This is a genomic window from Tenacibaculum sp. SSH1-16 (assembly GCF_040104435.1).
Taxonomy (GTDB): Bacteria; Bacteroidota; Bacteroidia; order Flavobacteriales; family Flavobacteriaceae; genus Polaribacter; species Polaribacter mesophilus.
Genome location: NZ_JBECOV010000001.1, coordinates 403,701 through 461,371, shown reverse-complemented (window position 1 = coordinate 461,371; position 57,671 = coordinate 403,701). Strand labels below are relative to the sequence as shown.

Annotated in this window: 55 protein-coding genes and 1 riboswitch (2 of these 56 cut by a window edge); of the genes, 31 read left to right on the top strand and 24 right to left on the bottom strand. The window is 31.7% G+C overall.

The window, feature by feature from the left end:
* Both sppA and ABMY20_RS02210 read right to left on the bottom strand, forming a co-directional pair.
* A protein-coding gene (sppA, locus tag ABMY20_RS02215; protein WP_349264527.1) for a signal peptide peptidase SppA crosses the window boundary here: on the bottom strand, positions 1-1,181 show its 5' portion. It extends 565 nt beyond the left edge of the window; the window shows 1,181 of its 1,746 coding nt (coding positions 1-1,181); it begins with the start codon at positions 1,179-1,181; its stop codon lies beyond the left edge, outside the window.
* 66 nt (positions 1,182-1,247) lie between these two features.
* Positions 1,248-1,679, bottom strand: coding sequence for a DUF6146 family protein (locus ABMY20_RS02210; protein ID WP_159493313.1), 432 nt, complete (start codon positions 1,677-1,679; stop codon positions 1,248-1,250).
* Positions 1,680-1,778: 99 nt separating this feature from the next.
* Between ABMY20_RS02210 and ABMY20_RS02205 the strand changes: the two genes are divergently transcribed.
* Together ABMY20_RS02205 and ABMY20_RS02200 are read left to right on the top strand one after the other, a co-directional pair.
* Positions 1,779-2,339 carry a DNA-3-methyladenine glycosylase I gene (locus ABMY20_RS02205; protein ID WP_349264526.1) on the top strand — a complete coding sequence of 187 codons (561 nt, stop codon included), beginning with the start codon at positions 1,779-1,781 and terminating at the stop codon, positions 2,337-2,339.
* A 48-nt stretch (positions 2,340-2,387) separates the two neighbouring features.
* Positions 2,388-4,421 carry a dihydrofolate reductase gene (locus ABMY20_RS02200; RefSeq protein ID WP_349264525.1) on the top strand — a complete coding sequence of 678 codons (2,034 nt, stop codon included), beginning with the start codon at positions 2,388-2,390 and terminating at the stop codon, positions 4,419-4,421.
* Positions 4,422-4,503: 82 nt separating this feature from the next.
* Here ABMY20_RS02200 and ABMY20_RS02195 read toward each other — a convergent pair whose 3' ends face one another.
* Positions 4,504-4,716 carry a hypothetical protein gene (locus ABMY20_RS02195; protein ID WP_231128378.1) on the bottom strand — a complete coding sequence of 71 codons (213 nt, stop codon included), beginning with the start codon at positions 4,714-4,716 and terminating at the stop codon, positions 4,504-4,506.
* Between the two features lie 39 nt (positions 4,717-4,755).
* Here ABMY20_RS02195 and ABMY20_RS02190 point away from each other — a divergent pair, with 39 nt between their 5' ends.
* Entirely contained in the window at positions 4,756-5,487 is a 732-nt protein-coding gene (locus tag ABMY20_RS02190) for an SDR family NAD(P)-dependent oxidoreductase (RefSeq protein WP_159614027.1), read from the top strand.
* A gap of 386 nt (positions 5,488-5,873) precedes the next feature.
* On the top strand, positions 5,874-6,260 hold the full coding sequence (locus tag ABMY20_RS02185; RefSeq protein WP_047788588.1) for a nucleoside triphosphate pyrophosphohydrolase family protein: 387 nt from the start codon (positions 5,874-5,876) through the stop codon (positions 6,258-6,260).
* A 44-nt stretch (positions 6,261-6,304) separates the two neighbouring features.
* On the opposite strand, the gene ABMY20_RS02180 is transcribed toward ABMY20_RS02185, so the two are convergent.
* A complete protein-coding gene (locus tag ABMY20_RS02180; RefSeq protein WP_053056649.1) occupies positions 6,305-7,186 on the bottom strand; it encodes a TlpA disulfide reductase family protein in 882 nt (293 codons plus the stop codon).
* A 67-nt stretch (positions 7,187-7,253) separates the two neighbouring features.
* The gene (locus ABMY20_RS02175) at positions 7,254-8,303 is read right to left on the bottom strand and encodes a branched-chain amino acid aminotransferase (RefSeq protein WP_159493316.1); all 1,050 of its coding nucleotides are present in this window, start codon (positions 8,301-8,303) and stop codon (positions 7,254-7,256) included.
* 120 nt (positions 8,304-8,423) lie between these two features.
* On the opposite strand from ABMY20_RS02175, the gene ABMY20_RS02170 reads away from it, so the two are divergent.
* The 4 genes from ABMY20_RS02170 to ABMY20_RS02155 all read left to right on the top strand — a co-directional run bounded on the left by ABMY20_RS02170 (position 8,424) and on the right by ABMY20_RS02155 (position 10,913).
* On the top strand, positions 8,424-8,936 hold the full coding sequence (locus ABMY20_RS02170) for a DUF4920 domain-containing protein (protein ID WP_073181824.1): 513 nt from the start codon (positions 8,424-8,426) through the stop codon (positions 8,934-8,936).
* A complete protein-coding gene (locus ABMY20_RS02165; RefSeq protein ID WP_253056255.1) occupies positions 8,936-9,355 on the top strand; it encodes an acetolactate decarboxylase in 420 nt (139 codons plus the stop codon). Before ABMY20_RS02170 ends, ABMY20_RS02165 begins: the two co-directional genes overlap by 1 nt.
* Positions 9,356-9,362: 7 nt before the next feature.
* Positions 9,363-10,022, top strand: coding sequence for a tRNA (5-methylaminomethyl-2-thiouridine)(34)-methyltransferase MnmD (gene mnmD / locus ABMY20_RS02160; RefSeq protein ID WP_239179356.1), 660 nt, complete (start codon positions 9,363-9,365; stop codon positions 10,020-10,022).
* Positions 10,023-10,193: 171 nt separating this feature from the next.
* Entirely contained in the window at positions 10,194-10,913 is a 720-nt protein-coding gene (locus ABMY20_RS02155; protein ID WP_253056254.1) for a methyltransferase, read from the top strand.
* 39 nt (positions 10,914-10,952) lie between these two features.
* On the opposite strand, the gene ABMY20_RS02150 is transcribed toward ABMY20_RS02155, so the two are convergent.
* From ABMY20_RS02150 to ABMY20_RS02125, 6 genes are all read right to left on the bottom strand, one after another.
* The gene (locus ABMY20_RS02150; protein WP_349264524.1) at positions 10,953-11,378 is read right to left on the bottom strand and encodes an acyl-CoA thioesterase; all 426 of its coding nucleotides are present in this window, start codon (positions 11,376-11,378) and stop codon (positions 10,953-10,955) included.
* Positions 11,379-11,433: 55 nt separating this feature from the next.
* Complete coding sequence (gene metE / locus ABMY20_RS02145; RefSeq protein ID WP_349264523.1) at positions 11,434-13,758, bottom strand: 5-methyltetrahydropteroyltriglutamate--homocysteine S-methyltransferase; 2,325 nt, start codon at positions 13,756-13,758, stop codon at positions 11,434-11,436.
* Positions 13,759-13,943: 185 nt separating this feature from the next.
* Positions 13,944-14,131, bottom strand: a riboswitch (cobalamin riboswitch).
* 111 nt (positions 14,132-14,242) lie between these two features.
* Positions 14,243-14,998, bottom strand: a complete 756-nt coding sequence (locus ABMY20_RS02140) for a DJ-1/PfpI family protein (protein WP_159493320.1) — start codon at positions 14,996-14,998, stop codon at positions 14,243-14,245.
* 7 nt (positions 14,999-15,005) lie between these two features.
* Positions 15,006-16,280, bottom strand: coding sequence for an NAD(P)/FAD-dependent oxidoreductase (locus ABMY20_RS02135; RefSeq protein WP_047788580.1), 1,275 nt, complete (start codon positions 16,278-16,280; stop codon positions 15,006-15,008).
* An 82-nt stretch (positions 16,281-16,362) separates the two neighbouring features.
* Entirely contained in the window at positions 16,363-16,932 is a 570-nt protein-coding gene (locus ABMY20_RS02130) for a Crp/Fnr family transcriptional regulator (protein WP_349264522.1), read from the bottom strand.
* Positions 16,933-17,043: 111 nt separating this feature from the next.
* Positions 17,044-18,414: a saccharopine dehydrogenase C-terminal domain-containing protein gene (locus ABMY20_RS02125; protein ID WP_047788578.1), complete on the bottom strand. Its 1,371-nt coding sequence runs from the start codon at positions 18,412-18,414 to the stop codon at positions 17,044-17,046.
* 80 nt (positions 18,415-18,494) lie between these two features.
* On the opposite strand from ABMY20_RS02125, the gene ABMY20_RS02120 reads away from it, so the two are divergent.
* The 14 genes from ABMY20_RS02120 (at position 18,495) to ABMY20_RS02055 (ending at position 32,367) form a co-directional block, all read left to right on the top strand.
* Positions 18,495-18,875 (top strand): DUF423 domain-containing protein, encoded by a 381-nt coding sequence (locus tag ABMY20_RS02120; protein WP_047788577.1) that lies wholly within the window; start codon positions 18,495-18,497, stop codon positions 18,873-18,875.
* A gap of 86 nt (positions 18,876-18,961) precedes the next feature.
* The gene (gene pckA / locus ABMY20_RS02115) at positions 18,962-20,554 is read left to right on the top strand and encodes a phosphoenolpyruvate carboxykinase (ATP) (RefSeq protein ID WP_349264521.1); all 1,593 of its coding nucleotides are present in this window, start codon (positions 18,962-18,964) and stop codon (positions 20,552-20,554) included.
* A gap of 90 nt (positions 20,555-20,644) precedes the next feature.
* Positions 20,645-22,267 carry an adenine deaminase gene (gene ade / locus ABMY20_RS02110; RefSeq protein ID WP_349264520.1) on the top strand — a complete coding sequence of 541 codons (1,623 nt, stop codon included), beginning with the start codon at positions 20,645-20,647 and terminating at the stop codon, positions 22,265-22,267.
* A gap of 8 nt (positions 22,268-22,275) precedes the next feature.
* Complete coding sequence (gene ruvC, locus ABMY20_RS02105; protein ID WP_239179270.1) at positions 22,276-22,830, top strand: crossover junction endodeoxyribonuclease RuvC; 555 nt, start codon at positions 22,276-22,278, stop codon at positions 22,828-22,830.
* 165 nt (positions 22,831-22,995) lie between these two features.
* Positions 22,996-24,120: a radical SAM family heme chaperone HemW gene (hemW, locus tag ABMY20_RS02100; protein ID WP_349264519.1), complete on the top strand. Its 1,125-nt coding sequence runs from the start codon at positions 22,996-22,998 to the stop codon at positions 24,118-24,120.
* A 12-nt stretch (positions 24,121-24,132) separates the two neighbouring features.
* Complete coding sequence (locus ABMY20_RS02095) at positions 24,133-24,882, top strand: cyclase family protein (protein ID WP_167713137.1); 750 nt, start codon at positions 24,133-24,135, stop codon at positions 24,880-24,882.
* Between the two features lie 507 nt (positions 24,883-25,389).
* Positions 25,390-26,607, top strand: coding sequence for an MFS transporter (locus ABMY20_RS02090; protein ID WP_159493325.1), 1,218 nt, complete (start codon positions 25,390-25,392; stop codon positions 26,605-26,607).
* Positions 26,598-26,975 carry a VOC family protein gene (locus tag ABMY20_RS02085; RefSeq protein WP_073181792.1) on the top strand — a complete coding sequence of 126 codons (378 nt, stop codon included), beginning with the start codon at positions 26,598-26,600 and terminating at the stop codon, positions 26,973-26,975. Before ABMY20_RS02090 ends, ABMY20_RS02085 begins: the two co-directional genes overlap by 10 nt.
* Positions 26,976-27,022: 47 nt before the next feature.
* Positions 27,023-27,349 carry a nucleotide pyrophosphohydrolase gene (locus ABMY20_RS02080; RefSeq protein WP_073182681.1) on the top strand — a complete coding sequence of 109 codons (327 nt, stop codon included), beginning with the start codon at positions 27,023-27,025 and terminating at the stop codon, positions 27,347-27,349.
* Complete coding sequence (locus tag ABMY20_RS02075; protein WP_073181790.1) at positions 27,350-27,598, top strand: hypothetical protein; 249 nt, start codon at positions 27,350-27,352, stop codon at positions 27,596-27,598.
* 5 nt (positions 27,599-27,603) lie between these two features.
* Positions 27,604-28,833 carry a 3-phosphoshikimate 1-carboxyvinyltransferase gene (locus ABMY20_RS02070; protein ID WP_349264518.1) on the top strand — a complete coding sequence of 410 codons (1,230 nt, stop codon included), beginning with the start codon at positions 27,604-27,606 and terminating at the stop codon, positions 28,831-28,833.
* 67 nt (positions 28,834-28,900) lie between these two features.
* Positions 28,901-29,950, top strand: coding sequence for a tRNA preQ1(34) S-adenosylmethionine ribosyltransferase-isomerase QueA (queA, locus tag ABMY20_RS02065; protein ID WP_047788566.1), 1,050 nt, complete (start codon positions 28,901-28,903; stop codon positions 29,948-29,950).
* A 70-nt stretch (positions 29,951-30,020) separates the two neighbouring features.
* A complete protein-coding gene (gene rlmN, locus ABMY20_RS02060) occupies positions 30,021-31,061 on the top strand; it encodes a 23S rRNA (adenine(2503)-C(2))-methyltransferase RlmN (protein WP_172644833.1) in 1,041 nt (346 codons plus the stop codon).
* Between the two features lie 328 nt (positions 31,062-31,389).
* On the top strand, positions 31,390-32,367 hold the full coding sequence (locus ABMY20_RS02055) for a polyprenyl synthetase family protein (protein ID WP_159493329.1): 978 nt from the start codon (positions 31,390-31,392) through the stop codon (positions 32,365-32,367).
* A 47-nt stretch (positions 32,368-32,414) separates the two neighbouring features.
* Here the strand turns inward: ABMY20_RS02055 and ABMY20_RS02050 are convergent, their stop codons facing one another.
* The 9 genes from ABMY20_RS02050 to miaB all read right to left on the bottom strand — a co-directional run bounded on the left by ABMY20_RS02050 (position 32,415) and on the right by miaB (position 42,016).
* The gene (locus tag ABMY20_RS02050; RefSeq protein WP_349264517.1) at positions 32,415-34,826 is read right to left on the bottom strand and encodes a hypothetical protein; all 2,412 of its coding nucleotides are present in this window, start codon (positions 34,824-34,826) and stop codon (positions 32,415-32,417) included.
* Between the two features lie 77 nt (positions 34,827-34,903).
* Positions 34,904-35,332, bottom strand: a complete 429-nt coding sequence (locus ABMY20_RS02045) for a hypothetical protein (RefSeq protein WP_073181782.1) — start codon at positions 35,330-35,332, stop codon at positions 34,904-34,906.
* A gap of 103 nt (positions 35,333-35,435) precedes the next feature.
* Positions 35,436-37,073 carry a chaperonin GroEL gene (groL, locus tag ABMY20_RS02040; RefSeq protein ID WP_349264516.1) on the bottom strand — a complete coding sequence of 546 codons (1,638 nt, stop codon included), beginning with the start codon at positions 37,071-37,073 and terminating at the stop codon, positions 35,436-35,438.
* A 98-nt stretch (positions 37,074-37,171) separates the two neighbouring features.
* Positions 37,172-37,447, bottom strand: a complete 276-nt coding sequence (locus tag ABMY20_RS02035; RefSeq protein WP_047788560.1) for a co-chaperone GroES — start codon at positions 37,445-37,447, stop codon at positions 37,172-37,174.
* Positions 37,448-37,610: 163 nt separating this feature from the next.
* On the bottom strand, positions 37,611-37,955 hold the full coding sequence (gene secG / locus ABMY20_RS02030; protein ID WP_047788559.1) for a preprotein translocase subunit SecG: 345 nt from the start codon (positions 37,953-37,955) through the stop codon (positions 37,611-37,613).
* The gene (locus tag ABMY20_RS02025) at positions 37,956-38,699 is read right to left on the bottom strand and encodes a hypothetical protein (protein ID WP_349264515.1); all 744 of its coding nucleotides are present in this window, start codon (positions 38,697-38,699) and stop codon (positions 37,956-37,958) included.
* Between the two features lie 2 nt (positions 38,700-38,701).
* On the bottom strand, positions 38,702-39,211 hold the full coding sequence (locus ABMY20_RS02020) for an LptE family protein (RefSeq protein WP_239179257.1): 510 nt from the start codon (positions 39,209-39,211) through the stop codon (positions 38,702-38,704).
* Between the two features lie 39 nt (positions 39,212-39,250).
* Positions 39,251-40,483 carry a sigma-54 dependent transcriptional regulator gene (locus tag ABMY20_RS02015; protein WP_349264514.1) on the bottom strand — a complete coding sequence of 411 codons (1,233 nt, stop codon included), beginning with the start codon at positions 40,481-40,483 and terminating at the stop codon, positions 39,251-39,253.
* A gap of 78 nt (positions 40,484-40,561) precedes the next feature.
* On the bottom strand, positions 40,562-42,016 hold the full coding sequence (gene miaB, locus ABMY20_RS02010) for a tRNA (N6-isopentenyl adenosine(37)-C2)-methylthiotransferase MiaB (RefSeq protein WP_349264513.1): 1,455 nt from the start codon (positions 42,014-42,016) through the stop codon (positions 40,562-40,564).
* A 199-nt stretch (positions 42,017-42,215) separates the two neighbouring features.
* Here miaB and topA point away from each other — a divergent pair, with 199 nt between their 5' ends.
* The 8 genes from topA to ABMY20_RS01970 all read left to right on the top strand — a co-directional run bounded on the left by topA (position 42,216) and on the right by ABMY20_RS01970 (position 52,317).
* On the top strand, positions 42,216-44,702 hold the full coding sequence (gene topA, locus ABMY20_RS02005; protein WP_239179254.1) for a type I DNA topoisomerase: 2,487 nt from the start codon (positions 42,216-42,218) through the stop codon (positions 44,700-44,702).
* Positions 44,703-44,761: 59 nt separating this feature from the next.
* Positions 44,762-45,922 (top strand): formimidoylglutamase, encoded by a 1,161-nt coding sequence (locus tag ABMY20_RS02000; RefSeq protein WP_125068872.1) that lies wholly within the window; start codon positions 44,762-44,764, stop codon positions 45,920-45,922.
* 96 nt (positions 45,923-46,018) lie between these two features.
* Positions 46,019-47,398, top strand: coding sequence for a gliding motility lipoprotein GldK (gldK, locus tag ABMY20_RS01995; RefSeq protein ID WP_073181772.1), 1,380 nt, complete (start codon positions 46,019-46,021; stop codon positions 47,396-47,398).
* Positions 47,399-47,449: 51 nt separating this feature from the next.
* Positions 47,450-48,097, top strand: a complete 648-nt coding sequence (gene gldL / locus ABMY20_RS01990) for a gliding motility protein GldL (protein WP_073181770.1) — start codon at positions 47,450-47,452, stop codon at positions 48,095-48,097.
* Between the two features lie 44 nt (positions 48,098-48,141).
* Entirely contained in the window at positions 48,142-49,677 is a 1,536-nt protein-coding gene (gene gldM, locus ABMY20_RS01985) for a gliding motility protein GldM (RefSeq protein ID WP_047788551.1), read from the top strand.
* Positions 49,678-49,697: 20 nt separating this feature from the next.
* On the top strand, positions 49,698-50,558 hold the full coding sequence (gene gldN, locus ABMY20_RS01980; RefSeq protein WP_349264512.1) for a gliding motility protein GldN: 861 nt from the start codon (positions 49,698-49,700) through the stop codon (positions 50,556-50,558).
* A gap of 350 nt (positions 50,559-50,908) precedes the next feature.
* Positions 50,909-51,121, top strand: a complete 213-nt coding sequence (locus tag ABMY20_RS01975) for a hypothetical protein (protein ID WP_281979779.1) — start codon at positions 50,909-50,911, stop codon at positions 51,119-51,121.
* A gap of 152 nt (positions 51,122-51,273) precedes the next feature.
* Positions 51,274-52,317: an FAD-dependent oxidoreductase gene (locus tag ABMY20_RS01970; protein WP_349264511.1), complete on the top strand. Its 1,044-nt coding sequence runs from the start codon at positions 51,274-51,276 to the stop codon at positions 52,315-52,317.
* A 47-nt stretch (positions 52,318-52,364) separates the two neighbouring features.
* Here the strand turns inward: ABMY20_RS01970 and ABMY20_RS01965 are convergent, their stop codons facing one another.
* Positions 52,365-52,760, bottom strand: coding sequence for a DUF983 domain-containing protein (locus ABMY20_RS01965; protein ID WP_047788549.1), 396 nt, complete (start codon positions 52,758-52,760; stop codon positions 52,365-52,367).
* A 119-nt stretch (positions 52,761-52,879) separates the two neighbouring features.
* Here ABMY20_RS01965 and ABMY20_RS01960 point away from each other — a divergent pair, with 119 nt between their 5' ends.
* Positions 52,880-54,796 carry an ABC-F family ATP-binding cassette domain-containing protein gene (locus ABMY20_RS01960; protein WP_159613983.1) on the top strand — a complete coding sequence of 639 codons (1,917 nt, stop codon included), beginning with the start codon at positions 52,880-52,882 and terminating at the stop codon, positions 54,794-54,796.
* A 166-nt stretch (positions 54,797-54,962) separates the two neighbouring features.
* Here the strand turns inward: ABMY20_RS01960 and ABMY20_RS01955 are convergent, their stop codons facing one another.
* The 3 genes from ABMY20_RS01955 to ABMY20_RS01945 form a co-directional block, all read right to left on the bottom strand.
* Positions 54,963-55,595 (bottom strand): hypothetical protein, encoded by a 633-nt coding sequence (locus tag ABMY20_RS01955; RefSeq protein ID WP_167713164.1) that lies wholly within the window; start codon positions 55,593-55,595, stop codon positions 54,963-54,965.
* Positions 55,596-55,744: 149 nt separating this feature from the next.
* Positions 55,745-56,557 carry a hypothetical protein gene (locus tag ABMY20_RS01950; RefSeq protein WP_253056236.1) on the bottom strand — a complete coding sequence of 271 codons (813 nt, stop codon included), beginning with the start codon at positions 56,555-56,557 and terminating at the stop codon, positions 55,745-55,747.
* A 163-nt stretch (positions 56,558-56,720) separates the two neighbouring features.
* On the bottom strand, positions 56,721-57,671 hold the 3' portion of the coding sequence (locus ABMY20_RS01945; RefSeq protein WP_253056234.1) for a hypothetical protein. Its footprint extends 624 nt past the window's final position; the window shows 951 of its 1,575 coding nt (coding positions 625-1,575); the start codon falls outside the window, past its right edge; it ends in the stop codon at positions 56,721-56,723.

Here is a 57,671-nt window from a genome sequence, read left to right as displayed (position 1 = left end):
GCAATAATTTTGTTAGCATTACAAGCAATATAGTAACCTCCAGAAGCTGCATAGTTACCCATAGAAACTACTAAAGGTTTTTCTTTTTTTGTTAATTCTAGTTCACGCCAAATTAATTCAGAGGCTAAAGCACTACCTCCAGGTGAATTTACGCGAAGTACGATAGCTTTTACATTATCATCTTTTCGGGCTTTTCTGATAGCTTTGTTTATAATTCCTTGTCCTATATAGTCTTCGCTTCCTTCTCCATACACAATATCACCTTGTGCATAAATCACGGCGATTTTATCTTTAGCAGTAGAAGAAATTCTTCCTTTTCCAGAGTTTATGTAGTCTTCAATAGAAATAGTATTTACTTTCTTATCAGAACCCATAGCTAACTTCTTTTCGTATTCATCTTCGTAAATAGAAGCATCTATTAAATTATTTTCTTTTGCTACAGTAATATTTCTTCCATTAGAATTATCAGCAATAAGGTTTAGTTTTTCAATAGAAATGTTTCTACTCTTACTAATGTCATCTGTGATTTCTGACCAAATTGATTTTAAAAATGAAGTGGTTTGTTCGCGGTTAGCTTCGCTCATTTCATTTTCCAAGAAAGGTTCAACTGCACTTTTATATTTTCCGTGACGAATAACCTCCATTTTAATACCATATTTGTCTTCAAAGTCTTTGAAATATAAAATTTCGGTAGATAAACCTCTAAAGTCAATAGCTCCTACTGGGTTTAAGAATAAACTGTCAGCAACAGAGCTTAGGTAGTAATTTTTTTGAGTATAAATGTCATTATATGCATATACAAACTTACCACTTTCTTTAAACTCTTCAATTTTGTTTCGTATGGCTTGTGTTTGGGCAATACCAGCATTAACAAAAGGTGTTTTAATACTTATTCCTTTTATTTTATCATCAGTTTTTGCATTTTCAATAGCGTTGATAATTTTGTTTAAAGCCAATTTTTCATCTGTTAGTTCTAGAGCTTCAGCAATAGGATTGTCTTCTTTTGGAGCATAATCTTTAATAGGGGTTGATAAGTCTAATTCTAAAACTGAGTTTGATTTTACAACAATTTTTTCTTCAGCTCCTACAATAGCAGCTATAGCAAAAAAGAATACAAACAGTAAAAATAGGGCAATGAAAAAGCCTAGAATAGAGGCGAGTAAATTTCTTAAAAACTTCATGTTGTATGGTTAATTTTTTTGAGCAAATATACAGTTTTTCGAAAGACGTCTTTTACTAAGGTTTTACTAGTTCCAGCGATTTATTCCTACCCCCAAGTTCATGCGGTATTTTCGTTGAGCGAACTCAAAATAATTAAAAAGTTTATAATTTACTTCATAGCCATAATCAACGTGTGGACTATAATCAATTACATTTTCATAAATGTTTGAATTAAATTGTAAAGGATTCCTAGCTCGATAATTCCATGTGTTTACATACAAACGGTTTTTATTTTCGAGGTATTGTTGTGAATAAAACCCTTCGGGTTTAGCAATGCTGTTTAAATAGGTAGTAAAACCAGGGTCTATAATTATAATTTCATATTCTAAACTATCATTAGCAATAACAACTGGTTCCTCTTTAGGAGTGTTAGAAGTATTTTTTATAGGCGAGGAACTGCAAGCCCATATCATAATTCCAATAATGCTAAGAAAAAGAATGCGTTGTAAGGTTTTCATAATCAGTATGATTTATAATTATAAAGTTGCAAAAATTATTCCATTTTTCATTGATTTTTAATTTGTTTAACAGTAATTTTCAGCATTAAATAATAGAAAATGAAGAAAAGATGTTTTTGGGTTAGTGATGACCCACTATATATTGAGTATCACGATAATGAATGGGGAGTGCCTGTATATGATGACGATAAGCTGTTTGAGTTTTTAATATTAGAAACTTTTCAAGCAGGTTTAAGTTGGATTACAGTTTTAAAGAAAAGAGAAAACTTTAGAAAAGCGTTTGATAATTTCGACTACAAAAAAATAGCAAAATACTCTGAAGATAAATATGAAGAGTTGCTTCAAGATAATGGAATTATAAGAAATAAGTTGAAGATAAAAGCTACTATAACCAATGCTCAGGCTTTTATGAAAGTACAAGAAGAGTTTGGTGCGTTTTCAAAATACATTTGGGATTTTACTAATGGGAAGCCAATAGTAAATAAGTTTGAAAAGAAAGAAGAAGTACCAGCTACCACAGCGCTTTCTGATGTGATTTCAAAAGATTTAAAAAAGCGTGGATTTAAGTTTGTTGGGTCCACAGTAATTTACGCACACATGCAGGCGACAGGAATGGTAAACGACCATACAACGGACTGTTTTAGATACCATGAAGTTTAAATTTTGTAATTTTAGCCTTCCAAAAAAATAAACTAAATATTATTATAAATGAAACTAAAACAAATGCTTTGTGCAGTTGTTGCGGCTGGAGTGTTAACTTCATGCGGAACAGAAGCCAAAAAAGAGCCTAAAGTAGCTGAAAAAAAAGCAAAAGAGTTTGAATATGTTGTAGAGCAATTTGCTGATATAAAAGTATTACGTTACCAAATTCCTGGTTTTGATGAGTTAACACTAAAAGAAAAAAAGTTAGTGTATTATTTAACACAAGCTGGTTTATCTGGGCGTGATATTATGTGGGATCAAAACTACCGTCACAATCTTGAAATTAGAGCAGCTTTAGAAAATATCAAGAATAACTTTAAAGGTGATAAAGAGAGTGAAGAGTTTAAAGCATATACAACGTACTTAAAACGTGTATGGTTTTCAAACGGAATTCATCACCACTATTCTAACGATAAGTTAAAACCTGAATTTTCTAAAGAATATTTTGAGTCGTTATTAAAAGAAACTAATACAGAGTTATCTACGGAGGCATTAGAAGTTATCTTTAATGATAAAGATGCTAAAAAAGTAAATAAAAAAGCAGGAGTTGATCACGTATTGGCATCTGCTGTAAATTTCTACGGACCAGATATCACAAGTAAAGATGTAGAAGGTTTTTACGCTAAAGCGGATAAAGGGCCAAAAGATCAACCAATTGAAGCAGGATTAAACTCGAAGTTAGTTCGTGAGGACGGAAAATTAGTAGAGAAAGTTTGGAAGTCTGGTGGAATGTACGGTCAAGCAATTGATAAAATTATTGAGTGGTTAGAAAAAGCTAAAGGAGTAGCAGAAAACGAAAAACAAGCAAAAACGTTAGAGTTGTTAATCGAATACTACAAAACAGGAGATTTACATACTTGGGACGAATATGCTATTGCTTGGGTAGAATCTACCGAAGGAAATATTGATTGGATTAATGGTTTTATTGAAGTGTATAACGACCCTAAAGGGTACAGAGGTTCGTACGAAAACATCGTACAAATCAAAGACTTTGATATGTCTAAAAAGATGAAGGTATTATCAGACAATGCACAATGGTTTGAAGATAATGCTCCGTTAGATCCAGCACATAAAAAAGAAAACGTAGTTGGGGTTTCTTATAAAACAGTAAATGTTGCTGGTGAAGCGGGAGATGCATCTCCTAGTACTCCAATTGGAGTGAACTTACCAAACAATAACTGGATTCGTCAACAACACGGTTCTAAGTCAGTATCATTAGGGAATATTATAGGTTCTTATAACAATGCTGGAGGAACTGGACGTTTAAAAGAGTTTGCTAACGATCAAGAAGAAATAGACTTAGAGATTAAGTACGGTAAATTAGCTGATAAATTACACACAGCATTACATGAGGTAATTGGGCATGCTTCAGGTGTAATTAACGACGGAGTTGGTCAACCAAAAGAGACGTTAAAGAATTATGCTTCTACAATGGAAGAAGGTAGAGCAGATTTAGTAGGACTTTATTATTTAATGGATCCTAAATTACAAGAATTAGGTTTGGTTGATGACTGGAAAAAAGTAGGAAAAGCTGCTTATGATGGATATATCAGAAACGGGTTAATGACGCAGTTAATAAGAATCAATTTAGGAGATGATATTGAAGAAGACCACATGGTTAACCGTCAATGGGTTTCTGCTTGGGCTTTTGAGCAAGGAGTAAAAGATAACGTAATTGAAAAAGTTACTAAAGAAGGTAAAACATACTACAATATTAACGATTATGACAAGCTTCGCGAAATTTTCGGACGCTTATTAAAAGAAACGCAAAGAATTAAATCTGAAGGAGATTTTGAAGCGGCAAAAGCATTAGTAGAAGGTTACGGAGTAAAAGTAGATCAAGATATTCATAAAGAAGTTTTAGATCGTAATGCTCAGTTTACATCTGCTCCTTATAGCGGATTTGTAAATCCAGTATTAGAGCCAGTAACTGATACTGAAGGAAATATTACTAATATTAAGATTAAGCAACCAGAAACGTTTGAAGAGCAAATGAAGTTCTACGCTAAAAACTATAACTTCTTACCAATAAAAAATTAAAAAGTTATAAACTTGAATAAAAAAAAACCGATTCTGAAAAGAATCGGTTTTTTGCTTTTATAAGAAACTCTTAAGAGTTTTATTATTTAGTTAATAATTTTGATAAAAACAATAACGCAATTACTACCGCTATTGCTATGGCAACGTATAAAGCTCCATTTTGATAATGCTTTTTATTGTTTTTAGCATCTTTTTTATAACTAAAATACATTAAAAGAATAAAAGCTATAACAAATAAACTCGCAAAAATAATTCTACCTGTAGTAAACATTTTTGCAGCAATAAGTATAAACATAAAATTGTATTTTTAGCAAAGTTAAAGAATGATTTTAGAATGAAAAAAACTAAAACAGCAATTATTTTTGGAGGCACTTCTGGTATTGGAAAAGGACTTGTAGAAAAACTAATACAAGAAAATTATATCGTAGCGGTAACCGGGAGAAGGTTCGAAAAATTGGAAGAGTTAAAGAAGAGGTATTCTAACCAAATACTTATTAAGCAAAATGATATCCAACAAGTGGATGAGGTAGAAAAAGTGTTTAATGAGTTAGTAAATGAATTAGGAGAAGTTCATTTGGTGATACAATCTTCAGGAGTTGGATTTGTAAACCCAAAATTAGACTGGGATAAACAAGAGCAAACTATAAACACGAATGTTTTAGGTGTAACAAAACTATATGCATTAGCTTATAAATTGTTTAAAAAACAAGGTTTTGGTCATTTAGTCGGTATTTCTTCTATCGCTTCACTACGTGGAAATAGAGCAGCACCAGATTATTTCTCTTCTAAAGCATATCAAAAAGCGTATTTAGAGAGTTTGTATATCAAAACAAAATCTATTAAAACAAAAAAAGTTTTTATTACAGATATCCGTCCGGGGTTTGTTGATACAGCAATGGCTTTAGGTGATGGTATTTTTTGGATGGTTCCTCTAGAAAAAGCAGTTAATCAAATTTATGCAGCAATAAAACGAAAAAAACGAGTAGCTTATATCTCAAAAAGATGGAGGTTAATAGCTTGGGTACTAAAAATAGTACCAGCAAGAATTTTAAAAATGGCAACATAATACTTTAGATAAGTTAAAGTGTAAACAAAAAAGCGAAACAAGTCCGCTTTTCCATTAATTCTAACAGTAACTAGAGCCTATCTCGTATTGTTCACCACATAAGTAACAATATCCATTGTAATAAGTTGGGGCAGAGCTACAGGGTAAAGGTCGACCTGTACCACCGTTTATTAATTTTTGTTCAGTTTTATTTAGGGTTAAACCTAATTTAGAAATCTCTTTTAACATAATTTATTTTTTTTGAGTTTCTTAAAGTTAAATAACTTAAAATATATAAAGGAATAAAAAAACTAAAAAAAGTATGGCAAAACCATAAAATGTGTCAAATGATGATATAAATAAAAACATTATTGACTAATAATTATTGAATTAAAATCATAACTATAATGAAAAAAAGAATAGCAGCAGTACACGAATTTCATTCAGCTTTCGGGTTAGGAATAAAAAATGAACCAACAGCAAACATTGGAGAAGAACGAAACTTACTTCGCTATAATTTAATGAAAGAAGAAAATGAAGAGTATTTAGAAGCTGCACAAAATAACGATTTGGTTGAGGTAGCAGACGCTTTAGGCGATATGTTGTATATTTTATGTGGAACTATAATAGAACACGGTATGCAACATAAAATAGAAGAAGTATTCAATGAAATACAACGAAGCAACATGAGTAAGTTAGGAGAAGACGGTAAACCTATTTATCGTGAAGATGGTAAAGTACTGAAAGGACCAAATTACTTTAAACCAAACATTAAAGAAATTTTAGATAAATAAAAAAGCTCCTTAATAAGGAGCTTTTTTACATTTTGTTTTTCTATTTATTTACCCATAATTCTTTCTAATTCTGATGTTAATGTTTTTACATTATTAACCATTTTAATAATAATACCATTAGCATCTACAATTAAATGTGTAGGATATTGTTTAACCTTTAGTTTCTTAGCCATATAATCCTTTTGTTCAGGAATAGTAGGGTATTTAAATTCTTTAGTTTCTAAAAATTTAATCAATTCATCTTTTTTATCAAAAGCCAAACTAACAAATTCTATTTTATCATCCTTGTATTTATCAACCAGTTCATTTAATTCAGGAAACTCTTCTACACATACCTTACATGTAATAAACCAGCATTTTAGTACTAATAATTTTCCTTTTGTATCCGCTTTATTGTGAGCGTTACCATTTAAATCAACAAAATTGTAATCAGGAAGTTTTTTGCCTTCCATCTTAAAATATTGATGTGCTATTGAAGCCTTACTAACGATTGATTTTTTTATTTTTTCATCAGAAGAAGCATCAATACCAGTAAGCTGGTATTGTACTTTACCTTTTTTTTCCGATTTAATCGGAATATAAGCGCCTGTGCGTAGTAAGGTTAAAAAGATACCTTTTTCCATAGCTGCACCTTCATCATCTAGAGGAATAAAGGTAGACATTAAATCAATGTTTTCCTTTGCATAAGCTTCCCAGTTATCAAAGTTCTTTTGAATGTCTTCGATGTCAACGGAAAAAGAACCTGTTGAGGAATTATCAACAGATAAGGGCTCTTCAGGAGTGTCTTCTTTAGAAGAAGTAATTTTATTACTTTGGGCTATGATATTATTTTCATTTTCTAATGAATTAGAATAGAAATCCAATCCAAAAAATGAAATAACAAAACCAACTCCTATTGATAATAAAGCAGGTATAATATTTCTCATTTCTTTAGAATTTTTTATTAAAATAACTTAATTCTGTTTACTAATATAGCTTTTTTAAATGAAATGATTAAATTTTAACTCTCCAGTTGTGCTTGTCTTCTAATTTGTTATACTGAATGTTGAGTAGTTTTTCTTTAAAGAAAGAAGCATAAGAATCATTTGTTTCAGGTAATTCAAAAGTTTCGTTTTGGTGTTTAAATCCTTTTATAGGATTTATAACAGCAGCAGTACCAGAACCAAAAATTTCCAACAGTTCACCTTGCCTAGCAGCTTCTTTAATTTCAGCAACTGAAACTCTTTTAACTTCAATATCTATATTATAATCTTTTGCAAGTTGAATAATTGATTTACGAGTAACACCATCTAAAATTCTATCATTAGTAGGAGCAGTTATAAGTTTATTACCTATTCTAAAAAAGATATTCATTGTACCTGCTTCTTCAAGGTATTCGTGGGTGTTTGCATCAGTCCAAATAATTTGTTGATACCCTTCCTTATGTGCTAAACTAGTAGGGTAAAATTGCGCAGCATAGTTACCAGCGGCTTTGGCAAAACCAACACCACCGTCAGCAGAACGACTGTATTCTTCAGCAAATAGTACTCTAACTTCACCAGCATAATATGATTGAGCAGGTGAACAAATAATTATAAATTTATATTCTTCAGCAGGTGAAGCAGCAATAGCTCCTTCTGAAGCAATAATAAACGGACGAATATATAACGAGTTTCCTATTCCTTTCTTAATCCATGCATCATCTATCTCAAGAAGTTTTTTTAACCCTTCAAAAAATACATTTTCAGGAACTGGAGGCATTGCTAAACGAGCCCCAGATTTATTAATTCTATGAAAATTTTCATCTGGACGGAATAAAAAGACATCATTATTTTCATCTTTATAAGCCTTCATTCCTTCAAAAACAGCTTGCCCGTAATGAAAAACCCTAGCAGAAGGCTCAAAAGTTAAAGGTCCATAAGGTAAAATTTTAGGTGTTTTCCATTCTCCATTAGCAAAGTCACAAACTAGCATATGGTCAGTAAAAGTGCGACCGAACGCTAAGTTGTTAAAATCTACCGTATTTATTTTAGACTCTTGTATAAGCTCAATATCAATATTCATTATGTGATTGTTTTAGAAGTGCTACGAAGATACGAAATCTAGTGGTATGTTTTGAGGTTAACTACCAGCTTGAAGAAATATGAGTATATTTGTTGATATGTTAATTTTAATTTTTTGAAAATGAAAAGACTACTAGTTTTTGCTACGCTTTTAAGCGTAATGTTTAGTGCTTGTAAAACTGAAAAGAAAGATGCAGCTCCTGCTGCGAATGGTATTAAAGAACAAAAGATTGCCTATGCGTCTTTTGGAGATGAGATTACTGATAGCAATGCTATTTCTGCTGAAGAAATGCGAATAAAATTCAAAAACTTAAAAAAAGGGGATACTCTAAACATAAAATTTACTTCAACGATAAATGAAGTGTGTAAGAAAAAAGGGTGTTGGATGAAGTTAGATTTAGGGGAAGAACAAGAGTCAATGGTGCGTTTTAAAGATTATGGTTTTTTCATGCCTTTAAATGCAGATAATAAAGAAGTGGTAGTAAACGGTAAAGCTTTTGTTACTGAGATTTCTGTTGATGAATTACAACATTATGCTAAAGATGCAGGAAAATCAGAAGAAGAAATAGCAAAAATTATAGAACCAAAATACACCTATGCTTTTGAAGCAGATGGAGTGTTAATGAAAAAATAATGAAACAATTAATTATTGTTTTATTGATGTCTTTGGTGCTTTTTTCTTGCAAAGAGGAAAAGAAACAACCAAAAGAGGAACTTATAATGTATCAGTCTTCTGAAATGGCAGCTTTAATGAATGCTATGTACGAAGGGAATATGACCGTTAAAAATAAGATTTTAGAAGGAGAGCCAATAGGTGACTTTCCTGAAACTTACTTGAATATTCATAGTGCTGTTTTAACAGACCCAGCAGATAGAAATGCAAGTTTTGAAGCTTTTTCAAAATTATATATTCAAAATATACAGCAAGTATATTTGGGTTCAAAAGATTCTATAAAGCAAAATTTCAACAAAGCTGTAAATAGTTGTATTGCCTGCCATAAAACAACTTGCACTGGACCAATACCTAGGATTAAAAAATTACTGATTAAATAGTTTAGTTATAAAACGAGAAATTATCATAACGTCAGATGGTTCCACAACCATTCATTTGCCAGAGTGGAATGAACAATATCATTCTAAACACGGAGCGATACAAGAGGCCTATCATGTATTCATTAGAAATGGATTAAAGTATGTAGATGCAAAAAATGTTTCTATTCTAGAAATAGGCTTTGGTACAGGACTTAATTCTTTTATCACGTTATTGGAAGCTAAAAAGGAGATTGATTATGTTGGAGTAGAGGCATATCCTGTAGCTAAAGAAGAAGTAGCAAAATTAAATTATGTTGCGGAGTTGGACGCCGATGATAAAAGAGAATTTTTTGAAAAAATTCACGAAGTTTCTTGGGAAGAAAAACACAACATTACTCCCAATTTTTCATTAACTAAACGCAAACAATTTTTTGCTGAAATTACCGATGAGAATAGTTTTGATTTGATTTATTTTGATGCTTTTGGAGCAAGAGTACAACCCGATTTGTGGACTGAGGATATTTTTAGAATTATGTTTGCTGCGTTAAAACCAGAGGGTGTTTTAGTAACTTATTCAGCAAAGGGAAGTGTACGACGAGCAATGCAAGCAGTAGGTTTTGATGTTGAGCGTTTACCCGGGCCTCCAGGTAAAAGAGAAATGTTACGAGGAACAAAAATTATAACGTGATATTTTACGTGATTAATGTAGAAATTAGAAAATAAAGAAATGGAGTTTAAAAGACGTTTCGGTAATCGAAAAAGAGGGAATCCTAAAAGAGGGTTGTTTTTAGTAGTTTTATTAATTGTTGTGTTGTATTTGTTCTTCAATGCAGAAAAAATTCTTGGAAGATTTTTATAAATGAAACCATTTAAATTTAAAGAGTTTACAGTGCATCAAGACAAAACAGCGATGAAAGTTGGTACCGATGCAGTATTATTAGGAGCGTGGTGTAATTTAGGAGAGTTTCCAGACACAATATTAGATGTCGGTTCAGGCACAGGTGTTATTTCATTAATGTTAGCGCAACGAAGCGATGCCATGACTATTGATGCAGTAGAAGTAGATGGAGATGCTTATGAACAAACTGTAGAGAATTTTGAGCAGTCTGATTGGGGAGATAGACTCTTTTGTTACAATGCTTCTTTTGTTGAATTTGCAGAAGAAATGTCTGAAGATGAAGAAGAGTATGATATAATTGTATCCAATCCACCATTTTATACTGATAACTACGAAACGGAAGATTTAGCGAGAAATAAAGCACGATTTACGAGTTCACTGTCTTTTGAAGAGCTACTAAAAGGAGTGAGTGAAATATTGTCGGAGTATGGAAAGTTTTCAACTATTATACCATTTAAAGAAGAAGAAAATTTTATAGAACTAGCTAAAAATCATAATTTATACCTACACAGAGTTTGTCGAGTAAAAGGAACTCCTACTACTGAGATCAAACGTAGTTTATTAGAAATGTCCTTTGTAGAGACTACAATCCAAGAAGAAGAATTGATAATAGAAACAAAAAGGCACCAGTATACTGATGCCTATATTAACCTTACGAAAGATTTTTATTTGAAGATGTAATCTTTTATGAGGTTGTATTTTCAAAATTTCTGTTTAGTTTTAGTTATGTTCTTGTGAGTAATGTAGTTCTTCAGTGCCAGTTTTTATGACAGCAATAGGGGTTTTATTTTCATCAATAGCAACAAAGGTGAATTCACCTTCAATGGCTTTTTCTCTATGTTGAGAGTACATCTGTTCAGTAAAAATTTTAACAGTAACTTTTAAACTTTTGTAACCTATATAACTTACTTTTCCTACTAATTCAATAATAGTTCCAGCAGGGATAGGCTTTTTAAAATCAATTTTATCACTACTTACGGTTACAACTTTTTGCCTGCAGAATCGTGTTGCTGTAATAAAAGCAACTTCGTCCATTAGTTGCATAGCGGTTCCTCCAAAAAGGGTGTCATAATGATTGGTTGTATTTGGAAATACGGCTTTGAAAATACGTGTTTCCGACTTTGTTATTTTTTCTTCTGTGGTCATTTTATATATGTTAGTATAATTAGTGCCTGAAATATTCTTTTCAGGCACTTTATTATTAATTTACAGTTTCTAAGGTGTTAGCATTATAGCTTAAAGAGGCTTCTTTTGCAGCTGAAACCATAGCTATTAAAGCTTTTTCAGTTTCATCCCAATGTCTAGTTTTAAGACCACAATCAGGATTTACCCAAAGACGAGAAGCTGGAATAACTTTTTGTGCTTTTTGTAGTAATTCAACCATTTCTTCTTTTGAAGGAACTCTTGGTGAGTGGATGTCATAAACCCCAGGTCCAATTTCATTCGGATATTTGAAATCTGCAAAAGCGTTTAACAACTCCATTTGAGAACGAGAACATTCAATAGTAATTACATCGGCATCCATATCAGCAATGCTTTGAATAATGTCATTAAATTCAGAATAGCACATATGTGTATGTATTTGTGTAGCGTCATTTACACCACAAGATGAAATTTTAAAGGCTTCAACAGCCCACTTTAGATAATCATTCCACCCTGATTTTCGTAACGGTAAACCTTCTCTTATAGCAGGCTCATCAATTTGAATAATTCTAATACCAGCATTTTCTAGGTCTCTAACTTCATCACGTATAGCCAGTGCAATTTGTTGGCAAGTAATGCTACGAGGTTGATCGTCACGAACAAATGACCATTGTAAAATAGTAACAGGGCCTGTAAGCATTCCTTTAACCCATTTGTCAGTTAAAGATTGTGCGTATTGTGACCAATAAACAGTCATTGGGTGTGGTCTGTATACATCCCCATAAATAATAGGAGGTTTTACACAACGACTACCATAACTTTGAACCCAACCTTTTTTAGTAAATGTAATTCCAGCAAGTTGTTCACCAAAATACTCTACCATATCGTTTCGCTCATACTCACCATGAACTAATACATCTAACCCTATTTTTTCTTGCCATTGAATGGTTTTTTGAGTTTCTTCTTTTAGTAAATACTTGTAATCTTCACTACTTAAGATACCTTTTTTAAATTGAGATCTCCAGCTTCTTACTTCTTTAGTTTGAGGAAAGGAACCAATGGTTGTAGTAGGGAATAGCGGTAAATTCAATACTTTTTCTTGTGTTTCTTTACGAATTAAAAAACTATTATTTCTTCTAGAATCTGTTTCGTTAATGGAATCAACACGTAGTTTTACATCGTTATGATGGATTAATGCTGAGGATTTTCTATTGGCAATAGCTTTTTTATTTTCTTCAAAAGCATTTAAAATATTTTCATTACTAGTGTTTTCAGATAACTCTTTTAATAAGCTTACTTCGGTAAGTTTTTGTTTAGCAAAAGAAAGCCATTGTTTAATGTCAGTGTCAAGAGAGATCTCTAAATCTAAATCACAAGGAGAATGCAACAAAGAACAAGAAGAAGCAATAAAGGTTTTTTCAGAACCTAACTTATCAGTGACTTTTTTTATTAGCTGTAATGACTTTTCAAAGTCATTTTTCCAAATGTTTCTTCCATCTACAACACCTAACGATAAGATTCTATTTTTAGGAAGAGTATTCAATACATCATCTAGCTGTTCTTCGCAGCGAACTAAGTCGATATGCAATGCGTCTAAAGGAAGTATGTTAGCTAATGAAAGATTGTCTTTTAAACCTTCAAAATAAGTAGTAACTATAAACTTTAGTTTAGGAAACTTTTTTCTAATCTCATTATAGATAAATTGATAGGTTTCTTTGGCTTTTTCACTCAAATCTAATGCTAAAAAAGGTTCGTCAAACTGAATCCATTCTGCACCTTGTGTTTGAAGTTCTTGAAGAATTTCAATATATACAGGGAGTAGTTTTGGGGCTAAATCTAATTTATCAAAACCTTCTTCTTTTTCTTTACCTAAAAGAAGGTAGCTAACCAAACCAATAATTACAGGCTTAGCATTAATCCCTGCTTGTTTAGCTCCGACAAACTCATTAACAATTTTGTTAGAAAATAGTTTGAATTCCTGATTTTTATAAAATTCAGGAACGATATAATGGTAATTGGTGTCAAACCATTTAGTCATTTCCATAGCAGTGATATCAAGATCATCTTTTTGATATCCTCTTGCCATAGCAAAGTAAAGGTCAAGTTCAGAATTTGAAGTTTTTAACATTACTTCATTGTAACGTTTAGGAATAGCTCCAACAGTAAGCGTCATGTCTAACACCTGATCATAATAAGAAAAATCATTACAAGGAATAAGGTCTATGCCTGCTTCTTGTTGTGTTTTCCAATTTTGTTGACAGATATTTCTTCCTGTTTCAAGAAGTTCCTGTAAACTAGTTTTGCCTGACCAATATTGCTCGCAGGCTTTTTTGAGTTCTCTGTTGCTACCAATACGCGGATAGCCAAGAATGTGCGTTTGCATTTTCTTTTAAACTTTTATAATTAAACATTAATTTTAAAAGCTCTTTTAGATGCTTCGCAATGCTAAAAACGATAAGATGTTTGAGGAAAAATAATGACATACCAAAAAAGCACAGCATTTCATAAAGAAAGTGTGCGTTAAAAATATATCATCGGTATGACCCAAAAGCTTCAAATCGCGAAAGCATTGTCAATATCCGAATAGGCAGGTCTCCTGACTTATAACAGCTTTTATCATCCTTCCCGCTTTTGGCAGTGGATATACTAGGATAAAAACTTTTGGTGTGTTACTTACAGTTGCGCGACAGTTCGTGATTTGCACACGATTCCCTATTAATCTACAGTTAAGTAAAACCTTTTCGGTTGATGAAGTATGTAAAGAACTTATCGAGGTAAATGTATGTATTATTTTTTTAGAACTGGTAATAAAAAAAGCACCAATAAATTGATGCTTATGTTTGAAAAAGAAAATTTATAATTAATGTTTATTTTTTCCAGTTTTTAAGTTGATCCAAGTATAAATAGCTTTCAACAAATTTTCTATGTTCAGTATTTGTCATAATTTCGAGAAGTTCTAACGCTGAAATATAACTTGCTAAATTTCCGTTTGAAGATAAAAACTTACCGTCTTTAACAAAAGTTACCAAGCTGTCGTTTTGCACTTTTAAATTTGGGTAGTCTTTTTGTAGTTGCTCACCGCCGCCAATCCATGTTACAATTTTATGACCATCTGCTATACCAGATTTACCAATTAAATTAGCTCCAGCACAATTACTAACAGTGTATTTGGTTTCTTGATTTTTTGTTTTTATAAAATCTACAACTTTATTATTATGTACTTGTGCGTACATGTCGTAAGCACTTGGTACAAACAAAGCCGTTAGTTTAGGACAGTTTTCAAAAGTATAGTCGGGAACAAAATGCATTCCTTCTTCAGTAGTAATGGGTTTAGCTGTTTCAGCAATAGCTACTACATTAAAAAGTTGTTTACCATCTTTATCTGCTTTTCCAAATACATCTGACGTTGCTATAACTTCTCCTTGTAAAACCCCATTAAACATTAAAAGTCCAATAGTTGGTAAATTAGGATTAAATGGTTTTAGGTGTTTAGTTAGTGTGTCAGATGGAGATACAACTTGTTCAACTTCTTCTGTTTTTTTATTGGTTTTCGATTTTTCTGAATTACAACCAACAGTAATAATTGTAAAAAGTAGTATTACTACAATACTTAAATTTTTCATGCGTATTTTATTTAGTATCTCTTTGAGTAGGTTTAATAATCATTCTAAAATATTGGTCTTTGTATATGTAATAGCCTAACCAGTTGTATAGAGTTCTTACTTTGTTTTTGAAGTTTACAAGCCCCATAATATGTACAAAAATCCAAATTAACCATGCAACAAAACCTTTTAATGATTGTTTTTGTCCTGGGAAATCTAATACAGCCTTATTTCTTCCAATAATAGCTAATGAACCTTTATCATTATATTGAAAAGTTTTCCAGTTTGTATCTTTTCTAGAAAGGTTTTTAGCTAAGTTTCTAGCTTGTTGTAATGCAGGTTGTGCTAATTGAGGATGCCCTTTAGGATAGCTTTCGTCTCCTAAAATCAAAGCACAGTCACCCAAAGCATAAATGTTATCATATGAGTGTACTAGGTTGAACTGATTTGTTTTCAATCTTCTACCAGCACCAAAGCTTTCTTTTGAAAAGCCATCAAATGTTTTAGCAGATACACCGGCAGCCCATATAAGGTTTTTAGTATGTATTTCTTCTCCGTTTGATAAATATACAGTTTCACCATCAAAATCATTAACCATGGTGTTCATCGTTAATGTTACTCCGAGTTCACTTAACTTTTTAGAGGTATATTCTTGTGCTCTTTTAGACATTGGAGCTAATACAGAGCTTTGACCATCAATAAGATGAATTTCTCCAAAATCATTTTTATCTAACTCTGGATAATCTTTTATGATAATTGAAGTTTTAATTTCAGATAAAATACCAGAAAGTTCAACCCCAGTAGGACCAGCACCAGCGATAACAAAAGTTAAACACTTCTTTCTTTCTTCAGGATTGTGAATTCTAGTAGCACGGTCAAATCGAGTTAAAATAACATTTCTAAGTGACAAGGCGTCACTAATAGTTTTCATTGGTAAACTGTACTTTTCAATGTTTTTGTTTCCGAAAAAATTACTTTCTGTACCAGTAGCCATTACTAAGATATCATATGCTATTTCTCCATTACTTACCACTATTTTATTTTCTTCTGGAACAACTTTTTCAAGAGTACCCAGACGAAAACGAGCATTTTTAAATTTTCTTAAAATTTTTCTGAATGGATAACTAATTGCAGAAGGTTCCATAAAACCTGTGGATACTTGGTAGATTAAAGGAGGAAAGAAATTATAGTTATTACTATCTACTAAAATAATTTGATAATTTTCAGAATTTCCTAACCCTTTTATAAGTTCTAACCCAGCAAAACCGCCGCCAACAACGACAATTTTTTTCATGTTTTTCATAATGCTATTATGCCCTTAAATTAATATAAATGCAAAGGTAGTTAAGTATGTTTTAGTAAAAAATAAACTAACTTAAGAATAGCTATTTTCTTTTAATTTCACTTAAATATTCAGGAGTTAATCCTAAAAAACTAGCTAATAAATATTGGGGTACTCGTTGTACAAAATCAGGGAAGTCTTTTCTAAATCTAAAAAAGATATCTTCTTTAGAGTAACTGTTAATGTATTTTAAACGCATTAAAGCAGCTCCGTATGCGGTTTCATATATACTTCTAAAATATTTTTCTAATAAGGGAAACTTATTTAATAACTCGTTATATTTTGAAAAGGAGATCGACAAAATTTCAGAGTTTTCAACTGTTTCTATGGTAAAGTTAGCATGTTTTTGGTTCTGAAAAGCTAAAAAGTCAGTTAACCACCAATTTTCTAGAGCAAACTGTGTAGTTTTTTTGTAGCCCAAACTATCAATAAAATATAAATGTAAGCAACCTTTGGTAACAAAAAATAGTTTATTACAACGTTTATTTGTGAGTAATAAAATTTCTTTTTTTTTATAGGATTGACAATCAAAAAAAGAAAGTATTTCCGTTAATTTTTCTTCAGAAAGATTTGTGTAATTTTTAATATGATTTTTTAAAAAGCTTTTACCCATATCTTAGTTTAGTATTTAAAGGTAAAAATACCAACTTTATAGAGATTCCTTTTATTTTTAAAAGAAAAAGGCACCAAATAAATTGATGCCTTTTGTTCGTTTTGGAAGACTTTATCCTTTTATACTCTCAGGGTTATAGCCTAAATACGGAACTTCTTTTTCAACAAAAGTAATTCCGTAATCTTCTAATTCTTTTAAAATTGGTTCGTACACCTCTTTGTTAATCGGTAATTGAACTCCAGGAGTTGTGATGTCACCGTTTAAAATACGTACCGTAGCCATAGCTACAGGTAAGCCAACAGTTTTTGCCATAGCAGTATAGGTTTGATCATCACCTTTAATAACCATGCTACTTTCTATTTGATGATTTTCCTCCTTGTATTGATACCCAAAAATATGATGCATTACAATCATATCTTTATCCTCAGCTTCAAGAGTCCAAGAATCCATCAATATTTTTTGTAAAATTTCAGCAGGGGTAGCGTTTTTTAAGCCTACTTTTTTGTTCGGATTGAAGATGTCTAACTCTACAAATTTATCCCACATTAAATCATCTTGATCAATCTTTGCATACGAACGGAATTTTAATTCAACAGAATCTGAAGGAGAATAGGCTAAGAAAAGGTTAGTGAAATCACGATAGCTCATGTTTTCAGAATCTTCAATAGTGTAAGTGTCATCAGTCATTCCTAACTGGACAAAAACATTCCAAGCACGAGAAAAACCAACTTTACGAATAGTTCCACGATACATGGTTTTAATATCTTCTAAACCATAAATACTTCTATACTTTAAAGAATCACGGTTTGCATACGCTTCAAATCTTCCACTGCCATTAATAGTTAAAAATTCAGTTCTTCTAAATAATTTTTGATATGGAATATACTTATAGGTTCCTTCTTGAATAAACATTGAAGCTCCACCTTGACCAGCTAATACTACATTTCTTGGGTTCCAAGTAAATTTATAATTCCATAAGTTGGTATCGCTTTCAGGAGCTACTAATCCACCACAAAAAGATTCAAATAATAGCATTTTTCCTCCTTGTTCTTTTATACGATCAATAACTTGCATAGCACTCATGTGGTCAATTCCTGGATCCAGACCAATTTCGTTCATAAATACTAAACCTTTAGCTTTAGCTTCTTCATCTAAAGCTTTCATTTCATCAGAAATATAAGACGCAGTAACCATGTGTTTTCCATAAGTAATACAATCTTTAGCTACTTCAATATGAAAACGAGCAGGTAACATTGAAATAACAATGTCAGCTTTTTGAATTGCATTTGAGCGCTCTTCAGCATTAAAAACATCTAGCTGTATTGCTGTAGCACTTGAATGATTGTGAATTTTAGATTGAGCGCTTTCTAACGAAACATCACCAATAGTTATATGTAGGTTTTCTTGTGAAGATTTATCCAATAAATATTTTATAAGTGAAGAGCTCGATCTACCAGCACCAATAATCAATATATTTCTCATTTATAATTATTTTTGTTGTGTATAAAATTTGAGGCGACAATATCGCTAAAAAAGTTTAAATTTAAACAAAAATTAAAATAATGTATAAAAATTTAACAATAGCTGCAGTCTTGGGAATGATTGCTGTGATTTTAGGTGCCTTCGGAGCTCATGCTTTAAAAACAAAATTAACACTAGAAGCCCTCGAGAGTTTTGAAACTGCTGTACGTTATCAGTTTTTTCATGTGTTTTTATTACTTTTTGTAAATATGTTTACTGAGCTTACTAACAAAGAAAAAAACAGAATTAGTTATTTTTTAATAGCTGGGATTTTATTGTTTTCTGGGTCTATATATTTAATTTACTTAGCGAATGTTCCTGCAAAAGCAATTTGGTTTGTAACGCCGTTAGGAGGAGTGTTATTAATCGTTGGTTGGAGCCTTTTAGCATATAGCTTTTTTAAAAAAGTTATTAAAGGTTAAAGTTGATAAAATCATTTAATGACATAGCTGTTTAATCAAAAAGAACTATTTTTGTCCAAAATTAAACACAACTAAAATCTTTTAAGATGACAAATCTTGATACGAAAACGATATCGTTAGATAACTTAGGCATAAAAGACGCTACGGTTCGTTATCAATTAACTTCAGACGAGTTACACGACATCACTATTGAAAAAGAACAAGGAGTAGAAACCAGTTTTGGAGCATTAGCTGTTAAAACAGGTGAGTTCACAGGACGTTCTCCAATGGATCGTTTTATTGTTAAAGACGATATAACTAAAGACCAAGTTTGGTGGGGAGATATTAATATTCCTTTCGATTCAGAAAAATTTGACAAGCTATACGATAAAGTAACTAATTATTTATCTAACAAAGAAGTATTTGTACGTGATAGTTATGCATGTGCAGACGAAGATTATAAATTAAATATTCGTGTTGTAAATGAATATCCTTGGAGTAACATGTTTGCGCACAATATGTTTTTACGTCCTACCGCAGAGGAGTTAAAAAACTTTTCTCCGGAATGGACAGTAGTAAACGCTCCAGGTTTTATGGCAGATCCAGCAATAGATGGAACACGCCAACACAACTTTGCTATCTTAAACTTTACTAGAAAAGTAGCATTAATTGGTGGTACAGGATACACAGGAGAAATTAAAAAAGGAATTTTCTCTGCGTTAAACTTTATTTTACCTGTATTCAAAAACACGTTACCAATGCATTGTTCTGCAAACGTTGGTAAAGATGGTGATACAGCTATTTTCTTTGGATTATCAGGAACAGGTAAAACTACATTATCTACCGATCCAAACCGTAGTTTAATTGGTGATGACGAGCATGGTTGGACTGCTGAAAACACAATCTTTAACTTTGAAGGAGGATGTTATGCAAAAGTAATTGACTTATCTCAAGAGAAAGAGCCAGAAATTTACGGAGCAATTAAAAGAGGAGCGATCCTTGAAAACATTGTGATGGATGATAAAGGAAATGTAGATTTTCATGATACATCAATTACACAAAATACTCGTGTAAGTTATCCTATTTATCACATTGAAAATATTCAAAAACCATCTAAAGGTGCAAACCCAAAGAATATTTTCTTCTTAACAGCAGATGCTTTTGGAGTACTGCCTCCAATCTCTAAATTAACACCAGGGCAGGCAGCATATCACTTTATTTCTGGGTACACAGCAAAAGTAGCAGGTACAGAGGCTGGAATTAACGAACCATTACCAAGTTTCTCAGCTTGTTTTGGAGCTCCATTTATGCCATTACACCCAACGCGTTACGCTGAAATGTTAAGTAAGAAAATGCAAGAAGCAGGTGTAAACGTTTGGTTAATTAATACTGGATGGACAGGAGGTGCTTACGGTACTGGTAGCAGAATGAAATTAAAGTACACTCGTGCTATGATTACAGAAGCTTTAGAAGGTAATTTAGAAAATGTTGAATTTGTACAACACCCAATTTTTGGATTATCAATGCCAACTACTTGTGAAAATGTTCCTGATGAAGTATTAAATCCAAAGCAAACATGGGCAGATAAAGATGCTTATGATGCAAAAGCTATGGAGCTAGCGAATTCATTTAGAAAGAACTTTGCTCAGTTTGAAGAAATGGCAAGTGAGGAAATTATTAAAGGAGGACCAATAGCGTAACCTTTATAACATAAATACTAAGAAAGCATCCACTATGGATGCTTTTTTTGTGAAAAATACTCAGTATTTTAGCAATAAATAAATTTTAGCATGATTGTACAGGGAAATATAGTCGATATACAAAACAAACGAATATTTAAAGGAGAGGTTGAGGTTAAAGAAGGAAAGATTATACAGGTTAGAGAAGTAGAACACACAGTAGAAAACTATATTTTACCTGGATTTGTAGACGCACATATCCATATTGAAAGTTCTATGTTAGTGCCTTCAGAATTTGCTAAAATAGCCGTAACACACGGTACGGTAGCAACAGTATCCGATCCACATGAAATAGCCAATGTATTAGGTGTAAAAGGAGTAAATTTTATGATTGAAAACGGAAAAAAAGTTCCGTTAAAATTCAATTTCGGAGCACCATCTTGCGTACCAGCGACTTCTTTTGAAAGTGCAGGAGCGGTAATTGATTCAGAAGATATCAAAAAGATGATGCAGAACCCTGATATCAAGTATTTAGCAGAAATGATGAATTATCCGGGGGTTATTTATCAAGATGAAGAAGTGTTGAAAAAAATAGCATGGGCAAAACATTATAATAAGCCAGTAGATGGTCATGCACCTGGACTAAGAGGAGAAGATTTAGATAAATACATAGCGGCAGGAATTTATACCGACCACGAATGCTTTACCTATGAAGAAGGATTAGAGAAGTTAGAAAAAGGGATGAAAGTTATTATCCGTGAAGGAAGTGCTGCAAAAAACTTTGAAGCATTAATTGATTTACTACCTGAGCATTATGAGAACATGATGTTCTGTTCCGATGATAAACATCCCGATGATTTGTTATTAGGACATATCAACCAATTATGTGAGCGCGCAGTAGCGAAAGAAATAGATGTTTTTAAAGTATTGCAAGCTGCCTGTATAAATCCGGTAGAGCATTACAATTTGGATGTTGGGACTTTAAAAGAAGGAGATGATGCTGATTTTATTGTGGTGAAAGACTTACAAAAGTTTGAAGTACTACAAACGTATATTAATGGTGAGTTAGTGGCTGAAAACGGAAAATCATTTGTAGAGCATGTAGATTTTGAAGTGTTGAATAATTTTGACACTGATGCAAAAAACGTTTCCGATTTTGAATTCCATTCAGCATCTGAAAAGATTCGAGTTATAGAAGCTCTAGATGGAGAATTAGTGACAAATGAAATAGAAGCAGATTCGTTGATAAAAGAAGGAAATTTAGTTTCTGATGTAGAGAACGATGTGCTAAAAATGACGGTAGTAAATCGTTATCAAAATGCAGAGCCTTCGATTGCGTTTATCAAAAACTTCGGATTAAAAGAAGGGGCGATAGCAAGTTCTGTAGGACATGATTCTCATAATATTATTGCTGTAGGAGTATCGGATGAATTGATTTGTAAGGCGGTAAATTTATTGATTGAAAATAAAGGAGGGGTTTGTGCTGTAACATCTTCTGAAGAAAAAGTTGTTCCACTTCCTGTGGCTGGAATCATGTCAGATAAACCAGCAGTTGAAATAGGAAAAGCCTATGCAGAATTAGATGTGATGGCAAAACAATTAGGTAGTAAATTACGAGCTCCGTATATGACCTTATCTTTTATGGCATTGTTGGTAATTCCATCCTTAAAACTATCAGACAAAGGCTTGTTTGATGGAAATACATTTAAATTTACTTCTTTAGAAGTTAAATAAACGAGAGTTTGAAGACAGAAAAAATTATATTAGGGATTGACCCAGGAACTTCCATTATGGGATTTGGAATTATAAAGGTAGTAGGTAAAAAGATGGAATTTGTTCAAATGAATGAATTGCTCTTAAAAAAATATGACGATCATTATTTAAAACTCAAAATTATTTTTGAACGTACCATTGAATTGATTGACACTTATCATCCAGATGAAATAGCGTTGGAAGCTCCTTTTTATGGGAAGAATGTACAATCCATGTTGAAATTAGGGCGTGCACAAGGAGTAGCAATGGCGGCAGGATTGTCAAGACAAATACCAGTAACGGAGTATGCACCTAAGAAAATAAAAATGGCCATAACAGGGAAAGGTACCTCGAGTAAAGAACAGGTAGCGTTAATGCTAAAGTCACTGTTGAACTTAAAGGAATTACCAAAAAACCTAGATGCGACTGATGGTTTAGCAGCTGCGGTGTGTCATTTCTATAATTCAGGAACTAAAGTAGGAGGTAAGAACTATACAGGTTGGGCAGCGTTTGTAAAACAAAACCCGAAAAAAATCAAAAACTGATTTTTTCAATGCTTAATGAACAGTAAACAATTTTTGAAAAAAGCCGATGAAATAGCAAAAATTCTTTTTTCAATATTAAAAACGACAAGGATTTATAAGTAATCTTAATAACTAATAACTAATAACTAATAACTAATAACTAATAACTGATAACTGATAACTGATTTGGCAGGAATTTATCTACACATCCCATTTTGTAAGCAAGCGTGTTATTATTGCGATTTTCACTTTTCTACTTTATTAAAAAAGAAAGAGGAGTTAGTTTCTTGCTTGGTGAAAGAGCTAGAATTACGAAAGGAAGAGTTACAAAATGAAGAAATAGAAACCATCTATTTTGGAGGAGGAACACCGAGTTTATTGTCGGTTGACGAGTTACAATTGTTGATAGATGCTATTTATAAAAACTATACAGTAGTAACAAATCCAGAAATTACTTTAGAGGCCAACCCAGATGATTTATCAGAAGAAAAAATAATAGAATTATCTAAGACTCCAATTAACCGACTAAGTATTGGAATTCAATCTTTTTTTGAAGAAGATTTGCAGTTAATGAACCGTGCTCATAATGCACAAGAAGCAAAAAACTGCTTGTCTGTAGCGACACGCTACTTTGATAATATTACTATTGATTTGATTTATGGCGTTCCAAATATGAGTAATGAACGTTGGAGAGAAAATTTGCAAATTGCTTTTGATTTCGGAATCAATCATATTTCATCATATGCGTTAACGGTAGAACCTAAAACAGCATTAGATTCATTTATCAAGCAAGGAAAATATCCTGATGTTGACGAAACAGTAGCCAAAGAACATTTTGATGTTTTGGTAGCAGAAACCACTAAAAACGGATTTGTACATTACGAAATTTCCAATTTTGGAAAACCTAATTATTTTTCAAAGCACAATACTAGTTATTGGTTAGGAAAAAAATATATAGGAATTGGTCCTTCTGCACACTCGTTTAATAAAACACACCGTAGTTGGAATGTAGCTAACAATGCAAAATATATAAAAGCAATTCAAGAAGGAAAACTCCCTTTAGAAGAAGAAAAACTCACTAAGAAAGATCAGTTTAATGAATATTTGATGACAGGATTAAGAACCATTTGGGGAGTGTCGTTAGAGAAAATAGAGGAGGATTTCGGGGAAGAATTTAGAAAAAATCTCCTTAAAAATGCTGAGAAATTTATCCAGCAAGAGCTACTAGTCATTACAAATGAAGTTTTGAAGACTACAGAAAAGGGAAAGTTCTTAGCAGATGGATTGGCTTCCGAATTATTTATTATTTAAGTATATTTGAGTATGATTGCAACAATTGAATACAACTCAAGAAAATACAAAATAGATTTATCAAAACCACTAGACATTTCAATAGCAATTGATACCTCAAAAGAAAATATAAATGCATGGTATCTTGATGATCCTAAAATTTTTCCTGTTTCAGATGGGAATTGGATTGGAAGTGTACAACAAGGAGCTGATGTAAATTTTAATAACATACAGTTTAATCCGCACTCACATATTACACATACCGAATGTGTGGGGCATATTACCGAAGAAGTTTATTCAGTAAACAAAGAACTATCAAAATTTTTCTTCTTAGCAGAAGTAGTGACTATTGCTCCTGAGCAGTTAAAAAATAAGGACTTTGTAATTTCAAAAAAACAATTACAAAATGTTTTAGGGAACAAAAAGCGTGATGCAATTGTAATCAGAACCTTACCAAACCTTTCAGACAAAAAATCGATGCGGTATTCAAACACAAATCCAACCTATTTGTTAGAAGAAGGTGCTATATACTTAAAAGAAAAAGGAATAGAACATTTATTAATTGACTTACCATCTGTAGATAAAGAAAAAGACGAAGGAAAATTGTTAGCACATAATGCTTTTTGGGATACACAAGGAGAAATTAGAATGCAGGCAACAATAACAGAATTTATATATGTACCTAATAAAATAGAGGATGGAACTTACTTTTTGAACCTTATGATAGCACCATTTGAAAATGATGCTACTCCAAGTAAGCCAATTCTTTATAAATTGTGTTAATTGTTATGATAAAAACAAACTACTGAAAAGTTTTAGATAAGCATGCTTTTCTGAATATTTAAAATAGAATAGTTTATTGATGTTACTTAGTAAATGTTTCTTTTTAGGGATCTCTATCTGTTCGGCGAGATTTACTTTATGTTTCACTTACACTTCAAAGATAATGTAGATATTAAAGTGAAAATAAAAAATAAGATTAAAAGAGTGTTACTGTAGACGAATGGTTAAAAGTAAACTTTTAAGCGTGTAAAAACTATTAAAAAAAATAAAAAATAAAATTTTTGTAGAAACAATTTGTTTTTTTATAAATTTACAGCCGTAGAATTAAAGTAATGACAATTTTTAATACATATAAGCAATGTAAATCGACTGTGGTAAGACACAAAGACGATCGGGCAATGTATGTATTATAATTATGTTTACATAAAATATAACGATAATAAAAAGTCCGACTTCATAGTCGGACTTTTTATTTTTATATCAACATCAACACTAAAACCAAACCACATGAAAAAACTCTATTTTAATTATTTAGATACCTTTAAAGGTTTATCAATCGAAGTATGGTGGCTCGCTTTAATAACTCTAATAAACAGGGCAGGTACAATGGTAATTCCGTTTATGTCTTTGTATTTAAGAGAAAGTTTACAGTTTACTTTAAAAGATGTAGGTTGGATTATGACTTGCTTTGGATTAGGTTCTGTTGTAGGCTCTTGGTTGGGAGGAAAATTAGCAGATAAAATAGGTTTTTACAAGGTAATGAAAACCAGTTTGTTTTTAACAGGATTACTCTTTGTATCCTTACAATTTGTAGAAACTTTCTGGGGGTTTTGTATTGGTATCTTTTTGGTGATGCTAGTAGCAGATACTTTTAGACCCGCTATGTTTGTAGCCTTAAATACTTATAGTAAACCAGAAAATAAAACACGTTCAGTAACCTTAATCCGTCTAGCAATTAACTTGGGTTTTTCTGCAGGTCCAGCAGTTGGAGGATTAATAATTACCTCAATGGGGTATAGCGGGCTGTTTTGGGTAGATGGAGTTACTTGTGTTTTAGCAACTTTATTATTGATAAATGTATTACATCCTAAAAAAGCAAGAGTGTTAGATGAAGTAAAGGTAGAAAATCCAAAGTCGATTTTTTCAGATAAGGCTTTTTGGATATTTTTTGTAGGAATGTTTGTGTTCGGGTTTATTTTTTTACAATATTTCTCTACCATGCCATTATATTATAAAGATATACATCATTTAACAGAGTTAGAAATAGGACTGTTAATGGGCATGAACGGTTTTTTCATTTTCCTATTAGAAATGCCGCTGATTACTTGGTTAGAAAAAAGTAAGTATACTAAAGAATTCTTAATGTTTTTTGGCTTATCACTTACAGGATTAAGTTTTGTAGTAATCAATTTAACAGGTTGGGCTGGAATTTTAATTGTAGGAATGTTGTTAATGACTATTGGAGAAATGATAGCTTTCCCTTTTTCAAACGCCTTTGTAATGGAACGAGCCAAAAAAGGAAATCAAGGAGAATATATGGCGTATTATAGTATTGCATTTTCTATGTCGCATATTTTCGGACACAATTCTGGAATGCAATTAATTGATAATATTGGATTTGATAATACATGGAATTTTATGATTGTATTATCGGGAATAGGAGTATTATTTTTATTAATGTTAATACGAATTGTAAAAAGAGAGAAAGTAATCGCATGGACTTAAATCAAGTAACAATTCCGTCTATAGATGTAAATGAATCTGTAATATTTTATAAAAAACTAGGCTTGCTTCTCATTGTAGATGCAAGCCCTAGATATGTCCGATTTGAAGTGCCAGATGGTAATACAACTTTCTCAATTCATCAAGTAGAGAAGCTGCCTAAAGGAGAGGGTGTTACATTGTATTTTGAAGATGAAAATTTAGATGAATTAGTAGAGAAACTACAAGAAAAGGGAGTTCAATTCACCCAATTACCCAAAGATCAAACATGGTTATGGAGAGAGGCCCACTTGTTAGATCCAGATGGTAATAAATTAATTCTGTTTAAAGCAGGAGAACACAGAAAAAATCCGCCTTGGCGAATCGATTAAGAAATAGAAGTTTTTATCTTTGAATGTTTAATAAGAAAGTAGAAAATATGAATATACAAGACGCACAAAAACAGGTAGATGATTGGATTAAAAATCACGGAGTACGTTACTTTAACGAGTTAACAAATATGGCGCAACTAACAGAAGAAGTTGGAGAGGTTGCTCGAATTATTGCGCGTCGTTATGGAGAGCAAAGTGAAAAAGAAAGTGATAAAAACAAAGATTTAGGAGAAGAATTGGCCGATGTAATGTTTGTAGTGTTGTGTTTAGCAAATCAAACAGGCGTAAATTTGCAAGAAGCCTTTGATAAGAAGTTGGATATTAAAACTAAAAGAGATCACGATCGTCATCACAATAACAAAAAACTACAATAAATGAGTCTCATTAATAATATACAAAAAGGAAGTTTTTGGATTAATGTTTTAAAAGTAGGAACTCCTTTTTTAATAATCGTAGCGGTATTTTCTTTATTATTTAAAACAGGAGGGGCTATTTTTTCAGGAGACTTTGAAACTGTGTACAATGTACATTTCGCAAATAAACAGTGGATTCGTTTTTGGTTGAGCAAAATAGTAATCGCACTTATTTATAGTGTATACATTGTAAATAAAAAAACGAAATAGTTTTTATGGATTTAAGATTAAAAACTGAAGAATTTAATTCAGGTACTCACATAACCATTTCAGGTTCAAAAAGTGAATCGAATAGATTGTTGATTTTACAGCAATTATATTCAGGTTTACAGATAGAAAATTTATCAGATTCTGACGATACACACCATTTACAAGGAGCGTTAACCTCTGATGATATAGTTGCAGATATTGGACATGCAGGAACTGCGATGCGCTTTTTAACTGCTTTTTTTGCAACACAAGAAGGCGTTACAAAAATATTGCAAGGATCAGACCGTATGCATAATCGACCAATTGAAATCTTGGTTGATGCGCTTCGCAATTTAGGAGCAGATATAGAGTACGTTGAAAAAGAAGGATACCCACCACTTAAAATATCGGGAAGAAAACTAACAAAAGAGAAAGTTTTAATTAATGGAAATGTAAGTAGTCAATACATTTCAGCATTAATGCTAATTGCTCCAGGTTTACAAAACGGATTAGAGATTGAGTTAATAGGTGAAATAACGTCTGTCCCTTACATCAATATGACCTTACAGCTATTACATCAATTGGAGGTTGAAGCTGAGTTTAAAGGACAGGTTATTAAAATAAAACCTAAATCAACTGTAGAGAAACAAACAGTTGTAGTTGAGTCCGATTGGAGTTCAGCGTCTTATTTTTATTCGATTATAGCGTTGAGTAAAGTAGGTTCCTCTGTCAAGTTATCAGCGTATAAAAAAGATAGTTTGCAAGGAGATAGTTGCTTGGAAAAAATTTATAAACACTTTGGAGTAACGACTACTTTTAAAGACAACTCAATTCTTTTAACCAAAGAAAAAGAACATAGTTCAGCTGTATTGAAAGAAAATTTAAAAAATGCACCAGATATAGCCCAAACTATTGCAGTTACATGTTTCGGATTAGGTGTTGCTTGTGATTTAACAGGGCTACATACCTTGAAAATTAAAGAGACTGATCGTTTAGAAGCATTACGTGAAGAGTTAACAAAATTAGGAGCAGGCATTTCAGTAACTAATGAAAGTTTACACTTAAAATCATCTATAAAAATTAAAGAGAATATTCAAATAGCCACTTATAATGATCACCGTATGGCAATGGCATTTGCTCCGTTAGCATTAAAAGTTTCCATAGAAATTTTAGAAGCAGAAGTAGTAACTAAATCGTATAGAAGTTTTTGGAAAGATATGCTGAGTGTAGGAATTCAGAATGTTACCATAAAATAATAGGGCAATAGCTTGACAACCCCTATGTTGAAATTGTATATTTGCCACCGTTAAGAAAATTTTACAAATGAAATTATCAAATTTTAATTTTGAATTGCCAAAAGAATTATTGGCAGAATATCCTTCAGAGCATAGAGATGAAGCACGATTAATGGTATTGCACCGTGACACACAAAAAATCGAGCATAAACTATTTAAAGATTTAATCGATTATTTTGATGAAGGAGATGTAATGATGTTGAACAATACGAAAGTTTTTCCAGCTCGTATGTACGGGAACAAGGAAAAAACAGGAGCCCGTATTGAAGTATTTTTATTACGTGAATTAAATGCTGAAAATCGTTTGTGGGATGTATTAGTAGATCCAGCAAGAAAAATAAGAATAGGTAATAAATTATTCTTTGGAGACGATGAAAGTTTAGTAGCCGAAGTTATTGACAATACTACTTCACGAGGTAGAACATTACGTTTCTTATTTGATGGACCTTACGATGAATTTAGAAAAAAATTAATTGAGTTAGGAGAAACTCCATTACCAAAATACATAAAACGTGAGGTAGAGCCAGAAGATGAAGATCGTTACCAAACTATTTTTGCTAAGCACGAAGGAGCAGTAGCAGCACCAACAGCAGGATTGCACTTCTCTAAGCACTTAATGAAACGATTAGAAATTAAGGGAGTAGATTTTGCTGAAACAACATTGCATGTAGGTTTAGGTACATTTAATCCAGTTGAGGTTGAAGATTTATCTAAGCACAAAATGGATTCTGAGCAAATTATTATCCCACAAGCTAGTGCAGATATTGTAAATAATGCTATAGCTAACAAAAAAAGAGTATGTGCAATTGGAACTACTGTAATGAGAACTATAGAATCATCTGTTTCTTCAAGCAATCAATTAAACGCTTTTGAAGGATGGACGAATAAGTTTATTTTTCCTCCTTATGATTTTAGTATAGCTAACTCTATGGTAACGAATTTTCATACGCCTAAATCTACATTGTTAATGATGGTTTCTGCATTTGCAGGGCACGATTTTATTATGGAAGCATACCATGAAGCAATTAAAGAAAAATATAAATTTTACTCGTACGGAGATGCGATGTTAATTTTATAAAACAGTTTTTAAACCATTTACAAAACCTCACAAGTTACTTGTGAGGTTTTGTGTATTTTTGTACCTGATGATGATAGTAAAGAAAAAAGACATACGTGCATTAACCAAAGAACAACTCCGTGACTTTTTTGTTGAAAACGGAGATAAAGCCTTTCGAGGTAACCAAGTATATGAATGGTTATGGCATAAAGCAGCACATTCGTTTGATGATATGACAAGTTTATCTAAAGTAACAAGAAAAATGCTTGATGAGAACTTTGTAATCAATCATATTGAAGTTGATACAATGCAGCGTAGTAATGATGGTACTATAAAAAATGCAATTAAACTTCATGACGGATTAATTGTAGAGTCAGTTTTAATTCCTACAGAAAAACGTACTACAGCTTGTGTATCTAGTCAAGTAGGATGTAGTTTAGATTGTAAATTTTGTGCAACAGCTCGTTTAAAACGTATGCGTAATTTAAATGCGGATGAAATTTACGATCAAGTTGTAGCAATTGATAAACAAAGTAGGTTATACCATAATCATAAATTGTCAAATATTGTTTTTATGGGAATGGGAGAACCTTTAATGAATTACAACAACGTAATTAAAGCTATTGATAAAATAACTTCAGAAGAAGGCTTGGGAATGGCAGCTCGAAGAATTACCGTATCAACTTCTGGTGTGCCTAAAATGATTAAAAAAATGGCAGATGATGAAGTACGTTTTAATTTAGCAGTTTCATTACACTCCGCTATTGATGAGGTTCGAACATCTATTATGCCATTTAATGCTACTTTTCCATTAAAAGATCTAAGGGAATCTTTGGAGTATTGGTATGAAAAGACTAAACGAAAAATAACGTATGAGTACGTTGTTTGGAATGGAATTAACGATCGAAAAGAAGATATTGATGCCTTGGTGCAATTCTGCAAATATGTTCCGTGTAAGGTTAATTTAATTGAGTACAATCCAATAGATGACGGAGAGTTTCAACAAGCATCAGATAGAGCTTTAAACAATTATATTTCTAATCTTGAAATGAACGATATTGTGGTAAATGTGCGTCGTTCTAGAGGAAAAGATATTGATGCTGCTTGTGGGCAATTAGCTAATAAATCTTAGTGCTCTATAAATAGAAAAGCAATGAGAAAAGAAACTAGAATTAAACTTAAGTTAATAATAATTTTATAAAGTCTTAGTTTCTTTAAAAAAGTTAAAACGATAATATCCAGTATACCTAACAAAAATACAAAAGGGAGACCTAAAAAAATGTATGGTAAAATAACTGGATTACCTAAACAAGAGCGTTGATTACCGTCAGAAATGTAGCTTCCTAATAATATTAAACAGGTGCAGGTTATAAGAAAAACAATCGCTCTTATCTTTAAGTGTTTCATATTTTGTTTTTAATCAAAAGTAAACATTTTTTATTCTTATTTTTGTTCACTATATGAAGCCAGTTGAGCAAATAAAACTTCCGATTGTTAAAGAAATGGAACTCTTTGAAACAAAGTTCAAAGATTCGATGTTGTCTAAAGTTCCATTATTAAACAGAATTACCTATTATATCGTCCGCAGAAAAGGAAAGCAAATGCGACCAATGTTTGTGTTTTTGGTAGCAAAAATGGTTTCTAATGGTGGTTTTGATGAACGTACATATCGAGGAGCTTCAGTAGTAGAATTAATCCACACAGCAACATTAGTACATGATGATGTAGTTGACGATAGTAATAGACGTAGAGGTTTTTTCTCAATTAATGCACTTTGGAAGAATAAAATAGCTGTTTTAGTAGGTGATTATTTACTATCCAAAGGATTATTACTCTCTATAGATAATGAAGATTTTGATTTGTTAAAACTGATTTCTATTGCGGTTAGAGAAATGAGTGAAGGGGAGTTATTACAAATTGAAAAAGCTCGCAAACTAGATATTACTGAAGAAGTTTATTTTGAAATTATCCGTCAAAAGACAGCTACGCTAATAGCAGCTTGTTGTGGTATTGGTGCTGCCTCGGTAGGAGCAAATAATAAAACAGTGCAACAGATGCGTAAGTTTGGAGAGTATATTGGTATTGCTTTTCAAATTAAAGATGATTTATTTGATTACACTGAAGACAAAATAGGTAAACCAACAGGAATAGATATCAAAGAACAAAAGATGACACTTCCGTTAATTTATACCTTGAATACTTGTTCTCCAAAAGAAAAATCGTGGTTAATAAATTCCGTTAAGAAGCATAACAAAAACAAAAAACGGGTAAAAGAAGTTATTGCTTTTGTCAAAGAAAATGGGGGATTGGAGTATACTACTGCTAAAATGCACGACTATAAAAATAAGGCATTAGCCATTTTAGACAATTATCCAGACTCAGATTATAAAAATTCCCTACTGCAAATGATTGATTATGTAGTAGAGCGAAAGATTTAAAAAAAGTACTAGAAATAAAAAACCTCGAGAATTTCTCGAGATTTTTGTTACGGATTAGTTTTTTTTGAAATAATATATTTTTTAGATATTAGTTTTCCAGACTCAGAAACCCCTTCAATATAAACAATGACTTTTTCTTGTAAATTCTGTGGGATTTTAAAATCAAATTTAGAGTTTGCTTTTATTTCTATATTTGGTTCCCAAAAGATATCACCATAATATTTATAAGTATTGTCTACGTAAGAGTTATATTCAGGAGTGTAATATTCTTTTTCGATAGAGAATCCTTTTTCTACTTTATACTCACTAAAGAAAGAAGTATTATTCTTGCTATATTCTCTTGGAGATAAGGTGTAAATATAAATATGTTCATTAGACCTAACATCATGAACTCTACCATAATAAATCTCTTTTACTGTATTAAGATAAATACTCTCAAGCATCCATAAGTCATAACTTATTTCGTTTTCATCCAAAAAAACTCGTACGTCTAATTTAAGACGATCTCTAGAATTTACTGGACTAATGGAAGTATCACCTCCTTCAGTGTTTTTTCTTAATTGTGATAGGTTAGAAGTAGATTTTCCTAACCCCCTAGATCTTATATATAGGTAGCCATCTTTTGTTGTTGTTTTGTAGTTTTTGCTTTTTAAATAATCTAAAATTGTTTCACCTGAAGCTATAGTTGTATTATCGATGACTTTTCTAGTTAGCATTGTAGCTGCACCATAGGGGTTATTTTCAGACTTAATATCTTTCTTTTTGTTGATTATAACTTCATCTAAAGTTTCAAATTTCTTTAATTGAAACATAGAGTTAGGTAATTCAGTGCTTGAATTTTCAAAGCTATTAGAAAGCAAATTATTTTTATTGATTGAATCAATTAAAATAGTATTGGAAAACTGTAGATAAGGAGATACTTTTTGAATATTATTTTTAGTCTTTATCCCAAAATTTATGTAAGTGTTTTTTTTAATAGATGTGTTTTTTAATATGAATTGATTTTTTTCTTTAATCTCCCTAATAATATTATTATTAGAAGAATATATTAAAAGTGACTGTTTCTGATTTAAAGAACTAGAAAGAGTTCCAACAATATTGATACCATTTTCAAATGAATAATTAGTTTTAGGAGGATTATTAAATATATCAAACCAATTATATTTACTCCAGCCTTGTGTTATCAACAATAGGTCAAGTTCTCTAAGTTTTTTATTGTTAATGTTATTGAAGTAATAACTAGGGTTCTCTATGTTTCCCTTAATATAGGGTTTTAATAAAAAAGATGTATTTGTGTTGTTTTCAGGGGAATAGCTTTTTGTTTTTATAGGAAGAAAAGAAGAACTTAAGAAAACCTTTTCATTTGTGTTGTTTTTTAAGTGAATAGAGGTGGAATCACTTAAGTTATCAGGAGTGTTTTTTATATTTATATCAGTAAAAAGGGAAGGAGAATTAATAAAAATAAGTCGCTCTAAGATAGGAGTATTTTTATAATCAAAAACTGTGATTATATTAACTCCTTTATCAATATCATTTTTGTTAATAAACAAAGAGTATTTAGTGTCTTTAGAGTTAAAATTAAAATTATAAGATATAAATTTCCTTGTGTTGTGAATTAGAACTTTAAAAGAGCGGTTTTTTAGTTGATTTAAAGAGTTTTTATTAGTAAGTATATTAATTAAGAAAAAATTTGGATTTGAATTAATAACTCTGAGAGTTACTCCTTTATTTTTAGGTAACGGGGTTGATGATTTTATAGTTTGTCCATTCTCTAATACAGCTTCAAATTCGTAAGTTTCACCTCCTCTAATTAATAAATTTGTATTACCCAACCCAAAAGAGTTAGTAGAGAAGTTTTTGACTATTTCGTTTAAGTTATTCTTTATTACTCCTTTGTTAATTTTAATTCCTTCTCCGTTTTTATTTTTTATTAGAATACCAAAGTTGTTAATTGTATTGGAAAGAATATGGCCTCCTTCTGGAAACAGTTTAAATTCATATGAAGCACTCTCTTTTATTATTTTACTATCATTATTATTACTGTTTATGATGGAAATTTTTTGAATAAAAGAATTGTCTTCTTTGAAGTTTTTCATCCAATTTGTAGAGGCTTTTATGTAATAAGAATTATCTACAAAAGTAGAGTCTAATAAAATATTACCTGTACCAAGCCCGTTTTTAATATGTATTAATTTTTGAGTTTTTAACTTTCCTTCTAAATCAAAAATAGATACGTATAGGTTCGATGTTGTTGGGTGTAGCTTTTGTGAATTTTGCTCAAGTATATAAGCTTTAAACCAAAGCTCTTGTCCTGTTAAAAATGTAGTTTTATTTATATGTAAGAAAGGTATTTCTCTGGTGTTTTCAAAATAAGAAGAATAGCTTTGAGTAATAAGAGGTCCTTGAGAGAAAGTAAATATGTTAGAGAAAAGAACTAGATAGAGTATTATTTTTTGCATAAATTTTTCTTAAAACTAAGAAAATTTATGTAAATAAAAAATTCGAGAAGCTCTCGAGTTTCTTATAGATTTATTTTTTATAACATATGAATATGAATTTCTTGATCAAAACTAGGATTAGATCTAGTTATTTTATTTATATTTTTCATCCTTACTTGATCTAAAAGATAAAGTCTGTTAATACCGTCTCCTAAAATAACTTCATTATCAACAATAATTGTAGTAACCGTTGGACTTGGCTTACCAAACTTTTTTAATTTCCTTGTATTTGCGTTTTCGAAGTTGCTTGTGTTGTTTTTTCTCTGGTAATCAATTAATTTACTTATCTGCATGTCTTTAAGTCTAGAATCTCTTTGTAAAAAGTCTAAAAGCAGTTGGTTTGATTTGATTTCGTTGTTATTGATTATAATATCAAATGATTCTTTCTTTGTTTTTTTCTCTTCTTGAGCAGATAAGTTTAAAGAAATAAAAGCAAGAATTAGTAGTAAATATTTTTTTGTTTTCATACTATTAAGTTTTAAATTTTAAAAAAAGCAAAAATCACGCCAAACAAAAACCTCGAGAATTTTTCTCGAGGTTTTTTACTATCTAGGTGTCGAGCTTCTCGACTTACATCATTCCTGGCATTCCACCACCCATTGGAGGCATTCCACCACCTGCAGGAGCATCTTCTTTAATGTCAACCAAAGCACACTCAGTAGTTAATATCATTCCAGCAACAGAAGCAGCGTTTTCTAAAGCTACACGAGTTACTTTCTTAGGATCGATAATACCAGCCTCTAACATATCTACATATTGTTCAGATTTAGCATCATATCCAAAGTCTTTTTTACCTTCTAATACCTTGTTAATTACAACAGAACCTTCACCACCAGCATTTTCAACAATCGTACGTAATGGAGATTCAATAGCTCTATTCACAATTTGAATACCTGTAGTTTCGTCTAAATTTTCTGTAGTAATAGTTTCTAATACCTTTTTAGCACGTACTAAAGCAACACCACCACCGGCAACAATTCCTTCTTCTACAGCGGCTCTTGTAGCATGTAAAGCATCATCAACACGGTCTTTCTTTTCTTTCATTTCTACTTCAGAAGCAGCACCAACATATAATACAGCAACACCACCAGCTAACTTCGCTAAACGTTCTTGTAATTTCTCACGATCGTAGTCAGAAGTAGTAGTTTCAATTTGTGTTTTAATTTGGTTTACGCGAGCCTTAATTTGTTCTTCATCACCAGATCCGTTTACGATAGTTGTATTGTCTTTATCAATAGTTACTGTCTCAGCAGTTCCTAATAAATCTAAAGTAGCATTCTCTAAAGAGAAACCTCTTTCTTCAGAAATTACAGTACCACCAGTTAAAATAGCGATGTCTTCTAACATTGCTTTTCTTCTGTCTCCGAATCCTGGAGCCTTAACAGCAGCAATTTTTAATCCACCACGTAACTTGTTTACTACTAAAGTAGCCAATGCTTGTCCATCAACATCTTCAGCAATGATTAATAAAGGTCTTCCTGATTGAGCAACTGGCTCTAAAATAGGTAAGATTTCTTGTAAGTTAGAAATCTTTTTATCAAATAATAAAATATATGGATTTTCTAAATCAGCAATCATTTTATCAGCATCTGTAACGAAGTATGGAGATAAGTATCCACGGTCAAACTGCATTCCTTCAACAACATCAACATAAGTGTCAGTCCCTTTAGCTTCTTCTACAGTAATTACTCCTTCTTTACCAACTTTTTCAAAAGCTTCAGCAATTAAGTTACCAATTATAGCATCGTTGTTAGAAGAGATTGCAGCTACTTGCTTGATTTTCTCTGATGAATCACCAACCTCTTTAGATTGTTTAGCTAAATCTTCAGTAATAGCAACTACTGCTTTATCAATACCACGTTTTAAATCCATGGGATTAGCACCCGCAGCTACGTTTTTTAAACCTTCTTTTACGATAGCTTGTGCTAATACTGTAGCAGTAGTAGTACCATCACCTGCTAAATCGTTAGTTTTAGAAGCTACTTCTTTTACCATTTGAGCTCCCATGTTTTCTAACTCATCTTCTAACTCTACTTCTTTAGCTACAGAAACACCATCTTTAGTTACATGAGGAGCTCCGAATGATTTAGAAATAATAACGTTACGTCCTTTAGGACCTAAAGTTACTTTTACTGCATTTGCTAATGCATCTACTCCACGTTTTAATCCGTCGCGAGCGTCTACATCAAATTTTATATCTTTTGCCATGTTTGTTTAAGTTTTTTGCCGTTAGCATATAGCTGTTGGCTTGGTTTTAAATTTTTTGTTTAATAGGCTAATAGCGAAAAGCTAATAGCAAAGAAATTTTAGATAATAGCGAAAATGTCGCTTTCTCTCATAATTAAATAATCTTTTCCTTCTAATTTAAGCTCTGTACCAGCGTACTTTCCGTATAAAACAGTATCACCAACTTTTACAGTTAAAGGCTCATCTTTTGTTCCGTTTCCTACGGCTACGACAGTACCTTTTTGTGGTTTTTCCTTTGCATTGTCAGGGATGATGATTCCTGATGCTGTAGTAGTTTCTGCTGCAGCTGGTTCAACAAGAACTCTGTCTGCTAAAGGTTTAATGTTTAATCCCATTTTATATATTTTGATTGATTAAATTAATTTTACTGGTAGTATTTTGTCAGAAATTATGCCATTAGGTTTTTGCTGACAATTTTTCTAATAGATTAGGTTAACAAATAAAAAAAATGCCAACGTGTCATTTACGTTGGCATTTTATATTCTATTTTTTGAAAAACTACTGAGCGCTGTCTTTAGCTGTATCTGTTGCTGCTGGTGTAGCAGGAGTTGTTGTAGTTTCAATATTGTTTAAAGTTTCATTTAATTGAGGAGCGTCAGCTGCATTACCTCTTGGAATAGCGAAGTTTGCTAATAAAATTAAAGCAAACATAGTAATAGCTAATGTCCAAGTAGTTCTGTCTAAAAAGCTATTTGTATTTTGTACACCTCCAATATTTTGAGCTCCACCGCCTCCAAATGATGAAGATAATCCTCCACCTTTAGGATTTTGAACCATTACAATTAAGATTAATGCTATTGCAACAATCAATATTAAAACTAAAAGTAAAGTATACGTTGTCATCTATTTATTGTTTTGTAAAATTTGTATTCTTTTAATTTGGTCTGCAAAGAAACCACTTTTTTCTGGATATTTCAAACTTAATATTTTATATGCTTGAATAGCACTGTCATATTTCTTTTGTTCTAAATATACTTTAGCTAAAGTTTCAGTAGCTAATTGATTATTTTGTTGATTTTCGGATATTTTTATATCCGAAGTATTTGTTTTATTAGGACGAGAAATTTTTGGAGCAGTTTCAATAAAACGATCAATAATAGCTTCATGTTCAGACTTAACAGGCACTTCTTTAGCTTGTTTTTCTGAAATTTTATTATCTAAAGTTCTAACAATAGTTTTTTTAGATGATAGTTGCAACCATTGATTAAAAGAAAAGGTTTCGTTTTGTGTGAAAGAAAGAGGTTTGCCAATAGCTAAATCTTCTTCTATTGCTGAAACTTTTACTTGTTTCCTTTTAGGAAGAATTTTGTCTTTTAAACTAATCTTTTCTTCTTTTATGGGAGCTTCTTTGAAAGCTTCAGAGGTAATAAAATCAAATAAAATAGTTCTGTCACTGGTGTGAGCTGCCGTTATTTTTAACTCGTTGTTGTATTTATAACTTTCTTGATTTTTTAAAATTTTTAAACGAAGCGCTCTAGCAGATTGAAAAAAAGGATATTCTTGAATAATATCAGTGATGTCTGAAAGATGTTCTTGCGAAATTAATTCAGGCTTTTTTAATAATTGTATGTACGTGTTTTTTTTCAAAATTATCCCCAGTCTCCAACAGAAGCATTAAATATATCTTGTGTAATTCGTTCTAAAATTTCATCTAATGCAGCTTCTAAGACAGTACCAGTTAACTGTTGGTTGGCTCCATAATCGTAGTAAAAAGAAAAACGCTTTTCAAAATTTTTCTTTTCATTTAAGTTGTTAATAAAGTTTACGTTTACAGTAATTGTTAATCGGTTTTGAGCAGCTGTTTGTTGAGCTGTGGCACTCATTGGTGTAATTCGATAATCAACAATTTCACCATAAAAATGTAAATCACCACTAGTGCTAACCAAGGTTAAATTAGTTTGACGTGTAAATAAGTCTTGTAAATCTTGTGTGAATTTTTGACTAAGTATTGGTTCAACTAAAGGTGCTTGGTTAGGAAAAAAATCAACCTGAATTGTTTTTGCATTTCCTGTATCTCCACCAGTAAAAGAGTATGCTCCACAACCAATAATGGTTGTAAAAGTAATAAGTAACGATACTATATAAAGAGTTTTTTTCATTTAAAGTTGAATAATTTTTAAAAGTAAACAATATAACTATTATAAGTCGTATTGTTTTATTTTTCTGTATAAGGTTCTCTCAGATATTCCTAATTCTTTGGCAGCTAATTTACGCTTACCATTGTTTTTTTCGAGAGACTTTTTTATCATTTCTATTTCTTTTTCTTGTAACGATAAACTTTCATCTTCCTCAATGGTTTCCGCATAATCATAATCATTTTGATGAGAAGTTGATTTTGGAATTTGTACTACCTCAATGTTTGAAGCTTCTGATAAATCTTGATCTTGATAAATACGTTCAATTAAACGATGATTGTCTTCTTGTACCTGTTCAGAGTCTCCGTTTTGCATTAAATCTAGCGTTAGCTTTTTTAGATCATTAATGTCATTACGCATATCAAACAAGATTTTATACATGATATCTCGTTCATTAGCAAAATCTGATTGACTTGTAGTTCTGTCACCTACAACAGCAGGTAGATTACTACGGTTTTCAGGTAAATATTGAATTAGTTTTTCAGGAGTAATTAGCCTATCTTCCTCAACTATTGATACTTGTTCGGCAATGTTTTTTAATTGACGAATATTACCAGGGAAATGATAGTTCAATAAAACCTTTACAGCATTCTCATTTAACCTGATGGTAGGCATTCGGTATTTTTGTGCAAAATCGGCAGCAAACTTTCTAAATAATAAATGAATGTCTTCACCACGTTCTCTCAAAGGAGGTAGTGAAATTTCTATAGTACTTAAACGGTAATATAAATCTTCACGAAATTTCTCTTTAGAAATGGCTTCGTGCATATTAACGTTGGTTGCAGCTACAATACGAACATTTGTTTTTTGTACTTGTGAAGATCCTACTTTTATAAATTCTCCATTTTCTAAAACACGTAATAAACGTACTTGCGTGGTTAACGGCAGTTCGCCAACTTCATCTAAAAAGATAGTTCCGCCATCAGCCACTTCAAAATAGCCTTTTCGGGTTTGTGTAGCTCCTGTAAAAGCCCCTTTTTCATGTCCAAATAATTCGCTGTCAATTGTTCCTTCAGGAATCGCTCCACAGTTAACTGCAATGTATTTTGCATGTTTTCTGTGTGATAACTGATGAATTATTTTTGGTATACTTTCTTTTCCAACACCACTTTCACCAGTAACTAATACCGAAATATCAGTGGGAGCAACACGAATCGCTTTTTCAATAGCACGATTTAGTTGCATATCGTTACCGATAATGCCAAAGCGTTGTTTTATAGCTTGTAAATTTTCCATTTCTTTTTAGAATAAAGAAAAAGAGCAGAGAGAAAAGCTTATACCTTTTTCTTTTCTCTTTACACTCTTTTCTATAAATTAATTATTGTCAGAATATCCAACAGCCGTACCTCTTAAGGTAGTAGAAGTACAATCTTCAATTTTTACATTTACAAAATCACCCATTTTGTAGTTTTCTTTAGGGAAAACAACAACAGTGTTTTGTGTATTACGACCTTTCCATTCGTTTTCATTTCTTTTTGAAGTTCCTTCAATTAAAACTTCCTGAATTTTACCTACATGTTCTTTAGCTCTGTATAAACTATGTTCTTGTTGTAGATTAATTATTTCTTGTAAACGACGTTTTTTAATAGCTAAAGGAACATTGTCTTCCATTTTCTTAGCAGCCAAGGTTCCTGGTCTTTCTGAATAAGCAAACATAAACCCGAAGCTATATTTTACATAGTTCATCATGTCTAAAGTATCAAGATGATCTTCTTCGGTTTCTCCACAGAACCCCGCAATCATATCTTGACTTAAAGCCATTTCAGGAACAATTTTATAAATATTATCAACTAACTCCATGTACTCTTCACGAGTGTGTTGACGGTTCATAGCTTTAAGCATATTGTTACTTCCGCTTTGAACAGGTAAGTGAATGTACTTACAAATATTTTGGTGTTTAGCCATAACATGAATTACATCCAGTGTCATATCTTGTGGGTTAGACGTAGAAAAACGGAAACGCATTTTAGGAAACTCAGTAGCACACATGTCTAATAATTGAGCAAAATCTACTGCAGAAGCTTGTGCTAATTCAGATGCTTTTTTGAAATCTTTTTTCAATCCACCGCCATACCATAAATAAGAATCAACATTTTGACCTAATAAAGTAATTTCTTTGAAGTTCTTTTCCTGCATACTGCGAATTTCTTCGATGATACTCTTTGGGTCACGGCTACGCTCACGCCCACGAGTAAAAGGAACTACGCAAAATGTACACATATTATCACAACCACGAGTAATTGATACAAATGCAGAAACTCCGTTAGAGTTTAAACGAACAGGAGAAACATCAGCGTACGTTTCTTCTTTTGATAAAATTACATTTACCGCATCACGACCTGCGTCAACTTCTTCAATTAAATTAGGTAAGTCTCGATATGCATCAGGACCAACAACTAAATCAACGATTTTTTCTTCCTCTAAAAACTTTTCTTTCAATCGTTCTGCCATACAACCCAGTACACCAACTTTCATCGTTGGATTTACCTTTTTAACAGCATTGTATTTTTGGAGTCTGTTACGAACAGTGGTTTCTGCTTTTTCACGAATAGAGCACGTATTTACCAATACTAAATCAGCATCTTCTAAATTTTGAGTGGTATTAAAACCCTGCTCTGCTAAAATTGACGCCACAATTTCGCTATCGTTCATATTCATTTGGCAACCATAACTTTCTATAAAAAGTTTTTTGTTGTTTCCTTCTTTGTGTTCTGTAACAAGGGCTTTTCCTTGTTTTTTTTCATCAATTACTTTCTCTACGTGTTCCATAAATCCTTAAATCGTACTAAAATAGGCTGCAAAGATACAACCAAAAAGTGTAATTTGTGACAAATTGACATGGATTGTTTTTTTAAGAAAAAGTAAAATTTTGTTAAAAAAGACCCATTAAAAAAAAACTATATACTTTTGCAAACTGAATTACACTTATATTACAAAAGTGTAAAATGAGATAAGAGATATAAGACGTATGGCAAAAAATTTAGTAATAGTTGAGTCACCTGCTAAGGCGAAAACGATAGAAAAGTTTTTAGGAAAGGACTTTCAGGTTGAATCGAGTTTTGGACACATTGCAGACTTACCATCTAAGGAGTTGGGAGTAAATGTAGAAGGAGATTTCAAACCGAAGTATATAGTTTCTACCGATAAAAAAGCGGTAGTAAAAAAACTGAAAGACTTAGCAAAGAAAGCAGAAACTGTTTGGTTAGCATCCGATGAAGACCGCGAGGGAGAAGCTATAGCATGGCACTTAGCGGAACAATTGAAGTTGAAAAATGAAAACACTAAGCGTATTGTTTTTAACTCTATTACTAAAAATGCAATTTTAAAAGCAATTGAAAACCCACGCACAATTAATTACAATCTTGTTGATGCTCAACAAGCAAGACGTGTGTTAGATAGAATTGTAGGATATGAATTATCTCCTGTATTATGGAGAAAAGTAAAACCAGGATTGTCAGCAGGTAGAGTACAATCGGTTGCTGTCCGTTTAATAGTGGAGCGTGAAAGAGAGATAGAAGGTTTTACACCAGTAGCTTCTTATCGTGTTGACGCGGAGTTTGTAAATGAAGAAGGAAAAAAGTTTAAAGCAAAATTAGCAAAGAACTTTTCAACAAAAAAAGAAGCTGAAAATTTCTTAAATTCTTGTTTAGGAGCAGAATTTTCTGTTGCTGATTTACAAAAAAAACCAGCAAAAAAATCTCCAGCACCGCCATTTACTACATCGACGTTGCAACAGGAAGCGTCAAGAAAATTAGGTTTTCCAGTTGCCAAAACTATGATGGTAGCACAACGTTTGTATGAAGCAGGGTTAATAACCTACATGAGAACAGACAGTGTAAACTTATCTGATGATGCAAAAAAAGCTGCTCAAGCAGAAATTATAGCTTCTTATGGTGAAGAATATAGCAAGCCACGTAATTATGCAACTAAGTCTAAAGGAGCACAAGAAGCGCATGAGGCAATTCGTCCGACTAACATGGAGAATCATGAAATTACAGGTGAGTATGATCAAACAAGGTTGTATAGCTTAATTTGGAAACGCACATTAGCTTCACAAATGAGTGAAGCTAAGCTAGAACGTACCGTCGTAAAAATAGATAACAATAAGAATAAAAAGCAGTTTACTGCAAATGGAGAGGTAATTACTTTTGAAGGATTTTTAAAAGTATATTTAGAAGGTACAGACAACGAAGAGGAAGAACAGGCAGGAATGTTACCTAAAATGGAAGTAAATGAAGAATTAATAAACGAGTTGATAACAGCAACTGAGCGTTACACACGTCCGCCAGCAAGGTTTTCTGAAGCATCTTTGGTAAAACAATTAGAAGAGTTAGGTATTGGTCGCCCTTCTACGTATGCACCAACCATTTCAACTATTCAAAGAAGGGAGTATATTGAAAAAGGAACTGTAGAAGGAAAAGAAAGAAATTACACTCAATTAAGTTTAGCCAATCAAGAAGTGTCAGAGCAAATTTTAACTGAAAGAGTAGGTTCAGATAAAGGAAAGCTCGTGCCAACAGATATAGGAAATATAGTAAATGATTTCTTAGTAGAAAATTTTGATGCAATTTTAGATTATGGTTTTACAGCTAAAGTAGAAAATGAATTTGATGAAATTGCAGAAGGAAAAGAAGATTGGATAGCAATGATTAAAGACTTTTATAAAAACTTTCATGTTGTTGTAGAAGATGTTGCTGCAAATGCAGAAAGAGCAAAAGGGGAACGTTTATTAGGTGTAGATCCTGAAAGTGGAAAGAATGTGTATGTGCGTTTAGGGCGTTACGGAGCAATGGTGCAGATAGGAGAGGCAACTGATGAAGAGAAACCTCGTTTTGCAAGTTTACAAGGTGACCAAACAATGAATTCAATTACCTATGAAGAGGCAATGGATTTATTTAAGTTGCCAAAAACATTGGGAGACTATGAAGAGAAAGAAGTAGTTGTAGCTAATGGAAGATTTGGTCCTTATATTAAATTTGATGGTAAATATGTATCGTTAGATAAAGGAGAAAATCCAATGTCTGTAGATATGGATAGAGCTATTGAATTGATTGAAGCAAAAAGAAAAGCAGATGCTCCTATTGGAGAATATGAAGGAATGCCAATTCAAAAGGGAGTAGGGCGTTTTGGCCCTTTTATTAAATGGAACTCTATTTTTATCAACGTAAATAAAAAATACGACTTTGATAATTTAAGTCAAACAGATTTAGAAGAATTAATAGAAGATAAAAAAAGAAAAGAGCGTGAAAAGCTAATCCACAATTTTGAAGAGGTTGGTATTCGTGTAGAAAAAGCACGCTGGGGACGTTTTAATGTAATAAAAGGAAAGATAAAGGTAGAACTGCCAAAGACAACAGAGATAGAAAAACTAACACAAGAAGAGGCTGTTAAAATGATTGAAGCAAAAACACCTAAGAAAAAAACAGCTAAAAAGAAAGCAACCAAAAAAAAATAAAGAAGCTTTCAGAAAAAAAATAGTTTAGTATATTGCGACTCCAAAAATTCCCCTAATAAATGAATATAGACTTCTTTTCCCCTATTGAAGATTCTGTAGCTACTCGTGTAGTTTTACAGCCTTCTTCTGTATTAGGAAGAACTATTCAACTACATACTGTTCAAGATGGTTTTCCAGATTTAACAGAAGTAACTATCGCAATTTTAGGGGTTAAAGATGATAGAGGAGCAGCAGGTAATTTAGGGAGTGGTAAAGAATTACACGAAATTCGTAAACATTTGTATCAATTATTTCCTGGTAACTGGCATACTCGTATAGCAGATCTCGGAAACATAGAGAAAGGAAATACATTAGAAGATACCTACTTTGCTGTTAAATCATCAGTAGCATTTTTACTAAAAAAAAATATACTTCCTGTAATAATTGGAGGAGGACAAGATTTAACTTACGCAAATTATAGAGCTTACGACGAACTAGAGCAAACAGTTAACTTAGTAGTTGTTGATAGTCGGTTTGATCTAGGCTCATTAGAAGAAGAATTAAGCTCTCAATCTTATTTAAGTAGAATTGTAATGGAGGAGCCTAATAATCTGTTTAACTTCAGTAATATAGGGTACCAAACCTACTTTAATTCTCAAGAAGAAATAAATCTATTAGATAAATTATATTTTGAAGCCTACAGATTAGGAGAAGTTAAAAACATAACATTGGTAGAACCAATAATGCGTGACGCAGATGTTGTAAGCGTAGATATAGGCAGTGTACGTCAAAGCGATGCTCCTGCAAATAAAAATGCTTCGCCAAATGGATTTTATGGAGAAGAGTTATGTGCTGTTGCACGTTATGCAGGGATAAGTGATAAGGTAACATCTTTTGGAATATACGAGTACAATAGCCTTTTAGATTTAAATCATCAAACAGCAAAATTAATAGCTCAAGTAATTTGGTATTTCATAGAAGGAGTAAATTCAAGAGCTAAAGATTACCCATTTGTAACCAAAGAAAGTTACCAAAAGTTTACGGTACTTTTAAATGATGATGATCCAATAAACTTTTATAAGAGTGATAAAAGCGGTCGTTGGTGGATGGAAATAAATTTAATATCAAATAATAAACACAAAAGACATGCGTTAATACCATGTAACTATCGAGATTATGAACAAGCATTACAACAAAAAATACCAGAAAGGTGGTATAAGGCTTTGCAAAAGCTTGTTTAAAAGAAAGTTGTATGTTCTGTAAAAAAAAATAATTCGTAATTGTTTTTTAATAAAAAAAATAATAGGTTTACGCCTCTTTTATAAGAAAGATTTAATATGAAAAAAATAACAGTACTTGCATTGTTAGCATCTATCATTTACTCTTGTGGTTCAAGTGGTGATAGGGGAGAGTTAGTAGGAGTGAAATCTAAAAGGAAATGGTTTGCTGAAAAACCATATGGTATGGCTAAAATCCCAGGAGGATCTTTCACTATGGGAAAACAAGATGAAGACCCTATGGGGGCTATGAATGCTCCAACTAAAACAGTTACGGTACAACCATTTTACATGGATGAGACTGAAATAACAAACAGTGAGTATAAAGCTTTTGTTCATTGGGTAAGAGATTCCATAACAAGAACCAAATTAGCTTATCAAGCAGAATTTGCTTCTTTAGGAGGAGAGGATGCAGCTAATACAGGTAAAAATGCACAAGGAATACAATTATATGCTTTTGCATCAAAAGATACTGTTAATGAAACTCCGTATGATAAGTACATGCGTGAAAATTATTACGAATTAGGAGAAGGGTTAGATTCACTAAAACCATTAAACTGGGAAGAAGAGTTAATTTGGGATTCACAAGAATATCCTGATGCTGATTATGTAGAGGTGATGGACTCTTTATATATTAGAAAAGATGAGGCTTTAAATGGAATTAGAACATTTAATACAAAATTATTAAACTATAGGTATTATTGGTTTGATAATGAAGCTGCAGCAAGAACAGGTAAGAATAGAAGAGATTTCTTAAAAGACGAAGTTATAAATGTGTATCCAGATACAACAGTATGGATAAAAGACTTTAATTATTCATACAATGATCCAATGCATCAAGAGTATTTCGGACACAAAGCGTATGAGAATTACCCAGTAGTAGGGGTAACATGGAATCAAGCAAAAGCATTCTGTCATTGGAGAACCCAAACAAAAAATAATTTTCAAAGATCTAGAAAGAAGTTAGGTTTAGTGCCTGCTTTCAGATTGCCTACAGAAGCAGAGTGGGAATATGCAGCACGTGGAGGATTAGATTATGGTAAATATCCTTGGGGAGGACCTAGTACAACGAGTGATAGAGGATGTTTTTTAGCAAACTTTAAACCAGTTCGTGGAGATTATGCAGCTGATGGAGCCCTTTACACAGTTGAAGCAATGTCTTATAATCCTAATGAGTATGGATTGTTTAATATGGCAGGTAATGTTTCAGAATGGACAAATACAGCTTACAATCAAATGTCTTATTATATGGGATCTACCATGAACCCTAATGTTGAAATAAAAGAAAATAGAAGAAAAATAATACGTGGAGGATCTTGGAAAGATGTAGCATATTTCTTAGAGGTAAGTTCTCGTGATTGGGAATACGCTGACACCGCAAGAAGTTATATCGGATTTAGAACCGTACAAGATTATTTAGGTACCAATAAAAGTAATTAAACAAGAAAACAAGAATAAATATTAATCCCCAAATTTTAAAAATCAAGAATTATGGCACAATCAAAATCAACTAAAAAAATGTTCAACATGGCTTACGGTTTAGGAGCCGCAGTAGTTATTATTGGAGCATTATTTAAAATTTTACACTGGCCTTTTGGAAATGAAGTATTAATGGTAGGTATGATTGTTGAAGCAGCAGTTTTCGCATTGTCAGCGTTTGAAGCAGTTGAAGACGATTTAGATTGGACAAAAGTATACCCAGAGTTAGCAGATGGACAATCATCAGGTAACAAAAGAGATAAAAAAGTTTCTGCTTCACCAGAAGAAGCACAGAGCATGTTATCTCAAAAATTAGACAATATACTAAGTGAAGCTAAATTAGATGCTCAATTAGTATCTCGTTTAGGAGACAGTATTAAAAGCTTTCAAGGAGCAGTAGAGCCATTAGCTTCAGCTTCTCAATCAATTTCAGCTACTAATAGTTACAATGAGCAAATGTCTAGAGCAGCAGCTCAAATGGAATCATTAAATAGTTTATACCAAACTCAAGTAGAAAATGCTAGTAAACAAGCCGATTTAAACTCAGCTATGGTAGAAAATTCTCAACGTTTACAAGAGCAAATGCAATCGTTAGCAACAAACCTATCTTCATTAAATGGAGTATATGGAGGAATGTTAACTGCAATGTCTAACAAATAATTAATTAGTTTAATCTAATTTATTAACTAAACAAACTAATTAATATGGCAGGAGGACAACTATCACCAAGGCAGAAGATGATTAACCTTATGTACTTAGTGTTTATTGCAATGTTAGCAATGAACATGAGTAAGGAAGTATTATCTGCCTTTGGATTAATGAATGAAAAGTTAACAGTAGCTAACCAAAAAGCAACAGAGAAAAATAAAACAGCTTACGAAACGTTAGCTCAAAAGGCAGCAGAACAAGCTAAGCAATACGGTGAAGCTAAGGAGAAAACAGATAAGTTAAAAGTAGCAGCTGATGAATTATATGCTTACGTAGGAGATTTAAAGAGCCAAATGACTGGTGATTTAGAAGATAAAAAAGCATATGAAACAATGGATAAGTCTAAATTTTTAGATGAATTGTTCTTTAAAGGAGGTAAAATATCAAAAAAAGGACAAGAATTTGTTGCTAAGATAGATGCTTTCAGAAATGATGCTGTTGCTGCTTTAGAAGGTACAGAAGTAGCAGATGTAATAGCCGCTCGTTTTAATACAAGTAAAGTAGAAAATAAAGACGGTAAAAAAATTGACTGGTTAAAATATCATTTTGAAGGTTTCCCTTTAATTGCATCTTTAACTAAGTTAACTCAAATCCAAGCAGACATTAAAGCTACAGAATCTGATGCTTTAACAGCTTTATTACAAGGAGAATTACAAAGTGCTGTATCTATGACCAAATATGAAGCAATGGTTGTTTTTGATAAGAGTGCTTATTATCCTGGAGAAAACTTATCAGGTAGAATTGTATTAGGAAAAAAAGATCCTAATTTAACTGCAGAGAAAGTTATTATTAATGATAAAGAAGTTGAGCAAGAAAAAATTCAAGCAGGACAAGTTATTCTAGACGGTCCAGCAGGTAATGTAGGAGATAAGGAATTAAAAGGAGAGTTCCAATTTAAAGAAGGAGATTCTATTGTAAAAATAGATATTAAAGGAGCTTATGCTGTTATTCCTAGACCAAATGAAGCTCTAGTTTCTGCAGATAAAATGAATGTAGTATACCGTGGTTTAGCTAACCCGTTAACTATTTCTATTCCAGGAGTACCAGGAAATAAAGTTTCTGCAAAAGCTCCAGGATTGAAAAGAGTTAGAGGAGACAAGTATACTATGTATCCAGGAAAAGGCAGTGAGGTAAACATCGTAGTTACAGGAACTCCAACGGGTGCATCAAAAGGTGTACGTTCTGTTAAGAAATTTAGAATTAAAGACATACCACCAGCAGTAGGTATGGTTAGAGGTCAATATGGTACCGTAAAAATGCCAAAAGCTAGTTTAGGAAGAATAAGCGTAGCTGCAGGATTACCAGACTTCTTATTTGATTTAAAACTAAACGTATCTAGCTTTAAGGTTAAAGTACCAGGACAAGTAGCGATACCTGTAAGTGGTAGAGGTTTAAACTCTAGAGCTAAAGCAGCTATTAGTAAGGCTAGAAGAAATGATGTAATTACAATTTTTGATATCAAAGCATCAGTATCAGGTTCTAACTATAAAATTAAAAAAGTATTACCTGTTAGCGTAGAAATTACAAATTAATAAGTAAAAAATAAGAAAGTATGAATTGGAAGCGTTTTTATATGGTTTTATTCGCATTTGCTGCGACAAGCTATGCAAGTGCACAAGCTAACCTTTTAAATGCTAAAAAGGTAGATGAAATTGGATTTAAATCTGAAGCTCAAATAGCTTCAGAAGATGACAAACCACTTCCTTATGGCTACATTAGTGATAGAGATGTGTTATGGTCTAAGGTGGTGTGGGAATATGTAGATTTAAACCAGAAAATAAATCTACCTTATTATTACCCAATTGATACTATGAATGCAGGTCTTACAAGACGTTCTTTATTTGATACCTTATTAAAAGGTATTAAAAATGGTGAAATAACAGAGGTCTATAACGACTCTTATTTTACCACTAAAATAGGAATGGAAGAAGTTAATATGATGACGTTTAATGAACGTCAAAATGGAGACTATGTGGATCCTTATTATGTACAGTCTCAAGATATTAAGGGGTTTAAGTTAAAAGGTATTTGGTATTTTGACAAACGCCAAGGTGAGTTAAAATATCGTTTATTAGCCTTAGCACCTATGGGACCAGATGTACAGGTAATGGGAGTTGAAGAAATTGACGACAGTGAAAATGTGTATGAACTATTTTGGGTGTTTTTCCCAGATGCTCGTGAAACATTACACAATTCAAAAGTATTCAACCCAGAAAATTCAGCACAACCACTTTCTTATGACAACTTGTTAAATGCAAGACGTTTTAACTCAACCATTTTGAAAGAAGAGAACATTTATGGAGACAGAGCTATTTCTGATTATGTTCGTGGTAACTCTTTATTTCAATTGTTAGAAGCAAATAGAATTAAAGAAGGTATTCGTAATAGAGAAATGGATATGTGGAATTATTAATTTTTTTTTTTAAATAAAATATATGATCGTCTAAAAAGTAATTTTTAGACGATTTTTATGATAAGGTACTGATTTATTGTTGAATCCAGTTCATGTGTTATAAATCTTATACAATATAACCAAAACTATTTTATACCAGATAGAATCTAATTGAAGTATTGTCTTTTATACATAAATTTATAGAGGAAAAGTAACTATATAACTACAATTATAAAAGAATCTTTATAAAGTAATCAATTACCTGAAAATAGGATTGTATTTTCGATAAAAAAGAAAATTAATCATTTATTAGTTAATATAATTTAAATACATTATATTTGAAGAACATAATAACATATAAAAAATTACATATGAAAAAAATTATCTTAATTAGTTTGACTACTATTGGTCTTATGTCATTTAGTAATTATAAGAGTGCTGATGACAATAGTGTTCGTGTTTCAGAATTTAGATCGGCATACCATCGTTGTAGTACTAACACAACTACAGGTGAAACAACTTGTTACCAAGGAGATGCTAGTACAGGAAAGGAAGTATTATCACCTGTACAGCACGGTTCATAATATATCATCATCGTTTAACTTTAATAAAATCATTTTTTATATACGTATAAAAAATGATTTTTTAATAAAAAAATAATCCCCTTTTGTTATTCTCAAATAGTGAATATCTGTATTAGTATATAAATGAGACATAATAATAGCACTTTTGTTAAATGAATGTCGATTATATCATCGTTGGCTTAGGGTTATCAGGAATAGCCTTTACAGAACAATTAATTAAAAACAATAAAAGTTTTATTGTTTTTGAAAATACTTCACAAGTATCTTCAGTAGTTGCTGGTGGAGTATACAATCCTGTAATCTTAAAACGATTTACGCCAGTTTGGAATGGACATGAACAACTAGAAAAGGCAATCCCTTTTTATGAAGAACTAGAAGAAAAGTTACAACTTAACTTAGATTATAAATTTACTACTAAAAAAGTATTTTCAAGTGTAGGAGATGAAAACAATTGGTTCATTGCATCAGATAAACCAATGTTGTCTTACTATATGAATCCAAAAATATCAAAAAAAAAAATAAAAGGAATTATAGGTAATTATGGATTTGGAGAATTAAAAGGAACAGGAAGAATTGATACCCCTTTATTAGTAAAGTCTTATAAAGAGTATATAAAATCATTAAAAAGTCTCCTAGAACAAGCCTTTGACTATTCAAAAGTTACTATTCAAGAAGATAAAGTAAGTTATGATAATATTACAGCAAAAAGAATTGTGTTTAGTGAAGGATTTGGTTTAAAGAAAAACCCATTTTTTAATTATTTGCCTTTAAATGGAACGAAAGGAGAAACGATAACAATTCATGCTCCCGAACTAAAAATAGATTTTTTATTAAAAGGCAGTGTATTTATAATGCCGTTAGGTGACGATACATATAAAGTAGGAGCTACTTTTAATTGGACAGATAAAACATCAGTTCCAACAGAAGAAGGAAGAAAAGAGTTGGAAGAAAAATTACAAAAGATAATATCAGTTCCATATACAGTAATTGAACAATCAGCAGGAATACGCCCTACAGTAAAAGATAGAAGGCCTTTAGTAGGGAAACATCCAGAATATCAAAAATTAGCTATTTTAAACGGCTTAGGAACACGTGGTGTAATGATTGCCCCAACTGTTGCAGAAAACTTATATAATCATCTCGAGAAGGGTGAAGAGTTGGATAAAGAAATAAATATAAAAAGGTTCGTTGAATAACGAACCTTTTTATATTTTAAGAAATAATAAACTTATTCCTAGTAGAGTTATTTTTCTGATTGTAATTCTTTGGCGTTCTTTTTATAACCCACAAATAGGTTAATCCAAATAATTCTTGAAAGTCTTAATGTAATAGGTGTTAATATTAAAGAAACAACTATTATAGCTATGAAACTATGTAAAATAGATAAGCCAATAAAAACTTTAGCAATAATAAAAATAGCGACAAAAAGAGCTACTGCAAGCGCGTAATTTACATACATCGCACCAAAGAAAAAAGAAGGCTCCATCATGTACTTAAAATTACATTGAGGACAATTTTCATGTAAAGTAGTTACTTTTTTAGGGTTGAAGTTAAGTTTGTATTTAAAGAAGTCTCCTTCATGACATCGAGGACATTTACTATTAAAAATACTATACAATTTACTTCCTTTTCCAAACATTTCTTATGGGTATTAAGTTCGATTAACTATTTGCTTTTTGTAAGTTTGTACAAATTTCAACAAAAATAAAACTATCGTTTGTAACTCTAGTTACAAAACTAAAGTAATTTGCTAAAAATATGTTAAACGTACACGATGTATCAGTTTCATTTATGGGAACAGATTTGTTTTCTGGAATCACTTTTAAATTAATAAAAGGAGACAGAATTGGATTGATTGGAAAAAATGGAGCAGGAAAATCTACCTTATTAAAAGTTTTATCAAAAGATATTGAAAGTAGTGGCGGAACACTGGCATTTGATAAAGATGTACGTATAGGGTTTTTACGACAGGATATTGATTTTGTACATGGAAGAACTATTTTAGAAGAAGCATACCAAGCATTTACTGAAATTAAAGAAATTGAACTAGAACTTGATGAAATTAATCGTCAACTAGCGGAAAGAACTGATTATGAAAGTGAAGCGTATAATCAATTAATTATTGATTTAAACGAGAAAACTGAACGTTACGAGTTACTTGGTGGATATAACTATCAAGGAGAAACCGAAAAGATTTTACAAGGGTTAGGTTTTCAACGAGAAGATTTTGATAAGTTAACTGATACTTTTTCTGGAGGTTGGCGTATGCGTATTGAACTTGCAAAACTCCTTCTTCAGAATAATGATATTTTATTACTCGATGAGCCCACAAACCACTTAGATATTGAGTCGATTATTTGGTTAGAAAACTTTTTAAAAAACTATGCAGGAGCTATCGTTTTAGTATCGCACGATAAGATGTTTTTAGATAATGTAACCAATCGTACTATAGAAATTTCGTTAGGTCAAATCTACGATTATAAAAAACCGTACTCTGAGTTCCTAAAACTGCGAGCAGAGATTAAAGAAAAGCAGCTGCAAACACAGAAAAATCAACAGAAGGAAATAGAACATACCGAAAAATTAATAGAGAAATTCCGTGCAAAAGCAAGCAAAGCTTCCATGGCACAATCGTTAATTAAAAAGTTAGAAAAAGTAGAACGTATTGAAGTAGACCAAGATGATAATGCGGTAATGAATGTGCGTTTTGCTATATCAAAAGAACCAGGCAAAATTATTGTAGAGGCTGAAAATTTAGCAAAAAGCTATGGAGAAAAAGAGGTGTTAAAAGATGTAAACTTATTAATTGAACGTAATAGTAGAATTGCCTTTGTAGGACAAAACGGACAGGGAAAATCTACCTTGGCCAAAATGATGGTAGGGGAAATTCCGTTTGAAGGAAACTTAAAACTAGGACACAATGTAGAAATAGGTTACTTTGCACAAAATCAGTCGGAAGAATTACCACCAGAGAAAACAGTGTTAGAAATTATGGAAGACGCTGCTACCGATAGTAATAGAATGCGTGTGCGAGATATGTTAGGTTCGTTTTTATTTGGAGGAGAGGCAGTAGATAAAAAAGCAAAAGTACTATCAGGAGGTGAGCGAAATCGTTTGGCATTATGTAAGTTGTTGCTATCGCCATTTAATGTCTTAATAATGGATGAGCCTACCAACCACTTAGATATTGCTTCTAAAAATGTATTAAAAAAAGCACTACAAAACTTTGATGGTACGCTAATTGTCGTATCTCACGACCGTGATTTTTTACAAGGATTAACCACAACGGTTTACGGATTTAAAGACCGTGAAATAAAAGAATATTTAGGAGATATTGATTATTTCTTAGAGCAACACAAAATGGAAAGTTTGCGCGATGCTGAGAAAAGAACCGTAGTTACTAAAGAAAAAGATACTTCTAAAAAAGAAGCTTATCAATTATCAAGAGAGCAAGAAAAAGAATTAAAAAAGTTAAAAAATAAGCTTAATAAAATTGAAACACAAATAGCAAATTTAGAGGCTGAAATAGAAAAAATAGATTTAGAATTAGCACAGAACTACGATGAAGTATCTTCACGTCCTAACTTCTTCGAAAACTACAAAGCAAAAAAGGCGAAAGTTGATGCACTAATGGAAGAATGGGAACAAGTTGAGGAGCAGTTAGTTGATTTTTAATATTAAGAATAAAAGTAAAAACTTGTTTTAATAACGGTGTGTAATAAGCTACTAAAAGAATCTTTTGCCATAGTAAAAAGTAGTAAATATAAAAGTACGTTGGTTTAAAAAAGTATAAAATTTACTTGTTTTTTACCTCAGTTCTTTGTTGCCAGTAGTTTTTTATTCATAAGTGACTTAAATTCAATTCCATTATGTTGGTTAAAGTATCTACTTTGAAATAAAACGGTTCAGCTCTATTTATTTCGTTGTTATTATGTTCAAAATTAAATCCACTATCGTATTTTTTCCACGAGCCTTTGTTCGATTCCAGTTCCGTACTTTTTAGAATTTGTTCTACAATTTTTTTCTCGTCAGATTGTTTGTATTCGATTGTCAGTCCGATTGAATAATCAGAATCAAAAGCTCCTTCTGTGTGTTCAATAAGATTTTCCAAAACCTTAAAATCTTCTGGGATAATTAAGTCTGTTTTTTCTTCAATTAACGGTTCAATTCTGTCCAAAGCTAATTCTCCATCAGGTTTGTTCATTATTCCAGCAAACATATATGCCATAAATCCAAAGAACAAAATTGGTACTGCCAAAAATGATAATTGAAAAAATCCAATTAAGATTCTTCTTTTGAAAAATTGCAAAACCGATGAAATTAGTAATACAAATCCAAAAAATATGAGAAGATAAAATCCGAAATCGGTATTTGGCAAAATCGCTCCACTAATAAAAAGAATAATAGAAATTCCGAAAAGCAATATTGGAATCCACCATTTTGTAACTAAATATTTCTTTAAAATTTCGGTCATTTTAAATTACTGGCAACGGTCTCGGCTATGAGTAGTTGCGTGGGTTATCACTAACTTTAGCAAGTACGCACCAAACTGAAAATCCGGGAGGATTTTCAGAAGTAGGCGAGAACAAGCAATTACTTATAGCCATTGTTGGCGGTAGTATTTTATTTTTTTATTTCTTCTTGTAAAATTATTGTATCTAAAAAAGGTATAATTTTTTTGAATGGTTTTACATAAACAGATTTTGTGCCTTCATTTACAGAACATAAAACACCGATACATTTACCCTCTTGATTCAATACAGGCGAACCACTTAATCCAGCCCAATCCTTATAGTCTGAAATAATATCAGTTGTATTTAAAAGTAAATAGTTTCCATATGCGTCAATATATTTCAAATCATTTTTAAATGTATTACTCCTATGTAAGAACAATCCCTTTAAGTTTGGTTTGATTTTCCCAAAAATATAATAAGAATCTGTTTTAGTCGGTGAAACTATATGTTCGTCCATAAATTCAAACTTTTGCTCTTTAGGTGAAACTATGGGTTCAGAATTTTCATCTTTTATGTCTTCATCAGTTAAAAATGGTGCTTCAATTTTTTCTCTATTCACTAGACTTATTGCAACGTCTATAAGTTCAGGGTTTAGGTCTTCTTTGGATATATCAAAACTATCCATAAAGTAAAAGCCACCTATAGGCGTTAAGATAGTCGAAAGTGTATTCCTGTCACTAATATTATTCAAAATAGCTAAATAATTATCAACTCCAGTTCTTTCATTCAATTCGTGGTCATCAATATGAATGTTGTGGTCGGCTGTAATAAAAAATAGATTATCTCGATAGTTAATGAAAAAACCAGAACCAAAAGCAATTGGATTACTCTGAAAGCTAGATTCTTTACTTATAATTACTTGATAAGTTGTTTTTACTAATATTTCTGTTAAATGAAATTCTCTTTCTATCGTATTTAGCATTCTCGGATTCTGTTATATTACCGCCAACGGTCTCGTATAACCGTCAGTTACGGGATTAAAGTTAATGATTTTCGGTTAAGCACTGACGTTAGCAATTCCGAGTGGATTCGGACGTAGTCGAATCCGCCGTAATTGCGGTTATACATTGTTGCCAGTAGTATTTTTATTTATTCAATAACGATAATATAAAATCACGAACTTTTTCGAATGCGAAAATGAAAGCCAGAATTCCGACAATCAATGATACAATTTGCAAAATAAAATTTGTTCTATAACTATTTAATTCTTCAATGTTCTTGAATACTATATTAACATCATCTTTTTTCTTTGTCAAATATTTAATATCATTTTTAAATTTTTCTATATAATAACTTAACAAATTGGATTCACTAATCTTTCTTCGATTTTTACTTGAATAATCGTATTCATTTATATTACCACTGTGATTTATTAAAAAATTTAAAGCTCTATCATTAAATTCATTTTTGTATCTATTGGTAATAAGATTAAGTTTAGTTATTTCTTTTTTTAGCTTGAGATATTTACTGTTTTGGTGAAATAGTAGAAAATATTTGTAAAACTGCCACTTGCTTGTACTTTCTAAAAAATCGTACATTTTTCTTTTTATGTGATTTAACTTTGAAAATTCTTGATTCAGAATTGAGTCAAATACACAAGGAAACGCCATACTTTGAATTAAATAATAACTTTCAATCCAATCGTAATCTGTATAGTCTTTTCCTTTTCTTTCTCTTTTTCCGTGTTCTTCTTCTTTTATTATATGAATTGTATTTTTTTCTTTGTTGCTATAGATATCTACTAATTCATCTTTAGAAGTAAATTGAACAATACTTGAAAAATTAAAAAACGAATGTAAACTATTATTGTCTTTATGCTTTTTTAATTTTCTAATTGTATAATGTTCTATTTTAGGGATTTGAGAGGTAAGTTTTGAGGTGTAAAAATATCCGTTCAAAGGTTTTAAAATGTTATTAGTTATTTGATATTCTAAATCGGAAATTAAATTGTCAACATTCTCTCTTAAAAGACTGCTTTTAAATGATGTATAGCTAGTGAAAAGTCTATGTTTCAATATGTTTTTAAATGAGTGAAA

Bases quoted from the DNA above. Each gene is read 5' to 3' on its own strand.
- secG (WP_047788559.1), bottom strand. From the start codon at position 37,955: ATGACAACGTATACTTTACTTTTAGTTTTAATATTGATTGTTGCAATA.
- ABMY20_RS02185 (WP_047788588.1), top strand. From the start codon at position 5,874: ATGAAAAAAAGAATAGCAGCAGTACACGAATTTCATTCAGCTTTCGGG.
- ABMY20_RS02070 (WP_349264518.1), top strand. From the start codon at position 27,604: ATGGATTTAAGATTAAAAACTGAAGAATTTAATTCAGGTACTCACATA.
- ABMY20_RS02210 (WP_159493313.1), bottom strand. From the start codon at position 1,679: ATGAAAACCTTACAACGCATTCTTTTTCTTAGCATTATTGGAATTATG.
- ABMY20_RS02180 (WP_053056649.1), bottom strand. From the start codon at position 7,186: ATGAGAAATATTATACCTGCTTTATTATCAATAGGAGTTGGTTTTGTT.
- gldL (WP_073181770.1), top strand. From the start codon at position 47,450: ATGGCACAATCAAAATCAACTAAAAAAATGTTCAACATGGCTTACGGT.
- metE (WP_349264523.1), bottom strand. From the start codon at position 13,758: ATGCAAACGCACATTCTTGGCTATCCGCGTATTGGTAGCAACAGAGAA.
- topA (WP_239179254.1), top strand. From the start codon at position 42,216: ATGGCAAAAAATTTAGTAATAGTTGAGTCACCTGCTAAGGCGAAAACG.
- ABMY20_RS02050 (WP_349264517.1), bottom strand. From the start codon at position 34,826: ATGCAAAAAATAATACTCTATCTAGTTCTTTTCTCTAACATATTTACT.
- ABMY20_RS02125 (WP_047788578.1), bottom strand. From the start codon at position 18,414: ATGAGAAATATATTGATTATTGGTGCTGGTAGATCGAGCTCTTCACTT.
- ABMY20_RS02045 (WP_073181782.1), bottom strand. From the start codon at position 35,332: ATGAAAACAAAAAAATATTTACTACTAATTCTTGCTTTTATTTCTTTA.
- ABMY20_RS02200 (WP_349264525.1), top strand. From the start codon at position 2,388: ATGAAACTAAAACAAATGCTTTGTGCAGTTGTTGCGGCTGGAGTGTTA.
- ABMY20_RS02190 (WP_159614027.1), top strand. From the start codon at position 4,756: ATGAAAAAAACTAAAACAGCAATTATTTTTGGAGGCACTTCTGGTATT.
- rlmN (WP_172644833.1), top strand. From the start codon at position 30,021: ATGATAGTAAAGAAAAAAGACATACGTGCATTAACCAAAGAACAACTC.
- ABMY20_RS02055 (WP_159493329.1), top strand. From the start codon at position 31,390: ATGAAGCCAGTTGAGCAAATAAAACTTCCGATTGTTAAAGAAATGGAA.
- ABMY20_RS02205 (WP_349264526.1), top strand. From the start codon at position 1,779: ATGAAGAAAAGATGTTTTTGGGTTAGTGATGACCCACTATATATTGAG.
- ABMY20_RS02035 (WP_047788560.1), bottom strand. From the start codon at position 37,447: ATGGGATTAAACATTAAACCTTTAGCAGACAGAGTTCTTGTTGAACCA.
- ABMY20_RS02090 (WP_159493325.1), top strand. From the start codon at position 25,390: ATGAAAAAACTCTATTTTAATTATTTAGATACCTTTAAAGGTTTATCA.
- ABMY20_RS02155 (WP_253056254.1), top strand. From the start codon at position 10,194: ATGAAACCATTTAAATTTAAAGAGTTTACAGTGCATCAAGACAAAACA.
- ABMY20_RS01950 (WP_253056236.1), bottom strand. From the start codon at position 56,557: ATGCTAAATACGATAGAAAGAGAATTTCATTTAACAGAAATATTAGTA.
- ABMY20_RS02150 (WP_349264524.1), bottom strand. From the start codon at position 11,378: ATGACCACAGAAGAAAAAATAACAAAGTCGGAAACACGTATTTTCAAA.
- ABMY20_RS02140 (WP_159493320.1), bottom strand. From the start codon at position 14,998: ATGAAAAATTTAAGTATTGTAGTAATACTACTTTTTACAATTATTACT.
- groL (WP_349264516.1), bottom strand. From the start codon at position 37,073: ATGGCAAAAGATATAAAATTTGATGTAGACGCTCGCGACGGATTAAAA.
- gldM (WP_047788551.1), top strand. From the start codon at position 48,142: ATGGCAGGAGGACAACTATCACCAAGGCAGAAGATGATTAACCTTATG.
- ABMY20_RS02135 (WP_047788580.1), bottom strand. From the start codon at position 16,280: ATGAAAAACATGAAAAAAATTGTCGTTGTTGGCGGCGGTTTTGCTGGG.
- ade (WP_349264520.1), top strand. From the start codon at position 20,645: ATGATTGTACAGGGAAATATAGTCGATATACAAAACAAACGAATATTT.
- ABMY20_RS02120 (WP_047788577.1), top strand. From the start codon at position 18,495: ATGTATAAAAATTTAACAATAGCTGCAGTCTTGGGAATGATTGCTGTG.
- gldN (WP_349264512.1), top strand. From the start codon at position 49,698: ATGAATTGGAAGCGTTTTTATATGGTTTTATTCGCATTTGCTGCGACA.
- ABMY20_RS02000 (WP_125068872.1), top strand. From the start codon at position 44,762: ATGAATATAGACTTCTTTTCCCCTATTGAAGATTCTGTAGCTACTCGT.
- miaB (WP_349264513.1), bottom strand. From the start codon at position 42,016: ATGGAACACGTAGAGAAAGTAATTGATGAAAAAAAACAAGGAAAAGCC.
- ABMY20_RS02130 (WP_349264522.1), bottom strand. From the start codon at position 16,932: ATGGGTAAAAGCTTTTTAAAAAATCATATTAAAAATTACACAAATCTT.
- ABMY20_RS02085 (WP_073181792.1), top strand. From the start codon at position 26,598: ATGGACTTAAATCAAGTAACAATTCCGTCTATAGATGTAAATGAATCT.
- ABMY20_RS01960 (WP_159613983.1), top strand. From the start codon at position 52,880: ATGTTAAACGTACACGATGTATCAGTTTCATTTATGGGAACAGATTTG.
- ABMY20_RS01975 (WP_281979779.1), top strand. From the start codon at position 50,909: ATGAAAAAAATTATCTTAATTAGTTTGACTACTATTGGTCTTATGTCA.
- ABMY20_RS02020 (WP_239179257.1), bottom strand. From the start codon at position 39,211: ATGAAAAAAACTCTTTATATAGTATCGTTACTTATTACTTTTACAACC.
- ABMY20_RS02170 (WP_073181824.1), top strand. From the start codon at position 8,424: ATGAAAAGACTACTAGTTTTTGCTACGCTTTTAAGCGTAATGTTTAGT.
- ABMY20_RS02015 (WP_349264514.1), bottom strand. From the start codon at position 40,483: ATGGAAAATTTACAAGCTATAAAACAACGCTTTGGCATTATCGGTAAC.
- gldK (WP_073181772.1), top strand. From the start codon at position 46,019: ATGAAAAAAATAACAGTACTTGCATTGTTAGCATCTATCATTTACTCT.
- ABMY20_RS02095 (WP_167713137.1), top strand. From the start codon at position 24,133: ATGATTGCAACAATTGAATACAACTCAAGAAAATACAAAATAGATTTA.
- ABMY20_RS02165 (WP_253056255.1), top strand. From the start codon at position 8,936: ATGAAACAATTAATTATTGTTTTATTGATGTCTTTGGTGCTTTTTTCT.
- queA (WP_047788566.1), top strand. From the start codon at position 28,901: ATGAAATTATCAAATTTTAATTTTGAATTGCCAAAAGAATTATTGGCA.
- ABMY20_RS02080 (WP_073182681.1), top strand. From the start codon at position 27,023: ATGAATATACAAGACGCACAAAAACAGGTAGATGATTGGATTAAAAAT.
- ABMY20_RS02195 (WP_231128378.1), bottom strand. From the start codon at position 4,716: ATGTTTATACTTATTGCTGCAAAAATGTTTACTACAGGTAGAATTATT.
- ABMY20_RS01970 (WP_349264511.1), top strand. From the start codon at position 51,274: ATGAATGTCGATTATATCATCGTTGGCTTAGGGTTATCAGGAATAGCC.
- ABMY20_RS01955 (WP_167713164.1), bottom strand. From the start codon at position 55,595: ATGACCGAAATTTTAAAGAAATATTTAGTTACAAAATGGTGGATTCCA.
- ABMY20_RS01965 (WP_047788549.1), bottom strand. From the start codon at position 52,760: ATGTTTGGAAAAGGAAGTAAATTGTATAGTATTTTTAATAGTAAATGT.
- ABMY20_RS02075 (WP_073181790.1), top strand. From the start codon at position 27,350: ATGAGTCTCATTAATAATATACAAAAAGGAAGTTTTTGGATTAATGTT.
- ABMY20_RS02175 (WP_159493316.1), bottom strand. From the start codon at position 8,303: ATGAATATTGATATTGAGCTTATACAAGAGTCTAAAATAAATACGGTA.
- pckA (WP_349264521.1), top strand. From the start codon at position 18,962: ATGACAAATCTTGATACGAAAACGATATCGTTAGATAACTTAGGCATA.